The organism is Sporosarcina sp. ZBG7A, from assembly GCF_000813425.1.
Classification (GTDB): domain Bacteria; phylum Bacillota; class Bacilli; order Bacillales_A; family Planococcaceae; genus Sporosarcina.
The window spans coordinates 57,672-105,264 of record NZ_JWIB01000031.1; the positions used below are offsets into that span (position 1 = coordinate 57,672).

Annotated in this window: 59 protein-coding genes and 1 pseudogene (1 of these 60 running past the window's edge); 10 read left to right on the forward strand and 50 right to left on the reverse strand. The window is 39.7% G+C overall.

Translation table 11 applies throughout. From position 1 onward, the window contains the following. The 4 genes from RL70_RS11360 to RL70_RS11375 all read right to left on the reverse strand — a co-directional run. On the reverse strand, positions 1-944 hold the 5' portion of the coding sequence (locus tag RL70_RS11360) for an ABC transporter ATP-binding protein (protein ID WP_039043516.1). The gene continues 118 nt to the left of window position 1, outside the view; 944 of the gene's 1,062 nt are visible here — the first part of the coding sequence; the start codon lies at positions 942-944; the stop codon falls past the left edge of the window. 15 nt (positions 945-959) lie between these two features. Next, complete coding sequence (gene opp3C / locus RL70_RS11365) at positions 960-1,979, reverse strand: oligopeptide ABC transporter permease (protein WP_039043517.1); 1,020 nt, start codon at positions 1,977-1,979, stop codon at positions 960-962. Beyond that, positions 1,979-2,911, reverse strand: a complete 933-nt coding sequence (gene opp3b, locus RL70_RS11370; RefSeq protein ID WP_039043518.1) for an oligopeptide ABC transporter permease — start codon at positions 2,909-2,911, stop codon at positions 1,979-1,981. The genes opp3C and opp3b overlap by 1 nt, the downstream gene beginning before the upstream one ends. Before the next feature lie 164 nt (positions 2,912-3,075). Further along, positions 3,076-4,800, reverse strand: a complete 1,725-nt coding sequence (locus RL70_RS11375) for a peptide ABC transporter substrate-binding protein (RefSeq protein WP_039043519.1) — start codon at positions 4,798-4,800, stop codon at positions 3,076-3,078. Between the two features lie 243 nt (positions 4,801-5,043). Between RL70_RS11375 and RL70_RS11380 the strand changes: the two genes are divergently transcribed. The 3 genes from RL70_RS11380 to RL70_RS11390 all read left to right on the forward strand — a co-directional run bounded on the left by RL70_RS11380 (position 5,044) and on the right by RL70_RS11390 (position 6,472). Further along, positions 5,044-5,388, forward strand: coding sequence for a DUF3899 domain-containing protein (locus RL70_RS11380; protein ID WP_039043520.1), 345 nt, complete (start codon positions 5,044-5,046; stop codon positions 5,386-5,388). A gap of 99 nt (positions 5,389-5,487) precedes the next feature. After that, entirely contained in the window at positions 5,488-6,009 is a 522-nt protein-coding gene (locus tag RL70_RS17350; protein ID WP_052245927.1) for a DUF948 domain-containing protein, read from the forward strand. A gap of 16 nt (positions 6,010-6,025) precedes the next feature. Continuing rightward, entirely contained in the window at positions 6,026-6,472 is a 447-nt protein-coding gene (locus RL70_RS11390) for a DUF948 domain-containing protein (protein WP_039043521.1), read from the forward strand. A 124-nt stretch (positions 6,473-6,596) separates the two neighbouring features. Here the strand turns inward: RL70_RS11390 and RL70_RS11395 are convergent, their stop codons facing one another. Together RL70_RS11395 and RL70_RS11400 are read right to left on the reverse strand one after the other, a co-directional pair. Further along, complete coding sequence (locus RL70_RS11395; protein ID WP_082003398.1) at positions 6,597-7,148, reverse strand: DUF948 domain-containing protein; 552 nt, start codon at positions 7,146-7,148, stop codon at positions 6,597-6,599. A gap of 13 nt (positions 7,149-7,161) precedes the next feature. Continuing rightward, a complete protein-coding gene (locus RL70_RS11400; RefSeq protein ID WP_039043522.1) occupies positions 7,162-7,584 on the reverse strand; it encodes a DUF948 domain-containing protein in 423 nt (140 codons plus the stop codon). Positions 7,585-7,726: 142 nt separating this feature from the next. On the opposite strand from RL70_RS11400, the gene RL70_RS17595 reads away from it, so the two are divergent. Then, the gene (locus RL70_RS17595; protein ID WP_231567267.1) at positions 7,727-8,068 is read left to right on the forward strand and encodes a CHY zinc finger protein; all 342 of its coding nucleotides are present in this window, start codon (positions 7,727-7,729) and stop codon (positions 8,066-8,068) included. A gap of 12 nt (positions 8,069-8,080) precedes the next feature. Here RL70_RS17595 and RL70_RS11410 read toward each other — a convergent pair whose 3' ends face one another. The 11 genes from RL70_RS11410 to RL70_RS11460 form a co-directional block, all read right to left on the reverse strand. Next, positions 8,081-9,676 carry an acyl-CoA synthetase gene (locus RL70_RS11410; RefSeq protein ID WP_082003400.1) on the reverse strand — a complete coding sequence of 532 codons (1,596 nt, stop codon included), beginning with the start codon at positions 9,674-9,676 and terminating at the stop codon, positions 8,081-8,083. 98 nt (positions 9,677-9,774) lie between these two features. Next, positions 9,775-10,512 (reverse strand): LytTR family DNA-binding domain-containing protein, encoded by a 738-nt coding sequence (locus tag RL70_RS11415; RefSeq protein WP_039043524.1) that lies wholly within the window; start codon positions 10,510-10,512, stop codon positions 9,775-9,777. A 23-nt stretch (positions 10,513-10,535) separates the two neighbouring features. After that, complete coding sequence (locus RL70_RS11420) at positions 10,536-11,852, reverse strand: sensor histidine kinase (protein WP_039043525.1); 1,317 nt, start codon at positions 11,850-11,852, stop codon at positions 10,536-10,538. 111 nt (positions 11,853-11,963) lie between these two features. After that, entirely contained in the window at positions 11,964-13,247 is a 1,284-nt protein-coding gene (gene yfmH, locus RL70_RS11425) for an EF-P 5-aminopentanol modification-associated protein YfmH (RefSeq protein ID WP_039043526.1), read from the reverse strand. Further along, entirely contained in the window at positions 13,247-14,542 is a 1,296-nt protein-coding gene (gene yfmF / locus RL70_RS11430) for an EF-P 5-aminopentanol modification-associated protein YfmF (protein WP_039043527.1), read from the reverse strand. The genes yfmH and yfmF overlap by 1 nt, the downstream gene beginning before the upstream one ends. An 81-nt stretch (positions 14,543-14,623) precedes the next feature. Continuing rightward, entirely contained in the window at positions 14,624-15,139 is a 516-nt protein-coding gene (locus RL70_RS11435; RefSeq protein WP_039043528.1) for a hypothetical protein, read from the reverse strand. Positions 15,140-15,175: 36 nt separating this feature from the next. After that, positions 15,176-16,930, reverse strand: a complete 1,755-nt coding sequence (locus tag RL70_RS11440) for an ABC transporter ATP-binding protein (RefSeq protein ID WP_039043529.1) — start codon at positions 16,928-16,930, stop codon at positions 15,176-15,178. 33 nt (positions 16,931-16,963) lie between these two features. After that, positions 16,964-18,727, reverse strand: coding sequence for an ABC transporter ATP-binding protein (locus RL70_RS11445; RefSeq protein ID WP_231567269.1), 1,764 nt, complete (start codon positions 18,725-18,727; stop codon positions 16,964-16,966). Between the two features lie 41 nt (positions 18,728-18,768). Next, positions 18,769-19,110, reverse strand: coding sequence for a co-chaperone YbbN (locus tag RL70_RS11450; protein WP_025784545.1), 342 nt, complete (start codon positions 19,108-19,110; stop codon positions 18,769-18,771). 216 nt (positions 19,111-19,326) lie between these two features. Next, positions 19,327-20,937, reverse strand: coding sequence for an MDR family MFS transporter (locus RL70_RS11455; protein WP_039043531.1), 1,611 nt, complete (start codon positions 20,935-20,937; stop codon positions 19,327-19,329). Continuing rightward, entirely contained in the window at positions 20,934-21,386 is a 453-nt protein-coding gene (locus RL70_RS11460) for a MarR family winged helix-turn-helix transcriptional regulator (RefSeq protein ID WP_052245929.1), read from the reverse strand. The genes RL70_RS11455 and RL70_RS11460 overlap by 4 nt, the downstream gene beginning before the upstream one ends. Positions 21,387-21,576: 190 nt before the next feature. Between RL70_RS11460 and RL70_RS11465 the strand changes: the two genes are divergently transcribed. Continuing rightward, positions 21,577-22,398, forward strand: coding sequence for a squalene/phytoene synthase family protein (locus RL70_RS11465; protein ID WP_039043532.1), 822 nt, complete (start codon positions 21,577-21,579; stop codon positions 22,396-22,398). Positions 22,399-23,042: 644 nt separating this feature from the next. Here the strand turns inward: RL70_RS11465 and RL70_RS11470 are convergent. From RL70_RS11470 to RL70_RS11505, 9 genes are all read right to left on the reverse strand, one after another. Then, positions 23,043-24,014 (reverse strand): ring-cleaving dioxygenase, encoded by a 972-nt coding sequence (locus RL70_RS11470; protein WP_039043533.1) that lies wholly within the window; start codon positions 24,012-24,014, stop codon positions 23,043-23,045. Between the two features lie 92 nt (positions 24,015-24,106). Continuing rightward, complete coding sequence (locus RL70_RS11475) at positions 24,107-24,643, reverse strand: shikimate kinase (protein ID WP_039043534.1); 537 nt, start codon at positions 24,641-24,643, stop codon at positions 24,107-24,109. A gap of 14 nt (positions 24,644-24,657) precedes the next feature. Further along, positions 24,658-26,271, reverse strand: coding sequence for a ribosomal protection-like ABC-F family protein (gene abc-f / locus RL70_RS11480; protein WP_039043535.1), 1,614 nt, complete (start codon positions 26,269-26,271; stop codon positions 24,658-24,660). An 86-nt stretch (positions 26,272-26,357) separates the two neighbouring features. Continuing rightward, a complete protein-coding gene (locus RL70_RS18045; RefSeq protein WP_197054114.1) occupies positions 26,358-26,498 on the reverse strand; it encodes an RAxF-45 family protein in 141 nt (46 codons plus the stop codon). An 82-nt stretch (positions 26,499-26,580) separates the two neighbouring features. Beyond that, entirely contained in the window at positions 26,581-27,120 is a 540-nt protein-coding gene (locus tag RL70_RS11485; RefSeq protein ID WP_039043578.1) for an isochorismatase family protein, read from the reverse strand. A gap of 55 nt (positions 27,121-27,175) precedes the next feature. Further along, the gene (locus RL70_RS11490) at positions 27,176-27,574 is read right to left on the reverse strand and encodes a VOC family protein (RefSeq protein ID WP_039043536.1); all 399 of its coding nucleotides are present in this window, start codon (positions 27,572-27,574) and stop codon (positions 27,176-27,178) included. A 48-nt stretch (positions 27,575-27,622) separates the two neighbouring features. Further along, positions 27,623-28,006 (reverse strand): VOC family protein, encoded by a 384-nt coding sequence (locus RL70_RS11495; RefSeq protein ID WP_039043537.1) that lies wholly within the window; start codon positions 28,004-28,006, stop codon positions 27,623-27,625. Between the two features lie 202 nt (positions 28,007-28,208). Beyond that, positions 28,209-28,652, reverse strand: a complete 444-nt coding sequence (locus RL70_RS11500) for a GNAT family N-acetyltransferase (RefSeq protein WP_039043538.1) — start codon at positions 28,650-28,652, stop codon at positions 28,209-28,211. A gap of 17 nt (positions 28,653-28,669) precedes the next feature. Further along, complete coding sequence (locus tag RL70_RS11505) at positions 28,670-29,383, reverse strand: class I SAM-dependent methyltransferase (RefSeq protein ID WP_039043539.1); 714 nt, start codon at positions 29,381-29,383, stop codon at positions 28,670-28,672. 132 nt (positions 29,384-29,515) lie between these two features. Here RL70_RS11505 and RL70_RS11510 point away from each other — a divergent pair, with 132 nt between their 5' ends. Then, positions 29,516-30,304, forward strand: coding sequence for a DUF2268 domain-containing protein (locus RL70_RS11510; RefSeq protein WP_039043540.1), 789 nt, complete (start codon positions 29,516-29,518; stop codon positions 30,302-30,304). Between the two features lie 74 nt (positions 30,305-30,378). On the opposite strand, the gene RL70_RS11515 is transcribed toward RL70_RS11510, so the two are convergent. Beyond that, entirely contained in the window at positions 30,379-30,645 is a 267-nt protein-coding gene (locus tag RL70_RS11515; protein ID WP_039043541.1) for a hypothetical protein, read from the reverse strand. Positions 30,646-30,878: 233 nt separating this feature from the next. Here RL70_RS11515 and RL70_RS11520 point away from each other — a divergent pair, with 233 nt between their 5' ends. The 3 genes from RL70_RS11520 (at position 30,879) to RL70_RS11530 (ending at position 32,711) form a co-directional block, all read left to right on the forward strand. Then, on the forward strand, positions 30,879-31,073 hold the full coding sequence (locus RL70_RS11520; RefSeq protein ID WP_039043542.1) for a YjcZ family sporulation protein: 195 nt from the start codon (positions 30,879-30,881) through the stop codon (positions 31,071-31,073). A 293-nt stretch (positions 31,074-31,366) separates the two neighbouring features. Then, positions 31,367-31,690, forward strand: a complete 324-nt coding sequence (locus RL70_RS11525; RefSeq protein WP_039043543.1) for a PadR family transcriptional regulator — start codon at positions 31,367-31,369, stop codon at positions 31,688-31,690. Beyond that, the gene (locus tag RL70_RS11530) at positions 31,683-32,711 is read left to right on the forward strand and encodes a DUF4097 family beta strand repeat-containing protein (RefSeq protein ID WP_039043544.1); all 1,029 of its coding nucleotides are present in this window, start codon (positions 31,683-31,685) and stop codon (positions 32,709-32,711) included. The genes RL70_RS11525 and RL70_RS11530 overlap by 8 nt, the downstream gene beginning before the upstream one ends. Positions 32,712-32,788: 77 nt before the next feature. Here RL70_RS11530 and RL70_RS11535 read toward each other — a convergent pair whose 3' ends face one another. From RL70_RS11535 to RL70_RS11620, 18 genes are all read right to left on the reverse strand, one after another. Further along, the gene (locus RL70_RS11535; RefSeq protein WP_039043545.1) at positions 32,789-33,202 is read right to left on the reverse strand and encodes a VOC family protein; all 414 of its coding nucleotides are present in this window, start codon (positions 33,200-33,202) and stop codon (positions 32,789-32,791) included. Positions 33,203-33,231: 29 nt separating this feature from the next. Continuing rightward, positions 33,232-33,738, reverse strand: a complete 507-nt coding sequence (locus RL70_RS11540; protein WP_052245930.1) for a GrpB family protein — start codon at positions 33,736-33,738, stop codon at positions 33,232-33,234. 72 nt (positions 33,739-33,810) lie between these two features. After that, the gene (locus tag RL70_RS11545; RefSeq protein ID WP_039043547.1) at positions 33,811-34,107 is read right to left on the reverse strand and encodes an RNA polymerase alpha subunit C-terminal domain-containing protein; all 297 of its coding nucleotides are present in this window, start codon (positions 34,105-34,107) and stop codon (positions 33,811-33,813) included. A gap of 85 nt (positions 34,108-34,192) precedes the next feature. Next, positions 34,193-34,513: a DUF3784 domain-containing protein gene (locus RL70_RS11550; protein ID WP_039043548.1), complete on the reverse strand. Its 321-nt coding sequence runs from the start codon at positions 34,511-34,513 to the stop codon at positions 34,193-34,195. 69 nt (positions 34,514-34,582) lie between these two features. Beyond that, entirely contained in the window at positions 34,583-35,035 is a 453-nt protein-coding gene (locus RL70_RS11555) for a GNAT family N-acetyltransferase (RefSeq protein ID WP_039043549.1), read from the reverse strand. A gap of 65 nt (positions 35,036-35,100) precedes the next feature. Next, positions 35,101-35,601: a GNAT family N-acetyltransferase gene (locus tag RL70_RS11560; protein WP_039043550.1), complete on the reverse strand. Its 501-nt coding sequence runs from the start codon at positions 35,599-35,601 to the stop codon at positions 35,101-35,103. A gap of 17 nt (positions 35,602-35,618) precedes the next feature. Next, positions 35,619-35,801 (reverse strand): hypothetical protein, encoded by a 183-nt coding sequence (locus tag RL70_RS17900; RefSeq protein WP_156137967.1) that lies wholly within the window; start codon positions 35,799-35,801, stop codon positions 35,619-35,621. A 377-nt stretch (positions 35,802-36,178) separates the two neighbouring features. After that, positions 36,179-36,922 carry a DUF5694 domain-containing protein gene (locus RL70_RS11570; RefSeq protein WP_156137968.1) on the reverse strand — a complete coding sequence of 248 codons (744 nt, stop codon included), beginning with the start codon at positions 36,920-36,922 and terminating at the stop codon, positions 36,179-36,181. A gap of 61 nt (positions 36,923-36,983) precedes the next feature. Continuing rightward, positions 36,984-37,520 (reverse strand): GNAT family N-acetyltransferase, encoded by a 537-nt coding sequence (locus tag RL70_RS11575; RefSeq protein WP_039043553.1) that lies wholly within the window; start codon positions 37,518-37,520, stop codon positions 36,984-36,986. A gap of 241 nt (positions 37,521-37,761) precedes the next feature. Then, positions 37,762-38,178, reverse strand: coding sequence for a hypothetical protein (locus tag RL70_RS11580; RefSeq protein ID WP_039043554.1), 417 nt, complete (start codon positions 38,176-38,178; stop codon positions 37,762-37,764). Positions 38,179-38,257: 79 nt separating this feature from the next. Then, positions 38,258-38,689, reverse strand: coding sequence for a hypothetical protein (locus tag RL70_RS11585; RefSeq protein ID WP_039043555.1), 432 nt, complete (start codon positions 38,687-38,689; stop codon positions 38,258-38,260). 144 nt (positions 38,690-38,833) lie between these two features. Beyond that, entirely contained in the window at positions 38,834-39,706 is an 873-nt protein-coding gene (locus tag RL70_RS11590; protein ID WP_039043556.1) for a hypothetical protein, read from the reverse strand. Positions 39,707-39,729: 23 nt separating this feature from the next. Beyond that, entirely contained in the window at positions 39,730-40,281 is a 552-nt protein-coding gene (locus tag RL70_RS11595) for a nucleotidyltransferase family protein (protein ID WP_039043557.1), read from the reverse strand. A gap of 47 nt (positions 40,282-40,328) precedes the next feature. Then, positions 40,329-40,766: a hypothetical protein gene (locus RL70_RS11600; protein WP_039043558.1), complete on the reverse strand. Its 438-nt coding sequence runs from the start codon at positions 40,764-40,766 to the stop codon at positions 40,329-40,331. Positions 40,767-40,796: 30 nt separating this feature from the next. Beyond that, positions 40,797-41,150, reverse strand: coding sequence for a DUF6176 family protein (locus tag RL70_RS11605; RefSeq protein ID WP_039043559.1), 354 nt, complete (start codon positions 41,148-41,150; stop codon positions 40,797-40,799). Between the two features lie 48 nt (positions 41,151-41,198). Continuing rightward, positions 41,199-41,618, reverse strand: coding sequence for a DUF4181 domain-containing protein (locus RL70_RS11610; protein WP_039043560.1), 420 nt, complete (start codon positions 41,616-41,618; stop codon positions 41,199-41,201). Positions 41,619-41,751: 133 nt separating this feature from the next. Next, a complete protein-coding gene (locus tag RL70_RS11615) occupies positions 41,752-42,033 on the reverse strand; it encodes a hypothetical protein (RefSeq protein WP_039043561.1) in 282 nt (93 codons plus the stop codon). 318 nt (positions 42,034-42,351) lie between these two features. Continuing rightward, entirely contained in the window at positions 42,352-42,912 is a 561-nt protein-coding gene (locus tag RL70_RS11620; RefSeq protein WP_039043562.1) for a histidine phosphatase family protein, read from the reverse strand. 245 nt (positions 42,913-43,157) lie between these two features. Between RL70_RS11620 and RL70_RS11625 the strand changes: the two genes are divergently transcribed. Next, positions 43,158-43,574 carry an RDD family protein gene (locus RL70_RS11625; RefSeq protein ID WP_039043563.1) on the forward strand — a complete coding sequence of 139 codons (417 nt, stop codon included), beginning with the start codon at positions 43,158-43,160 and terminating at the stop codon, positions 43,572-43,574. Between the two features lie 196 nt (positions 43,575-43,770). Here the strand turns inward: RL70_RS11625 and RL70_RS18400 are convergent. The 5 genes and pseudogenes from RL70_RS18400 to nhaC form a co-directional block, all read right to left on the reverse strand. Beyond that, positions 43,771-44,007 (reverse strand): annotated as a pseudogene (locus RL70_RS18400) (DUF4181 domain-containing protein); the annotation flags it as partial. 193 nt (positions 44,008-44,200) lie between these two features. Continuing rightward, positions 44,201-44,404, reverse strand: a complete 204-nt coding sequence (locus RL70_RS11635; RefSeq protein WP_039043565.1) for a hypothetical protein — start codon at positions 44,402-44,404, stop codon at positions 44,201-44,203. 165 nt (positions 44,405-44,569) lie between these two features. Further along, on the reverse strand, positions 44,570-45,007 hold the full coding sequence (locus RL70_RS11640) for a VOC family protein (protein ID WP_039043566.1): 438 nt from the start codon (positions 45,005-45,007) through the stop codon (positions 44,570-44,572). Positions 45,008-45,217: 210 nt separating this feature from the next. Further along, positions 45,218-46,093, reverse strand: coding sequence for an MBL fold metallo-hydrolase (locus RL70_RS11645; RefSeq protein WP_039043567.1), 876 nt, complete (start codon positions 46,091-46,093; stop codon positions 45,218-45,220). Then, a partial coding sequence (nhaC, locus tag RL70_RS11650; RefSeq protein ID WP_369795225.1) for a Na+/H+ antiporter NhaC occupies positions 46,081-47,593 on the reverse strand: 1,513 nt, incomplete at its 5' end. The genes nhaC and RL70_RS11645, both read right to left, overlap by 13 nt.

Here is a 47,593-nt window from a genome sequence, read left to right on the forward strand (position 1 = left end):
GCATAGTGCGTATCACTCACTTGGAAAAATGGCGGTGGCTGCTCCATATCAATTTTCAGTGCATACTCACTACGAAGAGCAAATGCGTCCCCTTTAGGAGGGTTCAACAAATCAGGTGGTGTCCCTGGAATTGCATACAGCTTTTCTTCATTTAGATCCATAGAAGGCATTGAACTTAGTAGCCCCCATGTATAAGGATGTTGAGGATTATAGAAGATTTCATCAACTGTACCGATTTCAACAATCATTCCGCCGTACATAACAGCTACGCGGTCTGCAACGTTTGCAACAACACCCAAATCGTGTGTAATGAAGATGATTGACGTATCAATTTTCTTTTGGATATCTTTCATCAGTTCCAAAATTTGAGCTTGGATCGTTACGTCCAATGCAGTTGTTGGCTCATCCGCAATCAAAATCTGAGGATTACATGCAAGCGCAGTTGCAATAACGATACGTTGACGTTGTCCACCTGAAAATTGGTGAGGATACATCTTATAACGGTTTTCCGCGTTAGGAATCCCAACCATGTTCAGCAATTCAATCGCAACTTTACGCGCTTTGTCTTTGCTAACTTTTTGGTGCTTTAAAATTGGTTCCATAATTTGTTTACCGATAGTCATCGTCGGATTCAATGAAGTCATTGGATCTTGGAAAATCATCGAAATATCTTTACCACGGATTTTTTGCATTTCTCGCTCAGATAATTTTGTCAAATCTTTTCCATCAAATATAATTTCACCATTTTTGAATTCTGAGCTTGACTCAGGCAACAACCGCATGATGGATTTCGTTGTTACAGATTTACCAGAACCCGACTCCCCTACAATAGCGAGTGTCTCCCCTTTGTTTAAGTCAAAATTCACACCACGGATCGCTTTCACTTCACCAGCAAACGTATGGAAGGAAAGCTCTAAATCCTTAACTTGTAATATTTTACTCATTTTGCTTTCCTCCTATCAGTCTTTCATTTTCGGATCGAGCGCATCACGTAAACCATCACCAATTAGGTTAAAGGCAATCATTAAAATACTAATGACAAGGGATGGGAACAATAATACATAAGGTTGGAATTCCATAACTTTAAAGCCATCATTAATGAGTGTACCTAGTGAAGCAGAAGGCGGTTGTAAACCAAGTCCAATGAAACTAAGGAACGCTTCAAAGAATATTGCACTTGGAATTGTAAACATCGTATTAATGACAATAATCCCCAACACGTTGGGCAACAAATGCTTTGAAATGATCTTAGAATCATTCGATCCTAAAGTTCTAGCAGCTAAAACAAATTCTTGGTTTTTAAATTTCAGGATTTGAGCACGTACAATACGTGACATTCCAATCCATCCGGTAATGGAAATAGCGATAATGATCGCCATGAGACCTGGTTCCATGATCATAAGCATGAGAATAACAACAATCAATGTTGGAATACCGATTAAAATCTCAACAATTCGTTGCATGACGTCATCTGTTCTACCGCCGAAGTAACCAGAAATTCCTCCGTAAATTACACCAATAACCAAGTCAATCATTGCAGCAACGAATGCAATTAGCAGTGAAATTTGAGTTCCTTCCCAAAGGCGTGTAAATAAGTCACGACCTAAACCGTCTGTTCCGAACCAATAATACTCATCAACCTTTTTCATAGCATACAAATCTACTTTTTCACCACTTAAGTTCCCGACCCCATCCATAATTCCGAGGTTTTCAATCCCCTGCATTTTAGGAGGAAGGTTTGCGTGTCTTAAATTTTGAGTAGTGCCGTCATGACCGTTCAAATGTGGTCCTATTAATGCCATGATTACTACCAAAACAAGTACAACCATACTAATGATAGCTGCTTTGTTTTTACGAAGGCGCAACCAAGCATCTTGCCAGAAACTTAAACTTGGTTTCTCAATACGTTCAGCTTTTGAGCTATCAATATGGATCCGTTCAAATTGTTCTTGTGGCAGCTGTTCGATATCTTTTTTCATTATGCTTTCCCTCCAGCCACGCGGATACGAGGGTCAATGACACCATATAAAATATCCACAATAAAGATGACAACAATTAGGAATGCTGAGAAGAATAATGTCGTGCCCATAATTGTTGCAAAGTCGTTCACCATAATAGAAGAAACAAACTGCTCACCGATTCCAGGGATTGCAAATATTTGCTCAACGACAAGTGAACCTGTTACTAAACCTGCTGCTACCGGACCTAAAACAGTTATCAAAGGAATCAATGCATTTCGGAATGCATGTTTAAATGCAATTTCAAAACCATTTGCCCCTTTGGCTTTTGCAAGCGTAATGTAATCTGATCCCATAACTTCAATCATTTCTGTACGGATGAAACGTGCAGATAATGCTAGAGGTCCCATGGCTAATGCGAGAGATGGAAGGACACTAGATTTCCAGCCATCATTCCATAGTCCGACAGGTAGAAGGTGCCACTGTGAAGCAACGTAATACTGAAGAAGAGTTGCAAATACGAATGAAGGAATCGAAATTCCTAATATCGCAAAAAAGGTACTTCCATAATCCCAGAAGGTATTTTGTTTCAGTGCTGCAATCATACCGAGCAATATCCCAACTATCGTTCCGAAAACCATTGCTTGGGCTCCGAGTATAAAGGATGGTTTCATACGTGAAGCCAGTAGATCATTTACGCTTTTTCCTTTGAACGCAAATGATGTTCCTAAGTCACCTTTAGCCAAGTTCTTCATATAGATTGCATACTGAACAGGTTTGGGTTTATCAATTCCATATTTTTTCTCAACAATAGCTTTTTGCGTGTCATTCAATTTGCTGTATGACGCAATGGGTGATCCCGGTAACGTTTGCATTAAGAAAAATGTAGCAGTCGCAATGAGAAACATTGTGATGAACATATAAATTATTCGTTTTCCAATATATTTAACCATGGTGCACCTCCAGATCTATGTACCACTACTCTATGTGAAACCAATTGACGGTTAGTTTTCAGAATGAAAGCACTTACAAAAAATTCGCAATACTTGATATTATTAAAAAGAGAGCATATGGCGAACAATCACCATATACTCCCCGTTATTCAGCTACCTAACGTTTACTCTTTACCTGAAATATATGCCCACTTGTAGCTATAGTCAGCACCGAATGGGTGACTTACTAAACCTTTAAAGTGTGGTTTTTCAAGGAAAATCAATCCACGCTGATAAATCGGAGCAATCGCTGCATCATCTTCTAAAAGAATTTTCTCAGCTTTTGCAAATGCTTCATAACGTTCTTGTGGCTTCAATGCAAGTTCTGCTTTAGAATCAGCAATCAACTTGTCGTATTCTTTGTTAGAGTAAGACATTAAGTTGTTTGTACCATCTGTAACGAACAAGTCAAGGAATGAGATAGGGTCTTGGAAGTCAGGTCCCCAACCAGAAATTTGGATATCATAATCTTGCGTATCATCCAACTCAAGACGTACTGCAAATGGAACTTCTTTAAGTTTGATAGTCAAACCTTCTAGATTTGTTTCGAGCTGTGACTTGAAGTACTCGTCCATTTTCTTAGAAAGATCAGTATCTCCACCTAGGATTTCAAGTTCAAGTGAATCTACTCCAAGCTCTTTCAATCCTTTTTCCCAGAATTCTTTAGCTTCTTCAACGTTGTAAGTCAAGTGATCACCACTGATATCGCGGAAATCTTTTTGGCTTTCGTCAAAAGCAAAGTCTTTTGGTACTAGGAAGTTTGCAGGGAGTGAACCGTTAGCTAAAACGACATCTGCAAGGTCTTCTTTTTGGAATGATTTTGCGATTGCTTTACGGATATTAACGTTAGCAAGTGGTGTTTCTTCTTTTTTAAGTTTCTTTTGGTTGAACTTCATGTAGAATACAGAAGTTTCCGGTTGAAGGACAGCTTCTGGATCTGTTGAATATTGCATTGCTAAGTCGCCAGATACTCCAGCACGGTCAAGCTTACCATCTTTGTAAAGTTTAACAGCAGTTGCTGAATCTTGAACAACGTTTACGTTGATTTGTGTAAGTTTAACGTTTTCAGCATCCCAATACTCATCGTTCTTTTTATAAGACCAGCTTCCGCCAGTACCGTCCCAATCAGTTAGTGTGAATGGTCCGTTATAAAGAAGGTTATCAGAGTTTGTTGCGTATGCATCGCCTTTAGATGTAACAAATTCTTCTTTTTGTGGGTAGAATGTTCCGAATGACATCAATGAAAGGAAATATGGAACTGGACGCTCAAGCGTTACTTCCAAAGTCTTTTCATCTTTCGCAACGATTCCAAGTTCTTTCTTATCCATTTTACCTTCACTGATAGCAGTAGCGTTCTTAACAGTACCAGACATCATGAATGGTCCATAAGGTGATCCAGTTGCAGGATCGATTGCACGCTGCCAAGCAAATACGAAATCTTCAGCAGTTACAGGTGTTCCATCAGACCATTTTGCATCGCGAAGTTTGAACGTATAAGTAAGTCCATCTTCACTTTCAGTTGCTTCTTCAGAAGCCATTGCTGGAATAGCCTTGTTCTCTTGGTCTAAACGGTAAAGACCTTCGTTTACGTTATTCAATACGTTGAATCCTACTGCATCTTCAACGATTGCAGAGTCAACAGAAGGGATTGCAGCAGATTCAGCTAAGTTCAAAATTTGCTCAGCGTCTGGCTCACCGTCTTCTTTTTTAGGTGTTTCAGTTGCATTGTCATCTTTACTACCATCTTTTGAAGCGTCTTCTTCTTTTTCGTCCGCACCGCCACAAGCAGCAAGGAAGATACTTAGTACTAATGTCATTGCCATTAGTAACAACCATTTTGTGTTCTTCAAGTTATAGCCCCCTTTTTTATAATTGTCTGAAGAATTAACACTATTTCATTATACAATTAAATTCTCTTAAGTCAAAGTGTTTTTGAAAGAAATTTTACTAGACACAACCAATAGACGAATGCGAATTGTCCATAAATTGTGTCGGTAAGCGGTTTCTTACATGTTTTCTCTTTGTAAAAGTTGTAATAGTATTGTATTATACATAGTGATTACATACAAGATTCAGAAAAAGAGGTTAGAAATTTGAAAAAAATCACTCTGTTGTTTTTATTCGGTCAATTTGTTATTTTCATTCTATCTTTTCTTTCAAAAGAAGGAATGTCGTTGTTGTCATACATCAATAGCTCATTCTATGTTGGAGGGCTATTGCTGTTTGTAGGAGGAATTATCTACATCTTCCGGACAGGATCATTTGATTTTTTCAATAGAAGTATGAGGAAAGTAATTTCTTTTAAGCATACAAAAGAAGACTTGGAGTCCATGCGCTCACCTTCAGAAGTGTTTTCCAAGAGCCCTAGGGTGTTTTTCCTAACTGGAATCCCGATTTTTATTATGATGTTCATCGCAATGGCTTTCTACTATAGTTGAACTTGCATGTCCTGGAGTGTTTATGCACAATGGAATAGTGGTACAACTAGGTATGTGGGTTAAGTAGCACACGACAGTCAGAATGGAGTGGGTTGTGGAATGGAAATTCTTTTGTATGTAAGTGCAGCGATTGCCGCACTATCACTTCTTCTCATCGCAATATTCGTTATCATTACTTTAAAAAGCGCTAAAGCGACGATGAATGAAGTATCCGAAACATTAACAACTATGCAAGGCAAGTTAAACGGGATTACTGATCAAGCAAACGAACTACTTGCGAATACGAACCGCATTACAGAAGATGTAGAACGTAAAATGCAATCATTGAACAGTGTTTCAAAGACAGCTGAAAAATTGGACGATTCAACGGTACATATGAATAAGTCATTTCAATCACTGTCTGAACAGATCAGTAATCCTGATCCAAAGTACAAGGACCTGATGCAGAAAGCGAATACCATTACAGGAATTGCCGCTAGTATCTATTTCCGAGCTAAAAGGGAAAAATCAAAACAAACAAACGCTTCTTATCCCACCAAACAGAACAAACGAAAAAAAGAGAGACTGGACTTACTCCCCTCTCCCCAAAAGAGATTGCCTGAACCGAAACAGAAAAACTAACTTAGAGGTGATGTAGATGGATTGGATGGGTATCGGTGTATTGGTCATCGGAATCGCCTTTGCAGTTTTAGTCGTGATTCTGATCAAACCTCTCAAGAACCTTGGAGACGTTATGGAGAACTTGAAACAGACAACTGAAAAGTTGCCCAATGTAATGGATGACGTAACGGGACAAGCACAGATCGTTTTGAATACGAGTAATGAAACAATTGGTAACGTGAACCAGCAAGTAAATGAAATCACTCCTCTTTTCAAGATTGTTGGAGATACTGGAGAGGCCGCTCGTACTCTTACACAAAGTGCGTTAAGTAAATCGAACACGTTGAAAGAGAATACCGGAGATGCAGCAAACTTAACTCGACGTAAAAAATATCAAGGGTTATATGGTTTCCTGTCATTCCTGTTCTATCTTCAACAAAACAAAAAAGAAATGAAGACAGAAGCTGAACTTCTTAAGAAATAAGTTGTAAGCCGGTGCCAATGAGCACCGGCTTTTTATGTCTGTTTTGATATCAGTTTGGGACGCTCACCTTTATCAAATTTCTCCAAACAAAAACGCCGGCAACTGCCAGCGTTTCTCCAAACTCTTATAAATCCTCTTTCACATACTTACCGGATTTTGCAGCAACCGCTGCTTCTGCTTTCATCCGTTGAATGTCATTTGCCCGTTGCTCCCCTTCACCGAGTAAAGTTCCTGGTCGTGGATAGCTTGACGATTTTTTAATCGCTGTGCTCTTACGTACTGCAAAATAGCCTAGAGCTACTGTTCCATAGAGGCCACCAACCGATTTGTTACGAGTGCTCTCGTCCAAACCGTCTACTTTACGTTTCCCAGCATCTGTCACGTTATGAAGTGAAGCAGTTAAATTGCGTGTCGTATTTCCAACATCACCAACTACTTCAAACATCGGAGTCAAGTTGCCCAATTTCTCATTAACATCAGACAATGTATCATTTGAATGTCGTATCAGCTGTCCCGTTTCACCCAATATTCCTTCAAGTTGGTCTGGCATTTGTTCGAGCGTTTTGTTCACTCCGCCGAGTGTACCTGCAACACCATTCAACACTCGCGCTATGTAAATCGCAAGAATGAGAAAGGCGACTCCTATTAGGAGTACTCCAATTCCGGTTAAACTCATCTTCATCCCTCCATCATTTCGTTACATTTTCAGCTTTCTTCCATGTAGAGAAAAGGCTTGAAGCAAACTCTGCTACCTGGATAAGCCCAACAAAAGGCTTAGTACCTGGTAAATCCGGTTGCTTAGCATAACTCTTAACCATCCCATGTACACTTTCTGAAGCTGTGTACGCAGTATCTCCAAGGTTTTTCGCAGTTTCTGCAACGCTGTTTAAAGCATCTAATTTCATTTGTACATCAGTTGCCGAAGTTCTCGCCTCGACAATTGTCAGCTCTAATTCTTTAATGGAGACATCGGCTTGGTCTGCCATTCGGTTCGCAGTACTCCCAACAGTCGTCAGCAGTCCAGAAATTCGTGATAGTACAATACATAAATAAATTGCGAAGATCGCGAACGATACGGCGAGTAAAAACACGCCAATATGGACAAATGTCATTCAGCAATCCCTCCTTCCTACTTGTGTATACCACAAAATGTGTTGTAGTATGCATCATAATGTCTTGAATCCACTTAAATTCACGCTTTTTGTCCACATTCATATTTTAGCTTACAATAAAGAGAAAGGAGTTGAAAGTTTAGTGTATATTCATGGACAAAATGTTCTTGGAATCCAAGTCGATTCTGAAACGAGATGTGCGCATTATCATAAAGAAATCGACCGTATCGCCATTAAATTTTATTGCTGCAATCAGTATTTCCCTTGTTATGAATGTCATGCACAATGTGGATGTGATCAGCCAAAGCCATGGCCCAAAAATACCTTTGACCAAAAAGCCGTTTTGTGTGGCGGTTGCGGACACGAGTTAACTGTTGCACAATATTTAAACTGCCAATCCAACTGTCCTAACTGTCACCGTACCTTCAATCCAGGATGCAGCCTACATGCACACTTGTACTTTGAAACAGAAAAAGGCTCCTAACAGACGAAGGATTCAATTACCAATTATTTTTGTATAATCTGTTCTCAACGTGCGTTTCAATACTTTCCCACTAGGATTCTTAGGCAACTCGTTTGTGAACTCTACATACTTAGGTATTTTAAATGATGACAATCGTTTTTTGCAAAACTCGATGACCTCGTATTCCTGTATTTTCGAGCCTGCTTTTGGAATGATTATTGCAGTAACTGCTTCAATCCAATAAGAATCTGGAATACTAATGACCGCTACTTCGGACACGCCTTCCATTTCATAAATGACTTCCTCGACTTCCCTACTGGAAACGTTGACTCCACCTGTATTAATCATATCTTTTTTCCGATCCACAATAGTTAAATAGCCTTCTTCATCCATGATACCCAAATCACCAGTATGAAACCAACCTCCACGAAAAGCTTCGGCTGTTTTTTCTGCATCGTGCAAATAACCTTTCATCGCATGCGGGGTTCTGTGGACGATTTCACCGAGTTGTCCCCGAGGAACTTCCTCATCCTGATCATTTACAATCCTTGTTTGCACATTCAAACTAGGCAATCCTGCTGAGCCAAGTTTTCTTAGTTGGTCTTCAGGCTGCAGTGCAGTCGCGAGAGGCGCGACTTCCGTTTGACCATAAAAATTCCAAAGTGATGCACCTGGTAACCGTTCTTTTAATTCTTTCAGGATTTCCATCGGCATAATCGCAGCGCCATAATAACACTTTTTCAAAGAAGACAAATCCCTTTTATCAAAATCCCTATGACGAAGAAGAGCAATCCACACAGTAGGAGGACAGAACAACAAAGAAGCGCGTTCCTCTTCGATTGTTTGTAAGATTGTCTCGGGTGATGGGAATTCCAGAATAATTCCAGTTGAACCTAAGTAAACACTCGGTCCTAGGAAGACGTGCAATTGCGCACTGTGGTACAGGGGTAGCGCATGTATGACGATATCTTCTGCGCTCATTTTTCCATCGATAATGCTGCTAACATATTCACTAATTAAACTTTTATGGCTGAGCATCACACCTTTAGGCCGCGACTCAGTACCGCTTGTATACAAAACCTGTGCAACATCATCGTCTTCGATTTGAATATCCGGGAGAGCGGTGGATTGATCTTTGCGAATGCTGTTTATAGAAGTCCATTGTTCAGGTGCGTATTCATCAGACTGTCCAATGATTACTTTTTTCTCAACTTCGTGTCGTACCAATGATTGGTCCATAACTGCAGTGAATTCTTTTGAAGCAAACACTGCATGAATCCGGGCATGTTCAATAATGTAACTAATCTCGTCTTTAGTGAGCATATAATTGATAGGGACCATTATCGTTCCAATGCGCCCTAAGGCAAAGTTAAGAACTACAAAATCTAAACTGTTTCTAGACATGACAGTGACAAAGTCACCTTTCTTTATTCCATTCGACAATAGCCCGTGTGCTGTGCGATTTACTAAGACATCCAACTCTTCATAGGTAAGGCGCTGAGTTTTAAAGACAAGTGCAAGCTTTGTTGGAAACCGTTCACTCGTTCGAAGTAGTAAATCACCTAACGTATTTCTTCGTACAGACTGTACATGATCGATAAGTCCATCAACATTGAATTGACTAGTCATCAACATCCTCCTCAATAATAGATACTTATTTTAATGATAATTCAGATAACTAACTAAAACAAGAGGAGCAGATGCTTTTAATAGCAATCTGCTCCTCTTTAAACAATTTGAATTCCCTCTGCTTCCAGCAAAGTTTGAAGTTCACTATATTTGTTTCGACTCAATGGAATATGCTGTCCATTTGTAAGCTCAATTGTATAAGAACGAGCGGTGGAATCCGACTGAACCGAAACAATATGATGTAAAGGCACGATGAACGACTGGTGTGCTCGATAGAAACCATATCCATCGAACATCGTTTCGATTTCTTTCATGGAATCTCCAGATACAAACGAATCCTGAGAAGTAACAATTGATATCTTTCTTCCACTTTTTTCGATATATAAAATATCGCCTACATTCACAATACGAATCCCACCAGAAACTTTCATACCAATCTTATGATTCGGGATAATGGACTTCTGAGGTTCTTGAAAAGACTTTTGAACCGTAGTCATTGTTTTCTCCAACCTGAAAAAGTTGATGGGTTTGATGAGAAAATCGAGCGGTCTGTAGTCATACCCGTCAAGCGCAAATCCTGCATGACCCGTTACAAAAATAATTTCAATGTGAGGATATACTGACTGTATATGTCCAGCTAATTCCAAACCAGTTATATCCCCGATTTCAATGTCTAAAAATAATAAATCCACTTTCTTGGATCTTAAAATGGTCAATGCCGACTTCCCACTATTTACAGTATCAATCAATGAGATGAAAGGAAAAGATTTGAGGTCGGCAGCAAGTAAATCAATCGCTTGCTGGTCGTCATCTACAATCATTGTTCTAATTTGCATGCACTCTTCCCCCCTGAATCTCTTCAATAATTCTCTGTACCTTCTGGTATTCTTACGTGAATGGTCAACCATTCTTCACTCAATTCAGGGAAAATCACCCCAAAGTTCGCGGTCACGATTTTTTCAACACCTGCAAGACCAATTCCTTCGTGTGAACTTTTTGTTGAAAAGCCGGATTGGAACATACTCATGATACGTTGATTGTCTGCTGTTGTTCGATTACTAATACGAATCACGTAATGCCTTTTTTCTTTTGTGATTTCTACATGTAGTTTACGCTCTATAACTGGTAGCAATTCAAGTTCTTCCATTGCGTTTTGAATGAGATTCCCAAGAATTTTATTAACATCATACACTGAAACAGGAATTCCACGTAAATCATCAAATATTGAAAAGTGGATTTCTATTCCTTTTTGCTTAGCCAGCTCACTTTGCGTGTTAAGCAGTGCACTCATTGCAGGGTGAGCTAGAGGAAGCAATTCATTGACATCCTGGACTTGTTGAACGACTTGACCAATATAAGAGCTCGCTTCATCATACTCTTTCTTCTTCAAAAGTCCGTATATCGACGTTAAGTGGAAGTTAAAATCATGGCGTTGAGAACGGATTACTGTAAAGAAAGAAAGCATGTCTTGCTGGTATTGCTGGTCTAGATAGAATTTTTCTTGAGCTAGCTTTTGCCGAAGAGAAGTTTTTAAATAAACCAATAAAATTGCAAGAAGTAACAGCGACCAGCCTGTGATGAAAAGTCGATAGGCCGGAGTGAAGAATTGCCGGTCATAATACGTATATTGAAAAAAAATTCCCATTACAATAAGTAAGATTGCACTAACTAATAAAGTGGACCGTTGCATGAATTTAGGTTTATCGTTTGATCCAGATTCTCTGAAAACTTCAGCTGGAAGCAAAATCGGCTTCAAACGCACAACCCATAAAATGATTAGCAAATTATTCATGAGTATAAACAGTTCCATCATGAACATGATGAAGAAATCCGTTTCTAATTTAGCCTGTGTAATCGCTAATTCAAAAAGATTTCGTTGAATCACATAGACAATTGCTATCTGATAAGTCCATCCAAGTAAAATCGAAAAACATGCTTGGAGGATCGGCATACGCACGAACCATACGAAAGCAGGTAGTAAAAGGATATATATGATGCTCGGGTCAAGGTCAGACCCTGTAAAAAATTGAAACGCTTCGAAAACAATAACTGCGGCTATTACAGAGAGGATTACTTTCACTATCGATTTGAACGGATGAATGCCTACTGCTGATTGCGCCAGAAAGAGCCCTGTAAAAACTGTAATGGTTAAAAAAATCCCCGAAAGAATACCCATGTATTCATCACCTTGTCAACTAATGTTGTTCGAATTATACCATATCAAGAGGAATCGGCGAAATCATGCAAATAAAAAAACTCTTCTCCCTTTACGGAAGAAGAGCTCTGGTTATTCAGGCATAATCGTGCAGACTGTCAAACGCTCTTCGTCAATCCATGATAAGAGGAATGTTTTCCAATCGTCCAGTGTCAGTTGCTGAATTGCTGGGATTGTTTCAAAGTAGGACAACCCTCGATTGCGATTCCAGATCATACCTTGTGCATTATTTTCAATAGAATTCATACGTCGCAAGGTTTTTCCAATTGAACGCTTTTTCAAGCGCTCGAACTGCTGTTCTTCTAGATCAGCTGATGATAAAGACTTCAACTGCTTCTTAATCTGTTCAGCAAGTAGTTCAGGGTGAGCGGAATTACTGCCAATCATGGTGAATCCGAAGGTTTTATCAATCACAGATGTGTAAATAAATGATGAATCAATTAGCTCCAATTCAGCAAGTTCTTGATAGAACGTACCGCTCCTACTATAAAAGTAATCAAGTGTCATATTCGTTAATAGTTTACGCATTCCAAGTTCTTTTGATGGGATTTCGCCGACATACTCCTTAATTCCAATCATCATCTTAGGCACACTTACATTCATGTGAAGGATTTGTTGTGACTCATGAACTTCTTTCTGCTCGTTAGGATATACACGAGTAAATGGACCGATTTCAGGGAACTTTTTCAACTCCTGATTACTCCGGATTGCAGTCATCATTTCCTCAGTATCAAAATTCCCTGAAACAGCGAGTGTCATATTCGTCGGATGATAAAATGTCTCGTATGCAGTTAGTAGTTGTTCCTTCGTCATATTATTAATCGAGTCAAGTGTACCCAGTACTTCATGACGAACAGGATGTTTTGCAAACAAAGATTCTTGGACAGCTAAGTAGATCCGTTGTTCAGGTATGTCTGCATACATTTGATACTCTTGACTAATAATTCCTTTTTCTTTATTTACTGTATCATCTGTCAGATATGGATCTTGTACGAAGTTCAAAAGTAACTCTACATTTTCAATTTCGTTGCCAACAGTCGTGAAATAATAAGAGGTTTCAGAGTCGTTTGTATACGCATTCGCATCAGAACCAAGCTTACCAAATTCCGTGTATACATCATGATCGCCTTTATCGAAAAGCTTATGCTCTAAATAATGGGCCGTTCCTGAAGGAATTTGCACAGCTTCCGTCTCGTTGTAAGGAATGAATTCTAAATCCGCCCCTCCGAAATCTGTGGTGAAAATACCGAACGTTTTGCTTAGCGTTTTTTTAGGGATCAAAATGACATTTAATCCGTTCGGCAGTTGTTCAGTATAAACTACTTCATCAATAGTTGTGAAATTCAATTTCTCCATTATTCTTCCCCCTTACTCGTTAAGAAGAACGTCGTATCACGCTCTAACTTACTAGTAGCCCTTTGAATATCCTCACGAGTAATAGATTTAAATTTTTCTATCATGTCTTGTGGTGATTTCAGGGTACCGGTTAGGATTTTCTGATACTCTGTTGCAATAATTCCAGCGATCCCGTCCAACGCCTGCTGATAACTGCCAATCATCATGGCTTTAGTATCTTCAAGAACTTCATCGGAGAATGTACCGGCCTTTAAGATAGCTACTTGTTCATCAATAATTTCAACTGTCTTTTCATAATCTTTTGGAGCAATTCCACAGAAGATGATCATCTTGTCACTGTATAGATCTAAGTCCGCACCAACGTAGTAGGCTAAACTATGCTGTTCCCGAACAGTTGTAAACAGCAAAGAACCCGCATGTCCACCAAGAATCATACTTCCAATCATAAGTGCTTCAAAATCCGCGTCCGTAAAGATAGTTTGAGTTCGATACCCAATGTGCAATTTAGCTTGCTGGATTTCATCCGACTCACGAATAGTTTTAGGCTTCTCTACCAATTTCACATCACTTGGTAATGCTGCGCCTCCACTTAAACGTTTGTCACTTCCGTCAGGTACTCCTGACAAAACTGCTCCAATAAGTTCTTTTGTCTCTTCTGGATTAACATCGCCAGCAACGAATACGTCAATTCTCGCTGTTTCCAAAAGATTTTTGTATGTAGCATAAAGTCCAGTTTCTGAAATCTTATCAATGTCCTCTAGATAGCCACTTGGATGAATCGAATCCAGTTCGCCGATTGCCATTTCATCTATTAAACGCTCTCCAGCATATGATGATTTATCATCCTTACTGGCCTTTAGGTTTTTTCGTAACTTCTCTTTTTCTTGAGCAACTGTGTTCTTGTCGAATCCAACTTGACTTATTTTGGGGTTGAATAACAACTCGTTCAGAAAACCGAATATGTTCTCCTCAAGATTATTTTCGTTTTCAATAAATCGCTCATTCGCATACTCCATTTGAACCGTCAGAATATGACAGTTACCTGAGACGCTTTGGTACAGTTGAAGTGATGCTCCATATAAGTCATCAAGCTCATCCTGTATTGCACTAGCAGTTGGAAAACGCTTAGTACCGGCTCTCAAAACTCCTGGAAGTAAATTCCTTTCCGTTATTGTAGCCCGATCAACTAACGTTTGAAATTTCAGTTCTACAGTTACTGTTTTGAAGTTTTTGCTTTCAAGTACATGCACGTGCAAATTATTCTTAATGGCCTCTGCCGATTTTGGCATGCTCATGATTGTTCCTCCATTTCTATAGTAGCTAATTAAAGAGCCGACATAGCCTGATTGCAGGGACTATGCCGGCGTGTAATCCTATTATTTTTGACTGAAGTCGTTTACCATCACGTCATATACTTTGTCTCGATCAGGATGTCCGTCAGCGATAAAGTATAGGAAATCATCTTTTGTTTCCATTGGAATTTGTCCCTCTTGTCCTTCGAATTCCATTGTCACTTCGCCTTTTTCTCTTGCTGATTTCAAGTTTTCACTGTCCGGCTCCAACATGTAAACTTGGAAAGGAAGCATATCTTCACCATTAATGACAACATTCATGACTTGTGTTGTGCCATCGATATCTGCAAATCCAGTTGTTTTCTCGCCAACTTCTAATCCTGCATCTTTGAGCAAGTCTAGGATTTGGTCAAAATTCGCATCCGTCGGGTCTACGTTCTCATCACTTGTGTCTGCTCCATCATCTGTTGCACCTGAATCCGCCGCTTCAGTATCCGGTTTCGCGGTTTCGTCTTTTGCAGTGTCCCCTCCACAAGCTGCTAATGCTCCCGCCACAATCATCATCATGAAGACTAAAAATGCTTTTTTCATCGCTATCATTTAAAACACCCCTTTTAGTTTTTTGCTTTATGCCATTTACGTAGCTGACAGCAGGTCGTTTTTCTCATTTTGAATCTCGATTAAATCCCCATACAATTTGTTTGTTCTTATCAATTCCGCATGTGTTCCAGATGCTTCAACAAGGCCATTGTTGACAACAATGATATGGTCCATCTGCTTCATCGTCCGTAAATTATGACTAATCAATGCAGTTGTTCTGCCTTTCATCAGTAAACGAAGTGCGCGATTGATTTCATGTTCACTTTGGGCATCTAGACTCGCCATGGCTTCATCCAATAGTAAATACTCAGGATCCATGACAAATGCTCGGGCAATTGCAATTCGCTGACGTTGACCGCCTGAAAGCTTTGTACCGAACTCACCGACGTCTTTATCCAACCCTTCAGGAAATTCACGGATGAACTCTTCTGCAGAAGCATATCGAGCTGCAAGCCAAACAATGTCATCTCCAACATCTTCATGAATACCGTATAGAATATTTTCCCGGATTGTTCCTGAAAGCAACGGAGCACTCTGTGAGACAAAGGCAATACCTGAGCGCCATTCATCCAAATGGACCTTTTCAGCTGGCGTAGTACCGATCAGTACTCGACCGACATTCGGTTCATACAGTCTTTCAAGCAATGCGAATATGGTAGATTTACCTCCGCCACTCGGCCCAACAATCGCAGTTAGTTTCCCCTTAGGAATCGTCAAATTGACATTGGTCAACGCGAGACGTTGGTCATAGCTGAACGAAACATTCTCTAATGTTAAATCCGCATCAGTCTGGGTCGCTTTTTCTCTGAACGTATACGTGCGATCCAGCTTTTCTTCCCCTGCTTCTTGAATTTTAGCGATTTCTGCAGAAGCACCCTTTGCTTGTTTAAGTGTTTGCCAGAACAGTCCGTACTGCAATACATTGTTGTGGATGAACTGTACATATAAGTAGAACGAAATGACCTGGCTTACTTTCATGTCCCCTTTAGAAACCAAGTACCCGCCATAAACAAGAACCGTACCTACTACAATCGCCTGGACACTTTGCATGAGTGGTTCTGCAAACAGGTCAACAAATGCACGTTTTTTATCTGCTGTATATTGGTTTTCAATCACTCGGCTCGACTTTTCAAATTCAAAATCCTCTTTACCAAATGTTTTGATAAGTCGGATCTTAGGGAGACGTTCTGCAAAGAATGCAGTCATATTGGACAATTGGTTTTGAACTCCATGTTGGGTTCTTTGTGTGAAATGCCCCACAACAATTGATACAATAACGATATAAGGTATTACAGGTAAGAGAGCCAGTGTCAATTTAACATTCATGCCATACATGATGACAAATGAACCAACCAAGCTATATGTTGTATTAAAAAGACTCGTAAAATCCGAAATTGAGCGGTCAATATAGGATGGATCGAGTGTCACACGACTGATCATATTTAAAGATTTGTTATCTCTGTACTCTTTCATAGGCAAACGAATGAGTTTTGGCCATATGACTCTCTGGATATTCCTTTTGGTAATTGGGCTCGTCATGAAAACAAAGAAAGATGAGATTGTCACAAGTGCTACGCTACCAATATTCATATAGACGTATTTCATAACAATCTCTTTATCAAAAATGTTCCCTTCCATAATTTGCTGGATGACAAGTGGCATACTGAGCAATAGCGTTGTCGTCGCAAGGCAAGACACAATCTGGAAAAAGTATAGATGCCAAGGCAGTTTTGATGTTTTAATAAGATGGAAGAATTCCCCCCAAGAGCTTCTGCGTTTCAGATCATTCATTGCTGATTCCCCCGTTCTTTCTACAAGCAGTCATCAGCCCTCAGTTGTATTATTCAAAAACTCAACAAACTGTCTATATAAATCGCTTTCTCTCAGAACTTCATCATGTGTACCTGTTGTTTCCACTTTCCCTTCATTCAATAGAATGATTTGGTCTGCATTGCGAATGATCGATAGATCGTGAGCAACAACGATAGCTGTTCGACCTTCCATCAATACGCTCATTGCTGCCTGAACCGCTTTTTCAGATTTGACATCAAGACTTGCCATTGCCTCGTCAAGTAGCAAGAAGTCAGAGTTCCTTAAGAACGCCCTTGCGATTGCGATGCGCTGACGCTGTCCACCAGAGAGACTGGATCCACCTTCACCTACAGACGCATCAAACTTATCCGGCTGTTCGTTAATGAAGGTTAAGATATTGGCATTTTCTGCAGCATTGATGAGTTCTGACTCAGATACTTCGCGTTCAAGTCCGTACATGATATTTTCACGGATCGTACCAGCAAATAGCGGGCTATCTTGAGCTACATAGCTGAATAGATTACGCCAACTATTTAAATGGAATTTCTCAATCGGGGTTCCACCGAAACTAATCTGTCCATCATTTGGATGATACAGCTGTTGAAGGAGCGCCAGGATAGTTGACTTTCCTCCTCCACTCGGGCCAACAATGGCAGTTACCTTTCCGTAAGGGACCGTAAATGAGACTTCATCAAGAACCAGTTTATCTCCATATGCAAACGTCACGTGATTGAACTCAAGATCGAGCTGATTGCTGTCTACTTCTTGTTCACGGTGGTATTGTTCGAGATCGTTTTCAACGAGATGAGCAATACGTGATGTCGCTCCTTGGCTTTGTTTAATTTGCGTATACATCAAGCCGAACGTTTCCAGCATGCCGAAATACATCCCAACGTACATAAAGAAGGCAATCCAGATCTGAATTGTGATAGTCCCTTGAGTGACCAAGTAAATCCCGAACACAATCACGAACAATTCCATCACTAGGTTCAGTATGCTTGTAAGCGGTGTATTCACCCATGCAGTCAACGAACGTTTCATGTTTGCTCTATAGTAAAGCTGGATGTTATCTTTTCCACGTTCTGTTTCTTTTTGTTCATTCGCAAATGATTTGATCAACGGGATACTCACGAGTAATTCTGAGAGAAATTGTGTCAAACCAGCAAGACGATTCTGTGTATATTTGTGTGTCCGATAATTCCATTTACCATAATAGATAATGGATAATACATAGACCGGTGTATAAAGCAGCAAACCAGCACTTAAACGCCAATCGTAGCCATAAAGAACTTTGGCGATGTAAACTGTCCCATAAATCATACCGACAAGTGCTGGAAATAACCCGGATATGACTGCACTGATTTGAGAAGTATCATTTACCGTACGACTTACCATCTCACTAGGTTTAACATCGTCATATAATTTGATTGGCGATCGCATGAGACGATTCCAGATCAGTTTCCGATACCGGATATCAATCTTATATGAAGTTATTTTTGCAATATAACGGATAATCCCTGAAAATAGTACCCGAACAACAATAACTACGACTACACCTGTAATCACTGTGGATGTAATAACCCCCGAAGCAACTTGCGCAGTATAGGCTGGTAGTAGAAGACCTAATGTAATATCCGCAATATTGAGAAACGTAAGAAATCCTAACCAGAACCATGGAAGCTTGGTTTTAAACAAGAGACGTATATATGATTTCCACATGCCACTCTCTTGTTGGCGTCGGATATCTCGCTTCACACTTTTTTGAGTAGCCGTCACCAAGATGGTTCACACCCTTTCGCTTGGAAGTACATTTTCCGTTATAGTACTTGTTGGACTCTCCGTTCGATTTCCTCAGGATCGTAAATTCCAAGAATACTATCGACCGATTTTCCGTCTTTTACGATGACAATTGTAGGGAAACCCATGACGTCATAAGTTTTGATATGTTCATTTGCTTCATTCATCAAATCATCAAAGTCCACATTGTGCTGAATGATTTTTACTTGCTCACCAAACTTTTCATCAATGTCTTTCAGAATTGGTACAAGCAATTCACAAGGACCGCATCCGTCTGTTGTAAAGTCGATCACAACAGGTACCTCACTGTTCAATACTTCATTATTAAAATCCTCTTTGTTTACTTGGCGTAATTCACCCATGTGTAATTCCTCCTTTATGGTAGCTTCTAGTGAAACAATCTTTAAAACTTTCTGAATACTAAAGTTAGTTTACGTCTAGACCGATTGTAATTCAATACCTCCTGCGTACCTTGGCAGATTGGGTGCTCATTCTGTCCGAATTCAGGTTGATATGGTCGAAAAAAATCAGGTGTAGCAATGCCGTAACAACTTGGCAAGGCTACACCTGATTTCATATTACTTTTCAGTTTGTTGTTTTGCTGGTGAAGGATCATTTGCAGAGACAAGTGGAATCGCACGTAAAAATACTGCAACGATTACGCCAGCTACCATGATACAAGCAGCCACAAAGAAAGTTGTCGTAATTGCTTCGCTAAATATCCCTTTAACCATGCCAACCAGCTGTTCTGCAATCGGTTGAATATCCACTGGTAGACTTGCTTTTAGTTTTTCAAGTCTTGGGACATCCAATAAAATCTCAGGATTCATGAGCTGACCGATTTTTTCAGCTTCTTCAGGAGGCAAAGTAGATAGCGCTCCATCGCCCTGACCTGAGAATTCAGACGTCATCTTTTTTGTCATGACTGAACTCATGATAGCTCCGAAAATCCCGATTCCGACAGTGTTTCCAAGAGAACGGAACAACTGCGAGGAGGCTGAGGCAACACCAAGTTGTCGCAAGCTAACCGCATTTTGTACTGTGAGTGAAAATACGGGCATGCTGAGTCCAAGACCAATCCCAACGATACACAAATAAGTAATGAGCAACGCAACTGGTGTGTTGATAGTAATGAAACTCATTAAAAAGATGCCAATGGCTCCAATAGCTAATCCTATGATGGCCAACCCTTTATATTTCCCGGTTTTCGTCATGAAACCTCCGGCGAACGTCGTTGCAAACACCATTGTAATCGACATTGGCATCATAATATATCCTGATCCACTAGGAGAAATTCCTTTTACACCTTGGATGAAGAACGGCGTATAAATCATAATCCCCATCATACCCGCGCCTAATAAAAACCCAGCGATATTGGACATGGTAACAATGTCATTTTTAAATAGTGAAAGTGGCAAAACTGGGGTTTTGACTTTGCTTTCAGTAATTATGAACGCTATCAACGCTATAATTGTCAATGCAAAGAGTCCAATGATCTGCCAAGAAGACCATGCGTATTTGCCTACTCCTTCACCTGCCAAGCTGAATGCAAGCAAGAGAGATACAATCGTAACCGTTAAAAATAGAGATCCGAAGTAATCGATTGACTCGCCTTCTCTTCTCGGCACTTTAGGGAACAGTTTTGCAATCAACACAAATGCTACTACTCCCAGAGGCAAGAAAATCCAGAAGACCCAATGCCAATCGAGGTGATCGACTATGTATCCTCCCATCAAAGGTCCAAGGACACTGGAAACCCCAAAGATTCCACTCATTGCCCCCGTCCATTTCGCCCGCTCTCTTGGTAAATATAAATCCCCAACTGCAGTAAACGCGGTAGACATAATAACACCGCCACCGATTCCTGTGATACCTCTGAAAATGATGAGTTGGAAAATCGTCGACGAAAATCCTGACAGGAACGCACCGACCATAAAGATTCCGATACCCGCAAGTAGAAACGGTTTTCTACCGTAAATATCAGACAGTTTCCCTACAAGGATCGTTGCAACAGCCATAGTCAGCAAGTAAATCGTGATGACCCACGTGTAATAATCCATTCCGCCAAGACGTGAAATGATTCGTGGCATGGCAACGCCGATAATCGTTTGGTTGATAGCTGAGAAAAACATCGCCGTCATGATTGCAATCATAATGGTCACTTTTTGCTTCGCTGTTAAGTGATTCATTTTTCAGTTCCTTTCATATTCGATATATTTCCAGCTGCCTGTTCAAAAATCTCGATAATTATCGGTAATTGTTCTTCATTTAGATGACTAAACGCTTCGGTCATCTTCGTTCTACCAACCTCGCGCAACTGCTGTAGCATTTCTCTTCCTTCGTCAGTGATTCCCAAATAGACAATTCGGCGATCCTTTTCATCACGGATTCGAGTCACATATCCATGATCGATGAGTTTGTCTGAAGCAGCGGTCACAGCTCCAGCTGTCAATCCGAGAATTTGCGCCAGCTCCGACATTTTCAATGGCCCTTTACGTGCTAGTGTAAATACTAAGTGAGACTGCGATCCTGGTAAATGTGATTCAAAAACTTGCTTCCACATCTTCCCCATTTCCCGAGTCACATTCCAGAATAATTCTTCAAACCTTGCAAAATCCTTTGAACTTCTTTCGGGCATAATGCACTACCTACTTTCAAATCTATTTCACTCGTTAAATACTTTAATCATTGAAGTATTAATTAGTATAAGTTCTAATAAGATCTGCGTCAAGCCTCCAAGAGGCTTTCAATGGAAATGACCGTGAGTAAGCGGTATGATATAAACACTAGAGTCTACTACATCGTATTATGGAAAGAAGGATTTTGACATGAATGAAGCTGCCCTACAAAAAGATGCGATGCGCGTTTTAAAAGCAACGAGCCGCACATTCTACATACCGATTAAATTATTGAACCCAACACTTCGTAAAACGGTCGGCTCTGCTTATCTATGCCTCCGTGCAATCGATGAAATCGAAGATCACGAACAATTGGATCCTGTGAAAAAGACTGCTTTACTTAGAGCTACAGCTGAACTTCTTCGAAACGGATTCAACGAATCAGACTATGATGAACTCTTAAAACCTGTTCAAGGCCAGTTACCTGAAGTGACACTCCGTTTAGCCGATTGGCTCGCTGTATGTCCACCGGAGTTGTATGAAAATGTCCGCAATGTCACTGCAATTATGGCGGATGGCATGGCAAAATGGGTTGAAAAAGACTTCCAAATTGAAACAAAAGAAGACTTGGATGAGTATACGTACTACGTCGCTGGACTTGTAGGTGTCATGCTCTCAGATATTTGGGAGCAATACGATGGCACAATCACTGATCGCGAGCTAGCTATCGGGTATGGTCGCGGCTTGCAAGCAGTCAATATGTTACGTAATCAGGACGAAGATGCTGAACGAGGCGTCCGCTTCTTACCAGAAGGATGGACACGTGATGATTTGTTTGACTACGCCAGAGAAAATCTAGACATGGCGGATGCATATATGAAGCAAATCGAAACGAAAAACATCACGTTGTTTTGCAAAATCCCCTTAGCACTCGCGAAAAAGACATTGTCTGCGCTTGAAAAAGGCGAAGAGAAGATGAAACGCGACGAAGTGAATGCAACGGTAGATGAAATTTTAAAAGAGACCACGTAAAAAAGAGCAGCTGCGGCTGCTCTTTTTCGTTTGGTGATCGCTAGTGTTGGCGTGCTGATCGTAAATCGTGGATTTTGCTCATAAACTCTGGTTTTTGATCATAAATCCTAATTTCCGCTCATAAACTCTGGTTTGTGATCATAAATCTCACATTCCGCTCATAAACACTGGATTGTGATCATAAATCTCGATTTCCGCTCATAAACTCTGAATCGTGATCATAAAACTCACATTCCGCTCATAAACTCTGAATTGTGATCATAAATCTCACATTCCGCTCATAAACGCTGGATTGTGATCATAAATCTCACATTCCGCTCATAAACTCTGGTTTGTGATCATAAATCCCAATTTCCGCTCATAAACACTGGATTGTGATCATAAATCTCGATTTCCGCTCATAAACTCTGAATCGTGATCATAAAACTCACATTCCGCTCATAAACTCTGGTTTGTGCTCATAAATCCCGCATTCCGCTCATAAACTCTGGATTGTGCTCATAAATCTCACATTCCGCTCATAAACCCTGGATTGTGATCATAAATCCCAATTCCCACTCATAAAACTTAACTTGTCATTAAAAATCTATCACCAAATTACCCTTTTAATGAAAACTTCCAACTCCATCGAAGCAGGATTCATATCAGTTTCCCCCGCCTAGTGGCTTGAGTCGACTTTCTATCTCCTCGCGTCGAGGTTCTAGGAATGGCGGTAATGCTAAGGACTCACCCATAGTTTCAAACGGTTCATCAGTATCAAACCCAGGTCCATCGGTTGCAAGTTCAATCGTCAAGCCATTAGGATCCTTAATATAAACTGAGCGGAAATAGAATCTGTCGATGAATCCAGAATGCGGGACCTGCATCTCTGTAAGTCGAGCAATCCACTGTGAAAGTTCTTCCTGATCTGCTGCACGTAATGCAACATGGTGCACACTCCCACGTCCTGGTCGTTCAGTCGGTAAATCCGTGCGCTCTTCAAGAATAAGCTCAGCGCCGGTTCCACCTTCCCCTGTTGAGTAAACGACAACATCACACTGGCCGTCCCTATCAGAAGGATAGGTAGCAACTGGTCTGAATTTTAGAACTCCCTCTATTAACTGTCTTGTCAATTCGCCATTCGCAACCGTTAAAGTGACTGGTCCAAGACCAATAATCCCGAATTCCTTAGGGATTTCATCATGAACTTGAGGTGATCCTCCCACAACTCCCACATTTGTTTCATCAGAAACGAGCATAAGTCGCTGTCCTTCAGTATCTGTAAAGCGGATCGTCTTTCGTCCCACTTGTTCTGTTATCTCTTCTTGTTTAACTCCATACTTTGTAAATCGCTCTTGCCAAAATTGTAACGCTTTGTCGGACGCAACTCGTAATGAAGTTAATGAAATACTATTTGTTCCAGTTCGCGTAGCACCGGAGCGAGGAATTTCAAAAAACGTTAACTCTGTTCCCGGATTCCCCGCCTCATCGGCGTAGAACAAATGATACATCGAAGGAGCATCCTGATTAACTGTCTTTTTCACAAGACGCATCCCCATGACTTCTGTATAAAAATATAAATTATCTGCAGCATTAGCAGTAATCGCTGAAACGTGATGTATTCCTTTTAGTTCCATTAATAAATTCCTCCCTCATATCTCGCGGAGATTACTCTTAATTCAAGATAATAATACCCGAATTTATATTCAAAAACAAATAAAACGAACTGCTAAGGCAGCTCGTCTAATTTTGTTTGTTCTAGTTTCTGAAGAAAATCTTGAATTTGTCGCCGTGATTGAAGAAGGAACACCTTTTTTCCTTCTTCTACATATCGTCGCATCCGTCCCCGCATATCCACTTTTCGCCGTCTATACGTAGTTACGATATACTTAAGGAATTCCCAGTCCAATTTCTCAGGACATTCTTTTCCCATATCAGGTCTCGTTTGACGATGATATCGAATCCGTCGTTTGACTACACGATACAAGCACAGGTAAAGAGGGAGTTCCAAATAAACAACGGTATCCGCATACTTTTCTCGCACTGGCAGTGTTCTGGAATAGTTTCCTTCTATAACCCAAGTAGCACCCAAGGTCGCATCTACTTGTCGCTGTTGAAAAACCTCATCGCTAACCTCTTTCCAACCAGGTTCGAAATATAAACTATCCAAATAAGTAACTGGATAGTTAAGCTTTTCTCCCAAGATCCGGGCGACTGTCGATTTCCCAGCACCCGCAGATATGCCCATCACTAGAATCCGTTGCATAACGACCTCCTCATTTATTGCCCACCTTGCTTTCGCTGTGCAAATTCAAAATCTCCATCATGTACAGTCATCTTTTTTTGATCAATCCATGCAATTTTGGTAAATAGTTTTTGCAGAAAATAACGATCGTGACTCACAGCAATCATTGTGCCTTCAAAATTCTCAAGCGTATCTTCCAGGACTTCCCGACTCTCAATATCCAGATGGTTCGTCGGTTCATCTAAAATAAGCAAGTTAATATTTTGTTGCATGAGCTGTGCGAGTCGAAGTCGCATCTTCTCTCCTCCACTTAAATCTTTCACTTTCTTAAAAACGTCATGACCATAAAACAGAAACTGCGCGAGAACGTGTCGAGCATCGGGTTCCGTCATCGATATTTCTTCACGAAAGGCATCTATCAAGCGCAATTCACCGTTTAGCGTTTCAAATTGCTGAGCCAAGTATCCGATTGTGACATTGCTGCCTATGTGAATTCGACCTTCAGATGGCACTAACTGGTTCAATATCATTTTCAAAAGTGTGGACTTCCCGGTTCCGTTATTTCCAACTATCGCTAAACGATCTTGCCAGTATACTGACATTGAAATCCCATCAAAAATCGGTGGCTGTTCTAAGGAAAAACGATGAGTTAGCTGTTCGATCCGCACGACTTCTTTTCCGCTACGGTCACTTGCTTCTAAACGCAGTCCCATCGCTTTCTCCGTTTTCGGCTTTTTTACGAGCTCAATTCTTGCAAGCATTTTCTCCATGGTCTTCGCCTTGCGGAATAGATCCGGATTTGGGGGCGACGCTTCATTTGCCCATTGACGAAGTCTACGAATTGCTTCCTTGATCTTCTTGATTTTCTTTTGTTGTTCTTTGTACTCCGAAAATTGTTGTTCCAATTTAGCTTCACGATTGAATAGAAATGCATCATAATTCCCGTGACTCAGCCAACATTGTCCGTCTTCTAACTCAATGACTTTTCCAACGACACGGTTCATGAATTGGCGGTCATGAGAAACGAGTACGACTGTTCCTGGGAATTGTTGAATGTGTTGCTCCAGCCATTCAATCGCAGATAGATCCAGATGATTTGTCGGTTCATCCAGAAGAAGGATATCCGGGTTTTTCAGCAAGATTTGACCCAACATCACTTTTGTTTTCTCTCCACCGCTTAACGCATCAAACTTCTGCTGGAAGAAGTGCGTAACCCCTAATCCATTCGAGATGCTAGTTAACTTGGATTCCATCTCGTAGCCGCCAAGTTCCATAAAAGTCTCTTGTAGTTCTCCGTATTGACTAAGAATTCGTTCCGAAACGTCAGTAGCCATTTGTAATTCAAGTTCTTTCATGCGATGTTCGATTGCTAACAGCTCACTAAACGCCTCTAACAAAACATCTTTAACAAGGTGATCTGGATAGGTAGGAATCTGATGCAAATAGCCGATTTTGCTGTCCTTCGCTTGAATAATACGACCCTCGTCAGGAGATTCAACACGCGCTAGCAAGCTTAATAGTGTCGTTTTTCCACAACCGTTTCGTCCAACGAGTGCAACATGTTCTCCGGACTTCACTTCCATGGTTAGTTGTTCCAATATAACTGTACCGCCAAAAGATTTTGTTAGGTTTTCCGCTTTAATATGCATTGTGAGTGCCTCCAGGAGCGCACTGATTTCGGGCAAACAAAAAAGACCGCCCGTTAACAAGCAGTCTTTTCGTGAAAAGAATGAAGTTAATCAGTTGCGCTTTGATTTTTTGGTTTTGTAAAAATGGACATACGTATCCCGTTCTCCAAAAAATCGAAAGTTATGACACGTGCAAAATACATAGCAGTATCTACTTGTACACCTGTCAGCGCGACTGTCTTGTTCATTCTTTCCACCTCCGTTCAGATTAGTTAATATTAGTCTATCACGATATTGATTGACTTGCAAGAAAACTCCGATCGTAAGAAATCATTTACTTCTCCCTACATACTTTTCTACATATTCATCATACGTGATGACTTCAATGGCATCTGACCAATGGAGGACCGTTTCCACAAAATCCTTTATGTCAAATCCTTTCATACCATACGTTTCACCTGTATTCATCGTACCTGTCGCGTTTTCAATATAGGTTACCTTATATCCCCGGTCAAAGGCAGCGATGGATGTGAACATACAGCAATATTCCGTGTTAAAACCCGTGATAATCAGATGCTCCACATCGGCTTCCTTCAAACGCTCGGCTAAGTCCGTTTTGTAAAAAGAACTAGGCGTCCGTTTTTCAATCACGATATCAGCGAACTCCTTCACCGAGTCATGTAATTCGGTCCCTTCTGATCCTTCTAACAGGGAACTTCCTTCCTCATTATCTAGATGCTTCATGAAGAAAATTGGAAGATCCTTAGTTTTAAATTCAAGAATTGCTTTTTGAATGGAAGCTAGTTCCTCGGTAAAGTCCCCGTAGTTCACAATACCATTTTGCACATCGATAACTAATAGTGCTTTCATCAATGATCACCTACCTCTTTTTAGACTGTACGCACTACTCCTTCAAAGCCATTTATTAATTAGGAAGATCCAATTGCCATGAAACGCCAAAACGATCGTTCACCCATCCAAATTGTTGACTGAATCCATAATTGTCTAGCGGCATGAGTGCTTGTCCATCCTTCACAAGATTTTCGTATAAGTGGCTAATTTCCTCTTCAGAATCACATTTGATGTAGATCGAAAAAGAAGGGGTAAAGGTAAACTGATGAGCTACATTACTGTCTATGCACATGAATTCTTGTCCTTTCAATGAAAACGTCGCTTTCATGACGCTACCTTCATCGCCTGATTGACCTTTACCATATCGGGTGATGTTGCTAATTTCGGATTCCGCTATTAGTGACGTGTAAAAGATCATAGCCTCTTCTGCGTTACCATCTTGAAACATTAGGAAAGGTGTTACTTTTCCCATCGACTACCACCCCTTTCAGTATATTTAAAACCTTATTCCACACGCCTATTATTCACTTTTTTCTATCACTGCAAAGTAATTCTCTTCTGGATCTGCAAAGTTAAAAACGCGTCCAGACGGCATGCTTACTAATTCGCCTACAGTCACTTGCTTGGTGGTGAGTTTCTCATAAAGTTCGTCTAGCTTGTCCGTCACAAACATAATAGAAGGTGTTCCCACATTCAATTCTGGTTGCATCTTCGATATAAGCTCTTTGTCGTGAAGAACGATACTTGTTTCTGAATCATTCGTTGGTGCGATTTCAATCCAACGCATACCTTCTCCGTTGTCTTCCTCTGAAATGACACTGAATCCTAAATCCTCCACCCAAAACCTTTTTACTTTATCTTGATCAGAAACGTATACCATAACTTGACCAATTTTTTGAATCATAATTCCGCCTCCTTCAGATGTTTGCAGCTTCCATTATATCAATAACTAGTGGAATTCTTCATTCATTCGTCGCCAACTCTTGATAGTCCTTTATTTTAGTGGAGGTGCCAAAGGATTACCTCACATCCCCTTGGCACCTTTGCAAACTCTAACTACGTGTATGATTAGGATCTATTAGAGTTATAGGACTAAAATACACGATTTACGAGTCCAAACTTAGTTCCATCAGACAACTCACTTCAGTAAACCCTAGATTCTCGTAAAGGTACTTTGCATCATTTCCTTTGAACACGTTTAATTGAACCGAGTCATAGTTTGCTTCGTTGAACTTTTTGATTGCTTCCTGGCAAAGTTTTCTGCCTATCCCCTGTTTGCGGAACGCTGGAAGTACATAAAGTTCGGATATGAACCCTTTCGATTCCTGAATATGGACATCGCGTATTTCTCCTGTTCCAATCCAACCTTGAACCGTTCCCTCTGCCACATAAACCAAATAATCGAAGTCATTATAAAAAAAAGGAGCTAGGGGTGTGAGTTCACTTTCTGGATTCTTGTCTAAGTAACCTGCTGTAGCTTCTGACATTACAGCTTTCCAATGAGATAAAATCACTAACATTTCTTTCTCCTTAGCCAATCGAATCTCCATTATTCCCCTCCACTCTTTTACTTCGTGCATTTAAAAATACGTACACCTAATTGGTCCTTATAGTTTTCCGTCAATACCACGTGTCGACTTAAAATATCGTGAAACGTTTCATCTATCGATTCTGATAGTGAAAAATCAGTCGCAGTTTCAATGTCATCATTATCGGTCTCTAGTTCAGGAACTTCGATTGACTGAATTGTTAAACCTGCTGCAAGAAAAGCCCTCATCCATTCATTCACAGACCAAATTTGATCCATTCCGTAAAACTCTGTGATCTCTTTCCTTCCATCAGCACTCAACGGTTGTTCTAAAACCATTTCGATTGCGAAAAGCTTTCCGTTGTTTTTTAAGACTCTTGTCATCTCAGGAATACTAATTGTAGGGTTTGTAAAAGAAATTACCGATTCAGAGAGGATCACGTCTATCGAACCTTCTTCATAGGACAAACTTTGTACATCTGCAACTTCGATACATATATCTTTCTGCAAATTCACTAAACGTTCCGTAGCTTTTTCAACCATCAATGGATTTAAATCTACTGCTAGAACCTGACAATCAAATTCGTTTGCAAGATATGCAGCTGTTTGCCCCGTCCCGCATCCTGCGTCCAACACAACCATGTTTTCATCGAACCTTTCATTGGCTAACAATTTTTTAGTGAGTTGAAGACCTCCTGGATGAGCTCCTCCGATCCCAAATGCCGCAAGACAATCTAAGTATGTTTTCTCCAAACATCTTCACTTCCTCTCCTGCTATAGATATGCAAAGACGCGCTAGAAGAACAATCCTCCTCATCCATAAACCCGGTTACTAGAGTCCTCTATTGAACTAGTGCATACACTATTATTAGGAGGAGTGCTGCGATGCCTGTTATGAAAACAAATGAGTGGCTGATAGACCATTATCATGATCCTGTAGAGCTATGTAAAAAGATGAAACCATTATTCCCTGGAGTTTCTGCTTTAGAAATTCATGATTACTTTCGTATGCACGGGATGTATCAGGAACTAGATAAAAGTGGTACTGCACTGGTTGATACCATGGAAGTCAACGACGTTTGGACGATTGTGGAAAAGGAGCACCAAGCGCTTCGAAAAAAATGGAAGGGTCCTGATGTTCCCATTGTCATTTTGCCTTCAAACACTGCTGATAAGAAGTTAATGAGTGCAACGAATGGAAAAGCGGGGTTAGCATTTTCAGATAAACTCTTCCTATTCGTACCTGAAACGATATCAGAACAAGAATTGAAAGCGCTTTTCATCCATGAATACAATCATGTTTGTCGGTTATGGCATACAAAAAAAGCAGAGAATTCATTCACCTTACTGGACTCTATTATTCTAGAAGGACTAGCCGAGCATGCTGTACGTGAACGACTAGGTGGGGCATTTACAGCGTCATGGACAAAACTTCATTCCAAAGAAAAAATCGAAAAAATTTGGAAAAAAACCATCTTACCTAAAATCAAACTAAGGAAATCTCACCCATTACACAACCAACTCTTATACGGATGGCGGGGTTTTCCTAAAATGGCGGGGTATTGTGTTGGCTATTATTTGGTAGAAGACTATTTAAATACCAACCAATTATGTACAGTCGACCTATTAAGAGTAGATGCAGAATCCATTGCAGACCTTCATCCATCGAAATAACTTTTCGCAAGAAAAACTAGGAAGGCAGCAACACCAAATGCTAAGTGCTGCCTTCCTAGTCAAGCTTCAACAAATCACCAAAAAAAGAAAGGGACTATCGCTAGCGTTGCAATTGCACCTAACGCGATTCCTAGTCCAAAACCTCTTCCACGATATCCATATCCGCCATATCCATATCCGAATCCACCCAAATTCCTACCGCCATTCATTGGTTGCAAATACACTTGTCGATTATCCACATGCTGGATAATTCCGCGATGTTCCTTGCCATCTTTAGTACGAATCATTACTGCTTTCCCTCTATGACGGTTACACATCTGATACATATTTTCCTTCGCCATTTTCACCCTCCTATCTAAGTCACCCTCTAGCAGTATATGAACGCATACGATTCTAGGAAAGGGACAACACCCAAATAGTAATGAATTGTGTGAATGTCCCGGTCACTGATTTGCTAACGGCATACTCTATCAACATAGGCAACGTGGAGGTGGTATGAGCGGATCTGATAACCATTTACTCGAACTGCTTATGACTACTCTTTTAAAGCTGAACGTTTGAGGAGGTGAAAACTATGGGTTATGGATGTGATCCTTGCGGCTATGGCGGATACGGAGGTTACGGTCACCAAGGTGGAAATTGCGGAGGTCGAGGTAACGGAGGCGGTTTTGCGCTACTAGTTGTACTCTTCATTCTACTTATCATTATCGGTGCTTCTTATGCTTCTAATAACAATGACAATCATCATCATCACAAAAACGATTGCTAATCGAATAACAGGCTGAGCCCCATTGGATGAAATGACAATGGGACTCAGCCTTTTCATATATCATGATTTTTAATGAGGGATACTAGTTTTTGCTTAAGCCTTACAAAAACAATTATTTCAATAATTAAAGCTGCTACTCTTAATGCACTCAATAGTTACTTGACACAAAAATAGGCAATAAATTTTATCACAGTACCTTGCAATGAACACTACCGAGTAATATTCTATTAGTAATGGTACTTTGTTTAAGTTGGTACTGTTCATTAAATAGTAGTGAAAGGTGGGAAACATTTGTGAACATCCAGTTTAAGAAAGGTGTCCTAAACCTTTGCGTGCTAGTCCTTCTCGACAAACAGGACCGCTATGGCTATGAATTGGTTCAAAAGATTTCAGATCAAATCGCGATCTCAGAAGGTTCTGTCTACCCCTTGTTACGTCGATTAACAAAAGAAGGGTATTTCACGACATACCTAAAAGAATCCACGGAAGGTCCGCCACGTAAATACTACAAGTTGACGGATACAGGACGTAAATATCTCCACGAACAACTAAAAGAATGGGAGCATTTTTCTCAAGGCGTCAACACACTTATCAAGGAGGGTATCAAAAATGACTGAAAAACAATACATTACGGAACTTGAAGGATTGTTGAGCCGGCTTCCTATAGAGGAACGTCAGGACATTGTACAGGACATTCGGGAATACTTCGTTGACGGTCGAGAAGACGGTAAATCAGATGAAGAAATCACAGGGTCTTTAGGTTCTCCTATCTCAATTGCCAATGAACTGCTCGCATCTTACCCTGAGCCAAGTAAAGTAGTTCAAACAGATGCAACTAGTGAAGTCATCCACATCCAAGATGATAGTTTCAAGGACATATCCATTGATGTTCAACACGGGGCACTCCTCCTGTTCCCTTCTGAAGACCATTTCACAACAGTGGAATTGACGGGGAGCAACGAAAAGTTGAAATTGTCCGCTGATGTGAATGGGACTGCACTTGTTGTTAAGCTGAAAAGTCTACGCCCCAGATTTATGATGTTCAGTTTTTCAATGAAAAGTGTAATCTTGAAAATTTCGATACCTAAGAAACTGTATGATGCCATTTCCTTGAAAACGGACAATGGAAGAATTTGTTCAGAAAAGTTGCTAAGTCAATCACTTCGAGTTTATTCCGACAATGGGCGTATTCAATTGAGTGAAATTGCAACTAGATTACTCGAGTCTAAAACGGACAACGGACGGATAGAAGTCACGAATACACAATCAGACCGGATCATCGCAAAAACCGATAATGGTCGGATCGAAATGCGTCATGTCGAAGCAGATGCAATTGGTGTAGAAACAGATAACGGACGGATTGAGCTGAGTCACGTAAACGGAAACATCGTCGGTGAAACCGACAATGGCCGAATTACACTGCTCACCAATAGTCTGGATCGCAACATTGATATGCAAACAGACAACGGCAGCATACTGATTCAATCTGAGGTAAAGCCGACAAATGTTACCATTCAAACGAAAACCGCCCATGGGCGAGTTGACGTGTTCGGCGAAAACAACTCACGTACCGAATTTGGAGCAGGGAAGCATAAAATCCGCCTAAGATCAGATAATGGAAAAATTACCGTTCAATAAGTTTGATCTCTAGGAGAATATAGAACAAAAAAACAGAGACCACGTGTCTCTGTTTTTTTGCGTTGAAATATTGGGCATTAATCTTGAGGATAGCTACATAGCTCAAATAATGTTCCTTCTGTAGATGCTGGATTTAAATAGATGAGCCGTCTTCCCCGAGCGTTCGTACGTAACGTGTCTTCAAGAAAACGAATGCCATTTTCCCTAGCGTCCAGAATTGCTTTGTCTAAATCGTCGACTCGATACGCGACATGATGAACACCTTTCCCCTTTTGCTTAATAAACCTCGCAATCGGTGAGTTTCGATTTGTCGGTTCCAGTAGTTCAATGGTTTGTCCATTGGTTTGAACCACTGCTACGTGCACTTCTACACCAGGTAAATCACTCGTGTACCGATCTTCCAACGATCCCTTCAAAACATCTAGATAAAAAGGAAGCGCTTCTTCAATACTTCTGACAGCAATTCCGATATGATCAAGTTCATAATCCATTGTCGTTCTCCTTCTGAGTACATCCTGTTTTATGAATCAGTAGTCTTATTTCTACCCACTATACGTTTGACAAAATCCTCTTTATACATTGTATAGTCATCCATATCCTCGTTACCTGTCAACAAATAACTCAGCTTCAGCGCTTCGTATTCCTTAGCTAACAATTCCGACGCATTGAGCTGATCCCTAAATGATAAAAGGTCATTCCACTTCTGACCTTCGTATTCTACGAGATGAATAATATGGGTTTTCGTATCCAACTCTCCATTATCCAAAAACTTCGCGAGAACGACTTCATTTTCTAGAACGACTTGGAGGCGATAAAATTGAATGGTTTTTAAACTCTTTAACAATTCAACAGATACGTGTTGGATGTCATCCACTCCAAGTACGATATCGATCATTGGCTTTGCTTTGATCCCGTTAATCGAAGTGCTGCCGATATGTTCAATCCGGTTAAAATTCAGTCCAGTTGCCTCGTGGATTTCCTGCTGAGTCTTTTGAAATTCAGGTTTCCATCCAACTTGAGGGTCCACAAGTCGAATTTCACCTCTAACTAAGCCTAAAATAATAGCAATTACCTCCTCATTATCAACAACAAAATTGTATCATGGTTGCTTAAAACTCATCTCTTGTTCTTCCAGTGCTACCTTTAGTTTAGGAATCGAAGCAGGTCCTAGTCCATGAAACTGTAAGAGTTCTTTCTCAGAAAACGAAGCAAGGATCTCAAGTGAATGGATCCCGTTATTTTCTAATGCACGCCTTGCCGGTGCTGATAGTTGTGAGAGAAAGCCACTCTCTGGTTTTCGTTCCTTTTCACACATTGGACAAGTTGGACAATCACTTCTCTTATAATACTGATGCCCTTTGTCACAAGTTCTCAAATCTCCAACAGATTTGTTCACACGAAGTCCCCTTTCTATTCAACCTGTTTCTGTAACTCATTTCGCTTCATGATAGTTTTAAGTATACTTGCTAAAGTTGCTACTCTCATGAAGTACCATTATTTCTAAATCGTTTACCTGTATTCGTAAATATAATCATGAAAACTATAATGCCGAGGAATAACGCCAGACCAAAGTACAGTAGCCAAGGAATATTAAGAATGTCACTCATGATCCAAAACACCATACTAAAAGATAGGGCAAACATCATCTTCCCCATAAACTTACATAATCCAATTGTATCGTAAGTAGCCTTCTCATCCTCTGTCATCGTGTTATACCCAGCAATAAGATCCGCCCCTTTTCCGTTGATAAAGAGCGTCCCCAATCCTGAAAATAATAAGATTAATAATATGGATACAACCACCTAACCCCACCTTTTTCAGCTATCTTCAACCTATAACAGCACAAACTTATCGGTTTTATTAAATGAATTTCACAAACTTCGCGTCAACAGAATACGATCCCTACACTGGATGCCATTTTCAAAAATCGCATCCGGATAATGAATGATAAAATGATCTGACTCTACACCAACTATCCGGAATCCGCACTTTTGATAAAGCGCTAACTGCCCTATGCTTGAATTACCTGTTGCGACATGAAGAGTAGTGTATCCTTGGTTTTCAGCCACTTGAATAGCATTCAACACCAATTTCTTACCAATACCTCTCCCCTGTAAATCTTCTGCTACCGCCACATTCATTAACTCTACATTTCCAGAACTTATTTGCAACAACACATAGGTACCAATAATCCGTTGTTCACTCTCTGCTACAAAACAATCACCTTTCTCCACGTATTCTTTAATCATATCTATCGATGGATCTGCCAACAATAATAAGTCTACTGGAGATTTTTCATTCGCTTTCAGTTTCCGGATTTTCAACGTTTATCACCTTCCTTACATCGTGAAAACCATCAATCTTAATAATGAAACATGATTTCCCTATTTCATGTTAGCAGTTTTGACATGTAGTACTCGTCTACATATTCACCATTAATTTTGAGTGAATCCCGCTTTTTCCCCTCGATTTCAAAATTCATTTTCCGATACAGCCGCATACCTGCATCATTCGGCTGAGCAACAGTCAATTCCAACCGGCGAATGTTATGTTGAACTGCCCAGTTCTCAAGGTGTTCGAAGAGGTGAGTTCCGACCCCTTGTCCTCTATGCGATGTAAAAATCCCAATCACAAGGTATACCGCATGCCGTGTTCTTTTGGTGCATCCTCCGATTGCCATGAGATATCCGATTAGTTCTCCATCCAATTCAGCCGTAAAAATCTCTGAATGGCTCTCTGTTTTCATCGAACGAATTCTTGTCTGCATCTGCTCAACTGTTATTTTTCGTTCACCTGGCTCAAAAAGCATGTACTCCGAATCGCTTTCAACTTGCTGAATCAGTTGACACAACTGTACTGCATCCTCGATTTTTACATGTCTAATCCGCATTTCTTGTCACCTCATCCCTATTCCATAGCGCTAAACGACTTGAAAGACGTCTTCAAGGAGCCCGCTAATTCATTACTAATTGCGATAATCACTAGCTCGTCATGATCGATCTGCAAGTAATAGCTATCGTTATAAAAAGCAATATAGAGATTCTTTTTCTTTCTTAGTAGTGAGTTCGCATAGTGAACGACTTCGGCCATTTTGACATCCTCGATTGTAACGTAGAGTATGGTATCCCTAAACTCTTCAGTTATTTTCGAGTACTCATTCCAATTTGAAATGGAGAAGGACCTACGTAAAGATCCCTTAGCGAATCGTTGAGACTTAGTCTGACCATTTGGTATGTATGAGTATAAAAATGTAGCATCAATTTGAGAGTTTCCTTTAAATAAATGGGAAATCACATTTTTCAAGAGTGATGGAGAATGCCTGAAAACACCAAAGGGTATGATCATTTTTCTTTTTTCACTCACTTGAAAAAAGGGTGGTTGTTGAGCGGTAAAATTTACATTGAAGTTCTTTTTCAATCGTTTCAACTATTCAGCCCCGTTCTTTACAAATCCCTAGTAATAACTGTTCATAAGTAATCGGAAACTGTTTCAATAGAAAACAGTCCGCTGTCCTGAAGAAATTGTTGTAAAATGGCAGCATGACCAAAACCATATAATACAAAAATCCGTTCTCCTTCTATTTGAAGCAAATCCACGATGTTCTTGTAGATTAATAAATTTCGATAATGCCAGTAGTGAGCAGTCCACATCGCTCCTACATGGTCTTTTCCAGTCCCTACTAAGGCTAGTTTCATGTTGATTTCTTGATTCAATCGATACATTTCAGGTTTATTCATTTCAAGCAGGAAGTCACTGAATGACAAATCGTTAAATGCCTTTTCAATCCCAGATGTTACATCGGCCATTTTAGCATTTAACTGATTAAAAATAGACGAATCAATTTCCTTTGTCCATGTCTCAATATCCGGCACACCAGGTAAATCTTTATCCCAATCTACCGCAAAAACCTCATTCAGACCTGACTCTTTAGCCAATCGAAATCCAAGTTGATGAACTTCTTTCGAGGTAAGTACAAAGTTACCTTTTAAATATTCCTGATATTCTTCATTCAAACTGCTATTAAGTTCTTTTGGCCACTCTACTGCAATTTTTGTCGGTTTAAATTTCGCCAGGCGTTTAACAACTGTTTCGATTTGACGCTGTTTGGGTTCTGAAAAAACTCCTTCAGTCTTTGGAGCATGCAAATCTCCATTATTATTATTCTCCAAGTGTGCTATTCCTATTAAAAGTAGTGGAGAAGTCTGGCTCACTTTTGTCACTCCCTTTTTCACTTCATTAGTTCATTCAATCGTCCCTATAAAGGCAAGCTTTTTATAGATAATTATTTCTTATTAAGGAATAAATATAAGTATCATAAGCAACACCATCTTGATACATATAACTTTTCAAGATCCCTTCTCTTTCAAAGCCAAGTTTCAATAACAATTTGTTTGATGCATCATTTTCTAGAAATACAACTGCTCCTATTCGAGTAAGTTCCATAACTTTAAAGCCATATGAAAGAATCTCAGCTACCACTTCTTGAGCATATCCATAGCCCCAGTTATCAGGATGGAGGTCGTATCCTATTTCTGCTCGTTTATGTCTTGGTGACCAAAGATGAAATCCAATCGTACCTATAAGTTCGTTCGTCTTTTTACACTCAATTCCCCAGCGTATTCCTCTTTTTTCACTATAGTTTTTATGAAAAAGCTCGATTAAGTTTTCGGCGTCCTCTATTTTCTGAAAAGAATCTTGTCCATAAAAACGAGTTACCTCATCTGAAGAAAAATACGAAAAGATACGATTAGCATCCTCATTCTTAATTTCTCTCAATCGAATTCTTTCGGTCTCTAGTATAGGAAACAATCTAATCTCCTCCTTGAATAACGCAACAGCGCAAATGAAACTAATAAACTCCAGTTATTTCTAAGATACTCATGAATTTGAAGGATACTTACATAAATCGAAATACCATCAGTAAAATTTCCACGCTAACACTATCTTCCCGAAAACAAAGCTGGAAAGAGACAGGTAGAATGTCGTTTGAACACATCCGTTCCTCATTCCCTGCAATATATCGGCATTAAGCAAGGTACTGTCCATTCTTTTATTTGATAACGATAAGTCCATCTCCATCATAATCAAATGTAATAAATGTTTCTGCGAATTTAGTATTGACTTGCAAGATCCTCTCATCTGGATGATAAAATGTACCATTCACACATGGTTCAACTGTGAGAAAAACAAAGTCATTCATCTCTGCGAGCAGCCAGAGCAAATGAAACAGATCATCGTTTACTAGTAAATCTTCCCGTCTTACGAGAAAATATGAATAAATTAAGCGTTTTCTCCTAATAACTGAATCAAGTTGAATCGTCTTCACGGTCTCCAACAAACATTTGTGGAAGTCTTCTGTACATTCGACTCCAATACCGAAAATTGAACCTTCCATCTTCTCTAAGAGGTTTTTTAACTGATTATCTTCTTCCGCGTCGATATAGGTAATATCATTATAGTTCTCCAAAAAAAGTTTGATAATTTATCAATTTCGTCCTCATGTAACCCGATTAAATTATTTTCCTTCATACCATCTCTCCTACATTTTATTCCCTTTCCAAATGAATCATCTCAGGGATTGAACCCTCTTCCACACCATACCCAGACTGAGAAATCTCATTTCCATTTTTAATATAATATTCGTATATCACACCAGGTTCTGTATTGAAATATACACTAATCACATACGGGTTCAAATGGGCAAATCCTTCTTCCCGATGTGGTACTTTTTCCATCGTCCATGTCTCTTCTGAATACTTCGCTTTTAAATAGATTTCCAGATATTTAACTTTCCTATCCTGTTGAAAGTCGATCCAATAGGGACGGGCAAGGAAAAACAGACTAACTATCACAAGATACATTGCCGCAACTCCGAGAAAACGTTTTCTCCATTTCCCTTTAAAAATAACAGCAATCATAACAATAGTGAGTAAGCCTCCGCTTGTGATTAGTAATTCGATAATGAAAATGGGGTGCATCCTCTTTCCTCCCGTGCTATTTAGATAGGACAAGCCGAAGAGATGGAGAGTTACAAAACTGATGAGTAACTTATAAAACTTCAGTCATAAATTCCAAAATCCTAATCAGCATGTTGCATATATTGACTTACACGTTTTAGGAAGTCAGCCGAGATAAGAATACAAACACTCATCAACTGAATACATCCATGACTTTTTTACATGCTGAGAATATGGACATGTCGAATCGGACTCCTTTTCAATAATTTGAATCCCACACTTCACTGCATCCTTCGTTTGCAGTTGAAGCAATTTGTCCAACTCCGAGATATTCTTCCTATCACGTACCCCTATCCAACCGAGTTCCCATCGTTGTTCATTCATCTCATACATCAAACTAAATGCTTGAACGATGGAATCTTGAACGATGACGTAGCTATTTTTCTCCAGCAGCCCATCCATAATTGCCCGTTCCCACGAAGCGAATGACAGATCTGCTACAGGGTTTGCTAGATGAGTGTCGGTGTAAACTTGTTTTGTTAATTCTATAAGTGATGACAGGATTGTCTGATCTTCTTTGATTTCAGCAACCGTATGTATGCTTGGTAAAACGCATATTTCCGTAAGTGATTTTAGCGGATTGATGTGTAGTATTTTTGTTTCTCGTATAAGTGAAAATTGATTTTTCCGAAGCACTTTGATAAGTAGACTATATCGATTATCCACTAAGAAAAATAAAGGTTTCTTGTATTCCTGCTTTATATACATGATGATCTGATGAAGAAAGTCTTCCGTCATCTGATTAAAATCATAGGCGAGTCTAACATACGTACAATTTGGATGCCAAGTAGAATCATGAGTAATGGCCACTGCTTGCATAGTATTTCCTACGTTGGCTACAAAGGTCTTCGATTTGCTACGTCTAGCACGAAGTATTTCTTGCTTTAAGACGCTGTGTTCCGATAACACCTGTTCAATAAAATCTTCAATACTCTTTGTGTCCGGATAATCTTCTACAAAGGTTAATCTATGCATCATGTCTACAACTCCACACTAATAAATTATTTTTCTACAATGACATCACTCCATATTTCCTCCCAACTTTTTTGACTCACTCTCTCATGATATACAGCATAGAGGTCACGAGTTTCAGCAAAATTAGGCGTGGGTCTAACATATTTGCAGAACAAATCGCTTAATCCATATGGGGCCATGACTTCCAGTTCATTGTTTATTAATCGGATCGCAACAGCTGTTGGTGTTTCAGGGAAGTTTGCGACTCCGTCAAAAGACGAATAATAGGGAGGTAAACCATTTTTCTCGTGCATCCTCGCTTGATTCTTTACAGACCATGGCAGTGCTGGTAAAACCGCTTTTAGTTGTGCTTCTAAGCGCTTCTCTATGACAATGCTAGTATCTTCTTCATCAAAGTAAATCACATCAATATCATTAACAACCGTTGAAATATCATCCAGCACATCCCAAATCTTATTTCGGAGATATCCAGCACAAACCCATGCATCAGGTAGCTCTAATCCATCTACTGCTTGCAATACTGATAGAAACACATCGTCACTTGATATTATTTTCTTAAGTTCTTGTTCATAATTCATGAGTGTCCCCCGAGCGATAAGATGCGACATCCTTGGATTTAATACGTTTAGCGACTATAAAATTTGGTCCCCTTGGCATGCCTAACCCACATTAAAACCAACTTTGAAATGATTAAGATCACACCTACGAATACCGCGACTGCAAATCCGAGCATTCCTAACGCGCCCACCCAGCCAACCGTGAACGTCATGAAGAAAAGTAGATATGCAGCTCCTGTTAGTATGAGTATAAAAACAACATGAAATGGTTTGACTTGCTTATAACTAACCGCTAAAAGTCCGGAGAGCACTAAAATGCCAACACCCCAATACACATGAAACGATCCCCACCGAAATCCAACGCTAGATTGCTGGCCATCACCTATGGATTCATCCACAGGAATCGACAACTCATAGAACGTTAGGCAAGCCGTCACAATTCCTATCGCAAGCAAACCGAAGTAAATCATCCAACAGATTCTCACAAACTTGTCATTACTTTTCATGAAGTCTCTCCTTCACATGTTGTTAATGAATTATTTCATCTTTTCCATAACTAAATTTTGAATCATGACGACATTTGTCTTCAATATACTTTCTGGATAGTGAGAGTCGATACATTCATTCCAGTATTCTAAGTGCTTCTTGTCGATAAAACTATCCGAAAACACGACTTCATCGGATTGCATGCCCTGATAGGAAACCCAATACAAATACATAACGCCTTCTGTCGTTTCTTCAAAAATGGATTCTACATACATTTTTTCTGCAGGAAGTGTTTTCTTCACCTCTTCTAAATGCGTCGTCAAGAATTCCATCCATTCCCGTGCTTTTTCTTCTTTACCTGCGATGACTCGAAAGCGTTCTAATTCCACATGAAGATTACTCATATTCTATTCCTCTTTTCTTTGTATGTTTCTACACTAGTCATTATCAGATTAAGGAAGCAATCCTAACAGATTCGTGACCATTATACAGAGTAAAAAACTAGAGAATAGCACCATTTCAATGAGTGTCGCAATATATTGATTTTTACTTTTTGCGTACTTTTTTTCCATATATGCAGTAACCGACTCATTCACAATATTCATAAACAACATATAAAAGAGGAGGATTGTGAACCAAGTATCTATTGGCGCGTTAGTTGAAAGATAGATATAGCTCATTACAACTAACCCTGCCAACGAAACTCCTCTTAGAATCCATTCGATTTTGAAATATTTGTCACTTACGTATTGGTTGAACAAAATACTTTTCTTTTCAGTTTTCAGCAATTTTCTCGTAACATATTCAGTCAATATCTGAACTAAGGAAAAACCTATCATTAAAGTCAATAGCATATAATTTGAAAAATCCACATCTATCTACCCCCTTCTTATATGACCGAATGCCTTTTCAGACTGTTATTAGGGGAATTATGTCCTTCATTTGGTGGATTTGTTGATGCACATTCATCTGACCTTGCAGGCAATAGCGTCATGTAATACACTCTTAGAACTTTAATCTTCTTGTAAAACTCTTGCGTTTTTTCTGGATGAATAAAAGGAAACACCAACAAACCAATGTTCCACTAACAAATGACAGCACGATTATGTAAGGAGAAAAAGTCACTCCAAATGCAACTTCACTTTTTAAGATATCAATCTTCTTCCAAGCCGTTTCAATATCTGGTCGATAGATAAGTGTCTTGATAAACCCAGATGACAGCATTCCTACTAAATAGATGACATGTATAACGAGAGAAGCAACGATTGCTTGAATGATAATTTTCACTTACTCGCCTCCAGGAAATTCAAGATCTGTTTAAGTAACCACAAGTTTTATCTCTGAATAATTAAATTCACCAGTGGCTAGGCCTTCATAAACTAAGTTAAAAAACCGATTGTAATGATCGTGATAATGAGTGAAGAGATGAACGCAATCGGCCCAAAGTAAAATAAAACTTGAAATGGCCATAAATTGTAACGCAATAACACCCGACACTTCTTCTGAAAACTCAAGTGAAAAAAGTTAGCAGATACGATTGATAGTGCTTAAGAAGATAGTGAGCATCGCTATTATGAACTTATGCTTTATGGAGGTGGTCTCCCGTCACTTTTGCATCCCTAGGCGTTTCACTTCCAACACCTGCTTATTTTCAAAAATCAACTTATACGCATCTGGCATCTCGAGGTTTTTCCAGAAGCTGAAGTCAAAACGTTCGTCAAAATAATTCATAATTAGTACCATGATATTGCCATGAGTCCCGATTGCAATGTTTTTCCCTTCATACAGCTCGAGTACCTTTACAGTTGCCTCGATTCCTCGTAGTTGCGCAATCTCATTGGACTCTCCCCCCATCAAGGAAAAGGTAGGATTCTTCCACACTTCCCTAATAGCAAATTCAAAATCTTCAACAGGTTGATCAGACAATTTCCGTTCCATAAAGCCATTGTCAATGATTACTTTATGGTCAATAAACTCGGCAATTGCTTCGACTGTTTGAATTGCCCTTCTGTATGGGCTAGAAATGACAATATCAATGGATTCTTTCTTAAGCACTTCGCTCATTGTTGCTGCATCAGTAAAACCTTTACTAGACAGCGGTCTTCTCAATTCATCGGGGCTATAGGTAGAATGAGCATGTCGTACAAAAATAATTGTAGTTCGCAAAACCTTACTCTCCTTTGAAAAGCTACATGGAATTTTCTATCTAATTCCAACTCAAATACATTTAGGTAGGATCTATTAATCCAGTTTCAATAAATATGACAATCTCCATGACCATTTGTGGTATAATTCTAACAACTTTAATATTAACCAAAAATTCTCCTAATTTTAATTCTATCAGAGTATTTAGAGAGCACAATAAGATATTGGTTAATTTGAAAAAGAAATCACGTGGAGGAATGGATGAAATGATTTATACAAATCGTGCAGGATTAGGAGTCAGAGTGGTAGCTAGTTTTCTGGATTTTGTGATACTCGCAACAATTATAGCTTCAGTTACTTATTTCCTTACAGGTTCATTTTCATTTAGTTTTGCAAATGGAATTGCTTGGCAGTCAATCTATACTCTCTATTTGATGGTTATCCCTATTATCTGGAGTGGATACGTCATTGGAAAACGCATGTGCCACATCCAAGTGAAGCGAGTGGACGATGGTAATGTCACGTTATCCAATATGTTCATGAGAGAAATCGTCGGTTACTATTTGATTGGCATGCTAACATTTGGTGTTTCGATACTTATCAGCGCAGGAATGATCATGTTTCGGGAAGACAAAAGAGGAATACACGATTTTCTAGGTGGCACATATGTTGTGAGGCATTGAAAGTCCGCATACTAGTCCAATTTTGAAGCATAGAAAAAGAACTTCCCGGAAATACCTCAGGAAGTTCTTTTGTTACGTCTCTAAACTATGGGAATTCAGCAATTTTCACATAAGTTTTAACGCCTTACACAACCTTAGGCAAACCATCCAAAAATTTTTGTATAAAGGAGAGTAGGGACCACTATAATGAGTAGGCTCAATTGAATAAGGGTGGGGATATACTCATTTTTGTTTTCAGCGTACTTTTTTTGCTATACGCTCTTACTAACTCCAACACAATTGTTTTGAGTAACGAATAAGAAACAAAAATGAAAAAGAAAGTTGTCGTCGTCTTTTCACCTGATGACATAATAATAGCTATCACTAGATAACCGAAAACCAACATAAATCGCAATGTCCAATCAATTTTTTGATGTTTATCATTCACGTAGTTATTCTTAAAGAAATTTACTTATTCCAGTTTTAAATAGCGACGCAATAGGACATCTAGCAAGTAGAACACACTCAAAAGTAGCACAACAGCTACTATCAGTTTACCTAAAAAAATATCCATTCATGTTCATCCTTTTATTTTCAGCTCAATATTCATTCTCAAATCTAACCATCGGAATTCACATTTTCGATTCTTAGAATTTACTCATCTGCGTAGTTTGTTTCATTCGCTGAAGCGTCAAAAGAAGCCCTGTCAATCCAGCTGTGAGTGCGGGTGCTATGCTGAACAAGAAGAATTTCCAATTCCCTGTATTTACTGAAAGAATAAGAAAAAATATAGGCACTACTATTAAACTAAACAAAGAAACAATTAAAGCTAATTTTAAGTTTTCCTTCACCACTACTCCTCCTTCGGATAATGAATTTATTCCAAGTTACCATATCGAAGGAAGTGAATGATATACATTTCAGCGAAACATTCCCAGTAGTTTCATTCTTAGCTGAAAGCTTTTATAAAACTCACTATTGATATCAATGAAATAGCCGTATTTTCACCACTATATTTAGATGATCAACATATTATTCTCATCGAACTTCCAGTCAGCACCATAGGCAACTTCCCAGTAATAACCATCCGGGTCTATAAAATATCCTCCATAACCGCCCCATGAAAGTGTTTGTGGTTGTTTAACGACTTGCGCCCCCGCATCCTTCACTTTCTTAAATATTTCATCTACCTCAGCTGAAGATTTTCCATTGTAGGCTAGCGTAAACCCAGGAAATCCTCCTGTTGAAATCTCAGGCGGATTCTCTTGATTGATGTCTTTTACTAGTTCTTCCAATGGAAACAGCTCTAGTTTAGATCCTTCGTTTTTAAAGAAAACAATGACAGGCTTTTCTTCATCGCCTACTACAGATGCTTCAAATCCAATCTCCTTATAAAAATCCAAAGACTTTCGAATGTCTCTTACTCCTAATGCTATTAGATTGATACGATTCATTTATCATCCATCTCCTCTAGAAATCTTCTTTATCGGCTATAGATTCGGTAAACTGTTCCAAACTCCTCTTTTAAATAATGTCCTTAAACAATAAAAAAACGCTTCATAGGATTCCTTTAATCCTACGAAACGCTAACTCTTCAGCTTTCCACTACTAACTAACAACGTGATTCTAAAATGATTTGATAATGATTTACTGTGACTGTTAATTTACAAGTGAAATATCATCCCATCATTCGCAATATGGAAACCATTCTTTTCGATAAAATCCCGTGCCTCACTATCTTGTTTCAGGGCAGGATTGCTGTGATTGAAATGGGTGAAGTAAATTGCACATGTGTCTGTAATGCTCTTTAACCGATCCATTGTATCCGTAATGAATGGATGAGGGATTTCACTCAAATCTCGGCCACTACTTCCAATGTCTGCTAAATCACTTGCAGAAAAAAACGTTGCATCCAACAGACAAATATCTGCTTGCTTACACGCTTCAACAACATCTATACTCCACTCTTCCCAACTATCAATATCAGGGATATATAAGACCTTTTTCTTTGGTCCTTTAATCCAAAACCCAAATGTCTCGGAGAATTCGTTCCGATGAGGGACTTTCACTGGTACGACTTCCAAATCCTCGTCCAGTCCAGTTGGAATCCCCTCTTCGATTGCTTGTACTTGAATATTACCGAGATCAGTCAACTGACGCCAAGGTGCATGGATTTCCAGAACATTTTTCATCAACGGTCCGGTAAACACGGGCACATTCTTCGTGTTCATCGCTTCTTTCCCTAAAAATATTAGTCCTGGATAATGACCAATATGAGCATGCGTAAGGAAGATACTGTCCATTACGTGACCTTCCATTTCTTGAGCATGTTGGAGCATGGCGATTTGTTCTTTAAAATCTGGCGTTGCGTCGATTAAATGCCATTGCTTTTTTTCAGGCAATACAATGGCAAGTGACGCAGCTCTTCGTTTGAACGTTGGGTCTACCATCGCTTTTGTACAATTATCGCAATAACAATTGGGCTGCGGTAATCCTGCATCCTGTGCTGTGCCCAACACTTGTAAAATCACTTCACCCATATCGGATCATCTCCTTTTTCAGTTACAACTTTTTGTCGTACATTGTACGGTTTCTTCGTAATGGTCCAACCTGTAAAACCGAACAGGATATTAATAAGAGGGACTAGGAAAACAAAGAATGCGTATGGGATAAATTCTCCTGGGCTAATACCAAAAATGCCTGCTGCAAAAACTGCCGGTACACTCCATGGAACGAGATTGATCCCTACTGTTCCTGCTGACTCCACGCAACGTGACAAGTTTTTCGTATCGATATTCATCTCTTTATACTTCGTGACAAATGTTCTAGATGGTAAAACGATTGCCAAAAACTGTGCACCACTCGCAAATGCAACAACGAATGTCGAAAAGATTGTTGAGAGTATCAAACTACCTGTAGAATGTACGCGCGCCATCATTTTCCTCGTTAAGATTTCAAATGAACCTGACTCTTCCAGCACACCGCCGAGTGCGGTCGCAATTACTAAGAGAGCAACCGTGGTAAGCATAGATGTCAATCCACCACGATTCAACAAGGAGTCAATAGCCGCAACATCTGATTCCAACGCAAATCCATTTGTCATGACTTGAATGATTTGCGCGATTGGCATTCCTTGTACTAAAACAGCTACAACTCCACCGAGCATCCCCACCCCTGCAAGCGCAGGAATTGCGGGCACTCGTAACATCATTAGCACAATTGTCAAAACAGGTAACAGCAAAAGTAGTGGATGAATTAAAAACAAATCCGATAGCCCCATTTTAATCCCATCAATTACATCTGAATCTACCTTCCCAACACTTGCGTAAGAATTACCTACAAACCAGTACATAACGATTGCAATAACAAATGCTGGAATTGTGTCCCAAAGCATATGTTTAATATGTGTGAATAGATCAGTCTCTGCCATCGCTGGCGCAATATTGGTTGTATCGGATAAAGGAGAGAGCTTATCGCCGAAGAACGCACCAGAAATTACGGCACCACCTACAAGTCCAGCGGGAAAACCAAGTCCTTCTCCAATTGCCATAAATGCTAATCCAACTGTCGCGATTGATGTAAACGAACTGCCAAGTGTTATCGAAACAATCCCCGTAACCAATGCTACAACAGGGATGAAAATCGATGGATGAATGAGGGACAATCCATAAAAAATAATAGTTGGAATCACCCCACTTGCCATCCACGAACCAACAATGATGCCAATCAATAATAGAATAAATACTGCGGGCAATGCTCGACTCACGCCATTCACCATCATCTTCTGAATAGTATCCCATTCAAAACCAGCTACTCGAGCAATAAGGGCTGCTGCAAATACGCCTATCAACAGAGGTATGAGCATTCCTGCTTTCCAAACAAATACAGACATCGATGCTGCTGCAATCAATGACAAAATAGGAATAATGGCCAACCAACCAGACATTTCTTTTCTCATATCCTCATCTCCTCCACCTATCACTTTGAATTCTTTCTTACTCACTAATTTCCAGACAAAATAAAAAGGTTCTAAATCAAAT

Bases quoted from the DNA above. Each gene is read 5' to 3' on its own strand.
- opp3C (WP_039043517.1), bottom strand. From the start codon at position 1,979: ATGAAAAAAGATATCGAACAGCTGCCACAAGAACAATTTGAACGGATC.
- opp3b (WP_039043518.1), bottom strand. From the start codon at position 2,911: ATGGTTAAATATATTGGAAAACGAATAATTTATATGTTCATCACAATG.
- RL70_RS17350 (WP_052245927.1), top strand. From the start codon at position 5,488: ATGGAAATTCTTTTGTATGTAAGTGCAGCGATTGCCGCACTATCACTT.
- RL70_RS11390 (WP_039043521.1), top strand. From the start codon at position 6,026: ATGGATTGGATGGGTATCGGTGTATTGGTCATCGGAATCGCCTTTGCA.
- RL70_RS11395 (WP_082003398.1), bottom strand. From the start codon at position 7,148: ATGAGTTTAACCGGAATTGGAGTACTCCTAATAGGAGTCGCCTTTCTC.
- RL70_RS11400 (WP_039043522.1), bottom strand. From the start codon at position 7,584: ATGACATTTGTCCATATTGGCGTGTTTTTACTCGCCGTATCGTTCGCG.
- RL70_RS11410 (WP_082003400.1), bottom strand. From the start codon at position 9,676: ATGACTAGTCAATTCAATGTTGATGGACTTATCGATCATGTACAGTCT.
- RL70_RS11415 (WP_039043524.1), bottom strand. From the start codon at position 10,512: ATGCAAATTAGAACAATGATTGTAGATGACGACCAGCAAGCGATTGAT.
- RL70_RS11420 (WP_039043525.1), bottom strand. From the start codon at position 11,852: ATGGGTATTCTTTCGGGGATTTTTTTAACCATTACAGTTTTTACAGGG.
- yfmH (WP_039043526.1), bottom strand. From the start codon at position 13,247: ATGGAGAAATTGAATTTCACAACTATTGATGAAGTAGTTTATACTGAA.
- yfmF (WP_039043527.1), bottom strand. From the start codon at position 14,542: ATGAGCATGCCAAAATCGGCAGAGGCCATTAAGAATAATTTGCACGTG.
- RL70_RS11435 (WP_039043528.1), bottom strand. From the start codon at position 15,139: ATGATAGCGATGAAAAAAGCATTTTTAGTCTTCATGATGATGATTGTG.
- RL70_RS11440 (WP_039043529.1), bottom strand. From the start codon at position 16,930: ATGAATGATCTGAAACGCAGAAGCTCTTGGGGGGAATTCTTCCATCTT.
- RL70_RS11450 (WP_025784545.1), bottom strand. From the start codon at position 19,110: ATGGGTGAATTACGCCAAGTAAACAAAGAGGATTTTAATAATGAAGTA.
- RL70_RS11455 (WP_039043531.1), bottom strand. From the start codon at position 20,937: ATGAATCACTTAACAGCGAAGCAAAAAGTGACCATTATGATTGCAATC.
- RL70_RS11460 (WP_052245929.1), bottom strand. From the start codon at position 21,386: ATGCCCGAAAGAAGTTCAAAGGATTTTGCAAGGTTTGAAGAATTATTC.
- RL70_RS11465 (WP_039043532.1), top strand. From the start codon at position 21,577: ATGAATGAAGCTGCCCTACAAAAAGATGCGATGCGCGTTTTAAAAGCA.
- RL70_RS11470 (WP_039043533.1), bottom strand. From the start codon at position 24,014: ATGGAACTAAAAGGAATACATCACGTTTCAGCGATTACTGCTAATGCT.
- RL70_RS11475 (WP_039043534.1), bottom strand. From the start codon at position 24,643: ATGCAACGGATTCTAGTGATGGGCATATCTGCGGGTGCTGGGAAATCG.
- abc-f (WP_039043535.1), bottom strand. From the start codon at position 26,271: ATGCATATTAAAGCGGAAAACCTAACAAAATCTTTTGGCGGTACAGTT.
- RL70_RS18045 (WP_197054114.1), bottom strand. From the start codon at position 26,498: ATGAACAAGACAGTCGCGCTGACAGGTGTACAAGTAGATACTGCTATG.
- RL70_RS11485 (WP_039043578.1), bottom strand. From the start codon at position 27,120: ATGAAAGCACTATTAGTTATCGATGTGCAAAATGGTATTGTGAACTAC.
- RL70_RS11490 (WP_039043536.1), bottom strand. From the start codon at position 27,574: ATGGGAAAAGTAACACCTTTCCTAATGTTTCAAGATGGTAACGCAGAA.
- RL70_RS11495 (WP_039043537.1), bottom strand. From the start codon at position 28,006: ATGATTCAAAAAATTGGTCAAGTTATGGTATACGTTTCTGATCAAGAT.
- RL70_RS11500 (WP_039043538.1), bottom strand. From the start codon at position 28,652: ATGGAGATTCGATTGGCTAAGGAGAAAGAAATGTTAGTGATTTTATCT.
- RL70_RS11510 (WP_039043540.1), top strand. From the start codon at position 29,516: ATGCCTGTTATGAAAACAAATGAGTGGCTGATAGACCATTATCATGAT.
- RL70_RS11515 (WP_039043541.1), bottom strand. From the start codon at position 30,645: ATGGCGAAGGAAAATATGTATCAGATGTGTAACCGTCATAGAGGGAAA.
- RL70_RS11520 (WP_039043542.1), top strand. From the start codon at position 30,879: ATGGGTTATGGATGTGATCCTTGCGGCTATGGCGGATACGGAGGTTAC.
- RL70_RS11530 (WP_039043544.1), top strand. From the start codon at position 31,683: ATGACTGAAAAACAATACATTACGGAACTTGAAGGATTGTTGAGCCGG.
- RL70_RS11535 (WP_039043545.1), bottom strand. From the start codon at position 33,202: ATGGATTATGAACTTGATCATATCGGAATTGCTGTCAGAAGTATTGAA.
- RL70_RS11560 (WP_039043550.1), bottom strand. From the start codon at position 35,601: ATGCGGATTAGACATGTAAAAATCGAGGATGCAGTACAGTTGTGTCAA.
- RL70_RS17900 (WP_156137967.1), bottom strand. From the start codon at position 35,801: ATGGCCGAAGTCGTTCACTATGCGAACTCACTACTAAGAAAGAAAAAG.
- RL70_RS11585 (WP_039043555.1), bottom strand. From the start codon at position 38,689: ATGCACCCCATTTTCATTATCGAATTACTAATCACAAGCGGAGGCTTA.
- RL70_RS11590 (WP_039043556.1), bottom strand. From the start codon at position 39,706: ATGATGCATAGATTAACCTTTGTAGAAGATTATCCGGACACAAAGAGT.
- RL70_RS11595 (WP_039043557.1), bottom strand. From the start codon at position 40,281: ATGAATTATGAACAAGAACTTAAGAAAATAATATCAAGTGACGATGTG.
- RL70_RS11600 (WP_039043558.1), bottom strand. From the start codon at position 40,766: ATGAAAAGTAATGACAAGTTTGTGAGAATCTGTTGGATGATTTACTTC.
- RL70_RS11605 (WP_039043559.1), bottom strand. From the start codon at position 41,150: ATGAGTAATCTTCATGTGGAATTAGAACGCTTTCGAGTCATCGCAGGT.
- RL70_RS11625 (WP_039043563.1), top strand. From the start codon at position 43,158: ATGATTTATACAAATCGTGCAGGATTAGGAGTCAGAGTGGTAGCTAGT.
- RL70_RS11640 (WP_039043566.1), bottom strand. From the start codon at position 45,007: ATGAATCGTATCAATCTAATAGCATTAGGAGTAAGAGACATTCGAAAG.
- RL70_RS11645 (WP_039043567.1), bottom strand. From the start codon at position 46,093: ATGGGTGAAGTGATTTTACAAGTGTTGGGCACAGCACAGGATGCAGGA.